The 54661-nt window shown below is 62.8% G+C and carries 59 protein-coding genes (2 of these 59 running past the window's edge); 32 read left to right on the top strand and 27 right to left on the bottom strand.

Translation table 11 applies throughout. The features are described 5' to 3' along the window. From C5L10_RS12610 to C5L10_RS12595, 4 genes are all read right to left on the bottom strand, one after another. Nucleotides 1–373 carry the 5' end (the start) of a M15 family metallopeptidase gene (locus C5L10_RS12610; protein WP_245447987.1) on the bottom strand. The gene continues 389 nt to the left of window position 1, outside the view, so the window shows 373 of its 762 coding nt (coding positions 1–373); the start codon lies at nt 371–373; its stop codon lies beyond the left edge, outside the window. A gap of 28 nt (nt 374–401) precedes the next feature. Then, entirely contained in the window at nt 402–791 is a 390-nt protein-coding gene (locus C5L10_RS12605) for a hypothetical protein (protein ID WP_046669606.1), read from the bottom strand. A 121-nt stretch (nt 792–912) separates the two neighbouring features. After that, nucleotides 913–1521: a pyridoxamine 5'-phosphate oxidase family protein gene (locus C5L10_RS12600; protein WP_105429926.1), complete on the bottom strand. Its 609-nt coding sequence runs from the start codon at nt 1519–1521 to the stop codon at nt 913–915. 68 nt (nt 1522–1589) lie between these two features. After that, nucleotides 1590–2531, bottom strand: a complete 942-nt coding sequence (locus tag C5L10_RS12595) for an alpha/beta hydrolase (RefSeq protein ID WP_105429925.1) — start codon at nt 2529–2531, stop codon at nt 1590–1592. Between the two features lie 47 nt (nt 2532–2578). Here C5L10_RS12595 and C5L10_RS12590 point away from each other — a divergent pair, with 47 nt between their 5' ends. After that, entirely contained in the window at nt 2579–3058 is a 480-nt protein-coding gene (locus tag C5L10_RS12590; RefSeq protein ID WP_046606364.1) for a MarR family winged helix-turn-helix transcriptional regulator, read from the top strand. On the opposite strand, the gene C5L10_RS12585 is transcribed toward C5L10_RS12590, so the two are convergent. Further along, nucleotides 3059–3433 (bottom strand): gamma-butyrobetaine hydroxylase-like domain-containing protein, encoded by a 375-nt coding sequence (locus tag C5L10_RS12585; protein WP_105429924.1) that lies wholly within the window; start codon nt 3431–3433, stop codon nt 3059–3061. It abuts the gene before it with no gap. Between the two features lie 221 nt (nt 3434–3654). Here C5L10_RS12585 and moaA point away from each other — a divergent pair, with 221 nt between their 5' ends. The 3 genes from moaA to C5L10_RS12570 all read left to right on the top strand — a co-directional run bounded on the left by moaA (nt 3655) and on the right by C5L10_RS12570 (nt 5262). Continuing rightward, complete coding sequence (gene moaA / locus C5L10_RS12580; RefSeq protein ID WP_371411937.1) at nt 3655–4644, top strand: GTP 3',8-cyclase MoaA; 990 nt, start codon at nt 3655–3657, stop codon at nt 4642–4644. Between the two features lie 64 nt (nt 4645–4708). Then, the gene (locus C5L10_RS12575; RefSeq protein WP_105429922.1) at nt 4709–4981 is read left to right on the top strand and encodes a CopG family ribbon-helix-helix protein; all 273 of its coding nucleotides are present in this window, start codon (nt 4709–4711) and stop codon (nt 4979–4981) included. A gap of 20 nt (nt 4982–5001) precedes the next feature. Next, on the top strand, nt 5002–5262 hold the full coding sequence (locus C5L10_RS12570; protein WP_245447986.1) for a type II toxin-antitoxin system RelE/ParE family toxin: 261 nt from the start codon (nt 5002–5004) through the stop codon (nt 5260–5262). 144 nt (nt 5263–5406) lie between these two features. Here C5L10_RS12570 and C5L10_RS12565 read toward each other — a convergent pair whose 3' ends face one another. Continuing rightward, a complete protein-coding gene (locus tag C5L10_RS12565; RefSeq protein ID WP_105429920.1) occupies nt 5407–7968 on the bottom strand; it encodes a methyl-accepting chemotaxis protein in 2562 nt (853 codons plus the stop codon). A 276-nt stretch (nt 7969–8244) separates the two neighbouring features. Here C5L10_RS12565 and C5L10_RS12560 point away from each other — a divergent pair, with 276 nt between their 5' ends. The 4 genes from C5L10_RS12560 to mobB are packed head-to-tail and all read left to right on the top strand — an operon-like array spanning nt 8245 to nt 11579. After that, complete coding sequence (locus tag C5L10_RS12560; RefSeq protein ID WP_105429919.1) at nt 8245–9150, top strand: DMT family transporter; 906 nt, start codon at nt 8245–8247, stop codon at nt 9148–9150. A 52-nt stretch (nt 9151–9202) separates the two neighbouring features. Beyond that, nucleotides 9203–10429: a multidrug effflux MFS transporter gene (locus tag C5L10_RS12555; RefSeq protein ID WP_105429958.1), complete on the top strand. Its 1227-nt coding sequence runs from the start codon at nt 9203–9205 to the stop codon at nt 10427–10429. Further along, nucleotides 10429–11067: a molybdenum cofactor guanylyltransferase MobA gene (gene mobA, locus C5L10_RS12550; protein ID WP_105429918.1), complete on the top strand. Its 639-nt coding sequence runs from the start codon at nt 10429–10431 to the stop codon at nt 11065–11067. Before C5L10_RS12555 ends, mobA begins: the two co-directional genes overlap by 1 nt. Continuing rightward, on the top strand, nt 11064–11579 hold the full coding sequence (mobB, locus tag C5L10_RS12545) for a molybdopterin-guanine dinucleotide biosynthesis protein B (protein WP_105429917.1): 516 nt from the start codon (nt 11064–11066) through the stop codon (nt 11577–11579). Before mobA ends, mobB begins: the two co-directional genes overlap by 4 nt. Nucleotides 11580–11627: 48 nt before the next feature. Here mobB and C5L10_RS12540 read toward each other — a convergent pair whose 3' ends face one another. After that, nucleotides 11628–13988 (bottom strand): OmpA family protein, encoded by a 2361-nt coding sequence (locus C5L10_RS12540; protein WP_105429916.1) that lies wholly within the window; start codon nt 13986–13988, stop codon nt 11628–11630. Nucleotides 13989–14296: 308 nt separating this feature from the next. On the opposite strand from C5L10_RS12540, the gene C5L10_RS12535 reads away from it, so the two are divergent. The 4 genes from C5L10_RS12535 to C5L10_RS12520 all read left to right on the top strand — a co-directional run bounded on the left by C5L10_RS12535 (nt 14297) and on the right by C5L10_RS12520 (nt 17220). Beyond that, a complete protein-coding gene (locus C5L10_RS12535; RefSeq protein ID WP_046669572.1) occupies nt 14297–15076 on the top strand; it encodes an ABC transporter substrate-binding protein in 780 nt (259 codons plus the stop codon). A gap of 119 nt (nt 15077–15195) precedes the next feature. After that, nucleotides 15196–15978 (top strand): ABC transporter permease, encoded by a 783-nt coding sequence (locus tag C5L10_RS12530; RefSeq protein WP_046637643.1) that lies wholly within the window; start codon nt 15196–15198, stop codon nt 15976–15978. Then, on the top strand, nt 15975–16805 hold the full coding sequence (locus C5L10_RS12525) for an ABC transporter permease (RefSeq protein ID WP_105429915.1): 831 nt from the start codon (nt 15975–15977) through the stop codon (nt 16803–16805). Before C5L10_RS12530 ends, C5L10_RS12525 begins: the two co-directional genes overlap by 4 nt. A gap of 151 nt (nt 16806–16956) precedes the next feature. Then, the gene (locus C5L10_RS12520; protein WP_007764766.1) at nt 16957–17220 is read left to right on the top strand and encodes an usg protein; all 264 of its coding nucleotides are present in this window, start codon (nt 16957–16959) and stop codon (nt 17218–17220) included. Between the two features lie 19 nt (nt 17221–17239). On the opposite strand, the gene C5L10_RS12515 is transcribed toward C5L10_RS12520, so the two are convergent. Further along, nucleotides 17240–17962: a DUF2270 domain-containing protein gene (locus C5L10_RS12515; RefSeq protein ID WP_105429914.1), complete on the bottom strand. Its 723-nt coding sequence runs from the start codon at nt 17960–17962 to the stop codon at nt 17240–17242. 135 nt (nt 17963–18097) lie between these two features. Here C5L10_RS12515 and C5L10_RS12510 point away from each other — a divergent pair, with 135 nt between their 5' ends. From C5L10_RS12510 to C5L10_RS12480, 7 genes are all read left to right on the top strand, one after another. After that, complete coding sequence (locus C5L10_RS12510) at nt 18098–18919, top strand: class I SAM-dependent methyltransferase (RefSeq protein WP_105429957.1); 822 nt, start codon at nt 18098–18100, stop codon at nt 18917–18919. Nucleotides 18920–19017: 98 nt separating this feature from the next. Continuing rightward, nucleotides 19018–20631: a hypothetical protein gene (locus C5L10_RS12505; protein WP_172717007.1), complete on the top strand. Its 1614-nt coding sequence runs from the start codon at nt 19018–19020 to the stop codon at nt 20629–20631. 67 nt (nt 20632–20698) lie between these two features. Beyond that, the gene (locus C5L10_RS12500) at nt 20699–21253 is read left to right on the top strand and encodes a DinB family protein (protein ID WP_105429912.1); all 555 of its coding nucleotides are present in this window, start codon (nt 20699–20701) and stop codon (nt 21251–21253) included. 2 nt (nt 21254–21255) lie between these two features. Then, entirely contained in the window at nt 21256–21666 is a 411-nt protein-coding gene (locus tag C5L10_RS12495) for a CopD family protein (RefSeq protein WP_046630484.1), read from the top strand. A 17-nt stretch (nt 21667–21683) separates the two neighbouring features. After that, nucleotides 21684–22220 carry a GNAT family N-acetyltransferase gene (locus C5L10_RS12490; protein WP_105429911.1) on the top strand — a complete coding sequence of 179 codons (537 nt, stop codon included), beginning with the start codon at nt 21684–21686 and terminating at the stop codon, nt 22218–22220. After that, nucleotides 22135–23196 (top strand): NAD(P)-dependent oxidoreductase, encoded by a 1062-nt coding sequence (locus C5L10_RS12485; protein ID WP_256384690.1) that lies wholly within the window; start codon nt 22135–22137, stop codon nt 23194–23196. The genes C5L10_RS12490 and C5L10_RS12485 overlap by 86 nt, the downstream gene beginning before the upstream one ends. Nucleotides 23197–23203: 7 nt before the next feature. Further along, complete coding sequence (locus tag C5L10_RS12480) at nt 23204–23893, top strand: DNA alkylation repair protein (protein WP_105429909.1); 690 nt, start codon at nt 23204–23206, stop codon at nt 23891–23893. Here the strand turns inward: C5L10_RS12480 and C5L10_RS12475 are convergent. The 5 genes from C5L10_RS12475 to C5L10_RS12455 all read right to left on the bottom strand — a co-directional run bounded on the left by C5L10_RS12475 (nt 23890) and on the right by C5L10_RS12455 (nt 26943). Continuing rightward, nucleotides 23890–24642, bottom strand: a complete 753-nt coding sequence (locus tag C5L10_RS12475) for an AraC family transcriptional regulator (protein ID WP_105429908.1) — start codon at nt 24640–24642, stop codon at nt 23890–23892. The genes C5L10_RS12480 and C5L10_RS12475 overlap by 4 nt on opposite strands. 16 nt (nt 24643–24658) lie before the next feature. Beyond that, on the bottom strand, nt 24659–25075 hold the full coding sequence (locus tag C5L10_RS12470; protein ID WP_172717006.1) for an ester cyclase: 417 nt from the start codon (nt 25073–25075) through the stop codon (nt 24659–24661). A gap of 102 nt (nt 25076–25177) precedes the next feature. Then, nucleotides 25178–25666 (bottom strand): Lrp/AsnC family transcriptional regulator, encoded by a 489-nt coding sequence (locus C5L10_RS12465; RefSeq protein WP_046637655.1) that lies wholly within the window; start codon nt 25664–25666, stop codon nt 25178–25180. Nucleotides 25667–25714: 48 nt separating this feature from the next. Continuing rightward, nucleotides 25715–26380, bottom strand: a complete 666-nt coding sequence (locus C5L10_RS12460; protein WP_105429906.1) for a uracil-DNA glycosylase family protein — start codon at nt 26378–26380, stop codon at nt 25715–25717. Next, a complete protein-coding gene (locus C5L10_RS12455) occupies nt 26377–26943 on the bottom strand; it encodes a thermonuclease family protein (protein WP_105429905.1) in 567 nt (188 codons plus the stop codon). The genes C5L10_RS12460 and C5L10_RS12455 overlap by 4 nt, the downstream gene beginning before the upstream one ends. Before the next feature lie 120 nt (nt 26944–27063). Between C5L10_RS12455 and C5L10_RS12450 the strand changes: the two genes are divergently transcribed. Genes C5L10_RS12450 through C5L10_RS12440 form a run of 3 tightly spaced genes read left to right on the top strand, consistent with a single transcriptional unit; the run spans nt 27064 to nt 29147 of the window. Beyond that, nucleotides 27064–28599 carry a HAMP domain-containing sensor histidine kinase gene (locus C5L10_RS12450; RefSeq protein ID WP_105429904.1) on the top strand — a complete coding sequence of 512 codons (1536 nt, stop codon included), beginning with the start codon at nt 27064–27066 and terminating at the stop codon, nt 28597–28599. A gap of 48 nt (nt 28600–28647) precedes the next feature. After that, on the top strand, nt 28648–28878 hold the full coding sequence (locus C5L10_RS12445) for a hypothetical protein (RefSeq protein WP_105429956.1): 231 nt from the start codon (nt 28648–28650) through the stop codon (nt 28876–28878). Further along, nucleotides 28875–29147 (top strand): type II toxin-antitoxin system RelE/ParE family toxin, encoded by a 273-nt coding sequence (locus C5L10_RS12440; protein ID WP_172717005.1) that lies wholly within the window; start codon nt 28875–28877, stop codon nt 29145–29147. Before C5L10_RS12445 ends, C5L10_RS12440 begins: the two co-directional genes overlap by 4 nt. A gap of 12 nt (nt 29148–29159) precedes the next feature. Here C5L10_RS12440 and C5L10_RS12435 read toward each other — a convergent pair whose 3' ends face one another. Then, nucleotides 29160–29552 (bottom strand): diacylglycerol kinase, encoded by a 393-nt coding sequence (locus C5L10_RS12435; RefSeq protein ID WP_105429902.1) that lies wholly within the window; start codon nt 29550–29552, stop codon nt 29160–29162. Between the two features lie 6 nt (nt 29553–29558). Then, nucleotides 29559–30578 carry a nicotinate-nucleotide--dimethylbenzimidazole phosphoribosyltransferase gene (cobT, locus tag C5L10_RS12430; protein ID WP_046669555.1) on the bottom strand — a complete coding sequence of 340 codons (1020 nt, stop codon included), beginning with the start codon at nt 30576–30578 and terminating at the stop codon, nt 29559–29561. A 109-nt stretch (nt 30579–30687) separates the two neighbouring features. Here cobT and C5L10_RS12425 point away from each other — a divergent pair, with 109 nt between their 5' ends. Genes C5L10_RS12425 through C5L10_RS12415 form a run of 3 tightly spaced genes read left to right on the top strand, consistent with a single transcriptional unit; the run spans nt 30688 to nt 32418 of the window. Further along, nucleotides 30688–31464: an adenosylcobinamide-GDP ribazoletransferase gene (locus tag C5L10_RS12425; RefSeq protein WP_105429955.1), complete on the top strand. Its 777-nt coding sequence runs from the start codon at nt 30688–30690 to the stop codon at nt 31462–31464. A gap of 19 nt (nt 31465–31483) precedes the next feature. Beyond that, nucleotides 31484–31717, top strand: a complete 234-nt coding sequence (locus C5L10_RS12420; protein WP_105401294.1) for a DUF1289 domain-containing protein — start codon at nt 31484–31486, stop codon at nt 31715–31717. Then, a complete protein-coding gene (locus C5L10_RS12415) occupies nt 31714–32418 on the top strand; it encodes a TIGR02281 family clan AA aspartic protease (protein WP_046669553.1) in 705 nt (234 codons plus the stop codon). Before C5L10_RS12420 ends, C5L10_RS12415 begins: the two co-directional genes overlap by 4 nt. A 2-nt stretch (nt 32419–32420) precedes the next feature. Here C5L10_RS12415 and C5L10_RS12410 read toward each other — a convergent pair whose 3' ends face one another. After that, nucleotides 32421–33401: an AraC family transcriptional regulator gene (locus C5L10_RS12410; protein WP_105429901.1), complete on the bottom strand. Its 981-nt coding sequence runs from the start codon at nt 33399–33401 to the stop codon at nt 32421–32423. Nucleotides 33402–33501: 100 nt separating this feature from the next. Between C5L10_RS12410 and C5L10_RS12405 the strand changes: the two genes are divergently transcribed. Continuing rightward, on the top strand, nt 33502–34725 hold the full coding sequence (locus C5L10_RS12405) for an MFS transporter (protein WP_245447985.1): 1224 nt from the start codon (nt 33502–33504) through the stop codon (nt 34723–34725). A gap of 28 nt (nt 34726–34753) precedes the next feature. Here C5L10_RS12405 and C5L10_RS12400 read toward each other — a convergent pair whose 3' ends face one another. From C5L10_RS12400 to C5L10_RS12370, 7 genes are all read right to left on the bottom strand, one after another. Further along, a complete protein-coding gene (locus tag C5L10_RS12400) occupies nt 34754–35515 on the bottom strand; it encodes an ABC transporter permease (RefSeq protein ID WP_046637664.1) in 762 nt (253 codons plus the stop codon). After that, nucleotides 35512–36450, bottom strand: a complete 939-nt coding sequence (locus tag C5L10_RS12395) for an ABC transporter ATP-binding protein (RefSeq protein ID WP_105429900.1) — start codon at nt 36448–36450, stop codon at nt 35512–35514. The genes C5L10_RS12400 and C5L10_RS12395 overlap by 4 nt, the downstream gene beginning before the upstream one ends. Nucleotides 36451–36551: 101 nt before the next feature. Further along, nucleotides 36552–37391, bottom strand: coding sequence for a sulfite exporter TauE/SafE family protein (locus tag C5L10_RS12390; RefSeq protein ID WP_105429953.1), 840 nt, complete (start codon nt 37389–37391; stop codon nt 36552–36554). Between the two features lie 531 nt (nt 37392–37922). Next, nucleotides 37923–38246: an MmcQ/YjbR family DNA-binding protein gene (locus C5L10_RS12385; protein WP_105429899.1), complete on the bottom strand. Its 324-nt coding sequence runs from the start codon at nt 38244–38246 to the stop codon at nt 37923–37925. 9 nt (nt 38247–38255) lie between these two features. After that, on the bottom strand, nt 38256–39716 hold the full coding sequence (locus C5L10_RS12380; RefSeq protein ID WP_105429898.1) for an extensin family protein: 1461 nt from the start codon (nt 39714–39716) through the stop codon (nt 38256–38258). 120 nt (nt 39717–39836) lie between these two features. Further along, on the bottom strand, nt 39837–40415 hold the full coding sequence (locus C5L10_RS12375; protein WP_105429897.1) for an NAD(P)H-dependent oxidoreductase: 579 nt from the start codon (nt 40413–40415) through the stop codon (nt 39837–39839). 139 nt (nt 40416–40554) lie between these two features. Beyond that, nucleotides 40555–42393: a methyl-accepting chemotaxis protein gene (locus tag C5L10_RS12370; RefSeq protein ID WP_105429896.1), complete on the bottom strand. Its 1839-nt coding sequence runs from the start codon at nt 42391–42393 to the stop codon at nt 40555–40557. A gap of 211 nt (nt 42394–42604) precedes the next feature. On the opposite strand from C5L10_RS12370, the gene C5L10_RS12365 reads away from it, so the two are divergent. Genes C5L10_RS12365 through C5L10_RS12355 form a run of 3 tightly spaced genes read left to right on the top strand, consistent with a single transcriptional unit; the run spans nt 42605 to nt 44115 of the window. Beyond that, the gene (locus C5L10_RS12365; protein ID WP_046637759.1) at nt 42605–42994 is read left to right on the top strand and encodes an acyl-CoA thioesterase; all 390 of its coding nucleotides are present in this window, start codon (nt 42605–42607) and stop codon (nt 42992–42994) included. A gap of 14 nt (nt 42995–43008) precedes the next feature. Further along, on the top strand, nt 43009–43599 hold the full coding sequence (locus tag C5L10_RS12360; RefSeq protein ID WP_105429895.1) for a hypothetical protein: 591 nt from the start codon (nt 43009–43011) through the stop codon (nt 43597–43599). A gap of 12 nt (nt 43600–43611) precedes the next feature. Beyond that, nucleotides 43612–44115 (top strand): GNAT family N-acetyltransferase, encoded by a 504-nt coding sequence (locus C5L10_RS12355; protein ID WP_105429894.1) that lies wholly within the window; start codon nt 43612–43614, stop codon nt 44113–44115. A gap of 24 nt (nt 44116–44139) precedes the next feature. Here C5L10_RS12355 and C5L10_RS12350 read toward each other — a convergent pair whose 3' ends face one another. Then, complete coding sequence (locus C5L10_RS12350; RefSeq protein ID WP_105429893.1) at nt 44140–45318, bottom strand: DUF1501 domain-containing protein; 1179 nt, start codon at nt 45316–45318, stop codon at nt 44140–44142. 3 nt (nt 45319–45321) lie between these two features. Further along, entirely contained in the window at nt 45322–46794 is a 1473-nt protein-coding gene (locus tag C5L10_RS12345; RefSeq protein WP_105429892.1) for a DUF1800 family protein, read from the bottom strand. A gap of 311 nt (nt 46795–47105) precedes the next feature. Here C5L10_RS12345 and C5L10_RS12340 point away from each other — a divergent pair, with 311 nt between their 5' ends. Next, nucleotides 47106–49124, top strand: a complete 2019-nt coding sequence (locus C5L10_RS12340; RefSeq protein ID WP_172717004.1) for a bifunctional diguanylate cyclase/phosphodiesterase — start codon at nt 47106–47108, stop codon at nt 49122–49124. A gap of 92 nt (nt 49125–49216) precedes the next feature. Next, nucleotides 49217–52285, top strand: coding sequence for an excinuclease ABC subunit UvrB (gene uvrB, locus C5L10_RS12335; protein WP_105429890.1), 3069 nt, complete (start codon nt 49217–49219; stop codon nt 52283–52285). 75 nt (nt 52286–52360) lie between these two features. Here uvrB and C5L10_RS12330 read toward each other — a convergent pair whose 3' ends face one another. Then, a complete protein-coding gene (locus C5L10_RS12330; protein WP_105429889.1) occupies nt 52361–53347 on the bottom strand; it encodes a GTP pyrophosphokinase family protein in 987 nt (328 codons plus the stop codon). Continuing rightward, the gene (locus C5L10_RS12325) at nt 53344–54537 is read right to left on the bottom strand and encodes a nucleoid-associated protein (protein ID WP_245447984.1); all 1194 of its coding nucleotides are present in this window, start codon (nt 54535–54537) and stop codon (nt 53344–53346) included. Before C5L10_RS12325 ends, C5L10_RS12330 begins: the two co-directional genes overlap by 4 nt. 43 nt (nt 54538–54580) lie before the next feature. Here C5L10_RS12325 and C5L10_RS12320 point away from each other — a divergent pair, with 43 nt between their 5' ends. Beyond that, nucleotides 54581–54661: the beginning of a hypothetical protein gene (locus C5L10_RS12320; protein WP_105429888.1), read on the top strand. Its footprint extends 360 nt past the window's final position; the window shows 81 of its 441 coding nt (coding positions 1–81); the start codon lies at nt 54581–54583; its stop codon lies beyond the right edge, outside the window.

The following is a 54661-nucleotide window of genomic DNA, read 5'->3' as shown; positions in this document are numbered from 1 at the left end:
GCAACGTCTCGCCGAACCATGCGACCGGCACGAGGCTCGACTGCACGGCATTGGCGCTTGCGCCATAAAGGCGCTTCATCAATTCGTCGCTGCGGATGCGGCCCGGATCGGAATCGACCGGCGGGCGGTATTCGCACGAGCCGGGCCGATACGCCTGAGACAGGCTGTCCTCGACATCGCCCTCGGCCAGCATTTGCGCATGGCTGCGCCTGATCCCGTCGTCGATCGGAATCGGGGCCCCCTCCTTCATGATCAGCCTGCCGTCGCGGCTGGCCTCGATCATGTCGGGATAGGCCTTCACGAGGGCCGCGATCTTCTCCTCCAGGCGCAATTCGTGCGCCTCGCCCGGGCCACAGACGAGGGCCGACAGCATCACGGCTGCCGCCCGGAGGAACGGCCTGTCAGTAGACCAGGACATTGACGTAATCGCCGCGAGGCCCTCGAAAGATCTGCACGTTGATCATGACATTCCCGCGCACGACGGCGTTGCGGGCGGCCCGATCGATGGTGCCGCGGCTGATCATGCGCTCGACGAGTTCCCGATTGCCGGCATCGTCGAAGAAGCTGTCGCTCTGGTCGCCGCGCTGCGAGACGCCGAAGCGATGAAAATTTGCGCGGTCCTGGCGGACGATCTGCCAGGGCTCCTGCAGGCGCACATTGTTGGAATTGTACAGGTCGTCCTCGCCGATGAAGGCCGTATATTCCTCGATCAACTGGTCGGCCCGCGCCGCTTGGGCGCCGAACATCGTCGCAGCCAGGACCACCGCCGCAAAGCCGGTTCCAAACTTCATAAAATCCCCCGTGCCCGTCCCCTGTGGCGGGTCGATTCGATTGTCGCCTCGAGCGCTGGAAATGTCCATGAGGACGCCGACTTAGGACGTCTTCTTCACGAAGAAAACGCCGGCGCGGCGTCTACCACATGGTCTTGGCGGCGCGCTCCGGCCATTCCCGGTCATAGGTCTCCTTGTCGAAGTCGGCCTTGGCCGCCTTCAGCAGCGTTCCGGGCGTCGGCAGGCTCTTCGGATCGACGAAATGCTCCGGGTTCCAGAGTTCGGCGCGCATCAGGGCGCGGGCGCACTGGAAATAGACCTCGTTCACGGTGATCACCGTCACGCTGCGCGGATGCCGGCCGTCCATCTCGAAGCTTTCGAGCAGCGCGGGCTCCACCGAGATCACGGCGCGGCCGTTGACGCGCATCGTCGTGTTCGAGCCGGGCACCAGGAACATCAAAGCCACGCGCGGGTCGCGCACGATATTGATCAGCGAATCGATGCGGTTGTTGCCGCGCCAGTCGGGCAGAAGCAGCGTCGAATCGTCCTGAATACGCACCGCCCCGCCGAGATCGCCGCGCGGCGAGCAGTCGAGCCCTTCCGGCCCCACGGTCGCGAATGCGAGGAAAGGCGAGGCCTCGATCATCTGCCGATATTCCGGGGTCAGCGTCTTCGTCACCTTGGCGAGCGAAGCTTCCGAGACGCCGTCATAGATCGCCTTCAGTTCCTCGACGGATGTGATGATGGTCATGGTTCGCCCCTTCGATATCGGCGGGCCTTAGCCCGCGCGGGCGACACTATGATGACGCCCCCTGTGGATCAAGCAGCGGCGTCGTTGCCGGGCTTGGCGGCGATGGAGGTTTCACGCAGCGGCCGGCGATCGTTGGTCAGGAAGGCGGCAATGGTCTCGATCACGCCGCGGTCGCTGACGATGCGGCGATGCCCGAGCCCGTTCGCCCATTCGAGCCGTGCCGTGGCGAGCCCCTCGAAACGGCGGGCGTGGTCGGCCGCGACCTCCTTGTCCTCCTCGGCATGCACGACCAGCAGGGGCGTCCCCAACCGCGCGGCGCTTGCCACCGTGTCGAAGTCGTCGAGCGAGGCGCCGGCTACCTTCTCCGCCCGCCGGATCAGCAGCGCCTTGACACGCTGCGGCAGGCCGACCATCCGCGAAAAATCGTCGAACAGCCAATGGATATGGCTCGGCGCTCCGATAACCACCAGCTTCGAGGGAGAGATCGAGCCGGCTTGCCTCATCACCCCGCCGGCGGCGAGCATCATGCTCGCACCGCCGAACGAATGACCGACGGCCGCATCGAAATGCCCGAACCGGTTCTCCGCCGCAACGATCGCCTCGACGGCCTGGCGCATGTTGAGGCTGCGGCCGCTGGAAAGCCCATGGCCGGGAAAATCGAGCACCACGACCTCGGCGCCGTTTTCGGCCAGGCCCGCCGGCAGCGCGGCGATATAGGCGGCATTGGAGCCCCAGCCGTGCACGACCAGGTAACGGGGCCGGCCGGGCTTGCCGTCACCGTTGAAGCGATAGGCCATCACCGTCGAGCTTCCGACAGTGAGCGGGATCTTCTGGGCCGCCGAGAGCCGCTCCAGCCCCTCATTCTCCATCGCCCTCGCCTTACCGCCCCTGGGACGGCGCGAGGGCGTCAGGCAGAAGAGCCGAAAGGCGAGCCCGGCTGCGGTATTGGGGAAAGGCCGCCCCATGGCGGCAAATCCGAAACGGATGACCTTGAGTGCAAAGGATGGCATAGTGAGAAAACCCAATAATGTTCAATCATGAACAATAAAGTACAACAATGAACAAAAATCAATCCCTCCCCTGGGATCATCCGCGTTTTCGCAGTTGGATTGCCGTTGCCCGCGCCTGCCAGTTGATGCAAACAGTGCTGACCCGCGAGCTCACCGAACTCGACATCAAGCCTCCGCATCTCGATATCCTGATCAATCTCTACCGGTTCGAGGGGATCTCCCAGCAGGAGCTCGCCCACAAACTGCTGGTGGGGCGTTCCAACATGAGCATGGCGCTGCCGCAGATGGAAAAGCGCGGGCTGATCGAGCGGCGCGGCGATACGAAGGACAAGCGCGTGCTGCGCCTCTACCTGACCCGGGAAGGCCGCTCGGTGACGGAAAAGGCGATGGCGATCCAGACGGCGCTGATCGAGCGGACGCTCTCCTCCGAGCCGCTGGATCAATGCATGGCGATGGCGGAGTCCATGGAGCGGCTGATCGTCACCCTGCAGTCGGAGATCCGCGAGGACAGCCGCGAACCGGTGTGATCACCGCGTCCGTTGCGGCGGATCGCGCGACAGACCCTTTTCGGCCAGATCGCGCTCATAGTCCGCAAACAGCTGAGCGCCGCGCTCGCCGAGTTCGCGCAAATACGGCCAGGTGAAGATGCCGCTGTCATGGCCGTCGTCGAAACGGATCCGCACCGCGTAATTGCCGGCCGGTGCGATCGCTTCGATCCCGACGTTGCGCTTGCCGGGCACGGTGACCTTCTGGCCGGGTCCATGCCCCTGCACTTCCGCCGAAGGCGACAGCACCCGCATCGTTTCGGCCGGCAGTGGGAACGCCGCGCCGTCGCTGAAGGTGACGTTCAGCGTGTGGCGGTCTTTGGAGACCCTAAGTTCCGTCGGCCAGATGTCGCTCATGCTTTTCAGGCTCCCGATTGTCATATGCCTGGCGGAGGATTATGAGCTACGGCGTTTCGCCGCAAGCGGTTTTGCGTCCGTCGCTGTACTATCTGGATCGATGTCATACACTTGACGCGACGGCTCGAAACACCCACTTTCCGGGTAAGGGAGATTATCACGTGAACAGTTTCGCAGGACCGGTCGGAGGAGCAGCCCCGATCATCGCCGACCAGGCGCCGATGATCGATCCGTTCGGCCGGGCGGTCACCTATCTGCGCGTCTCGGTCACCGACCGCTGCGATTTCCGCTGCACCTATTGCATGGCGGAAAACATGACCTTCCTGCCGAAAAAGGACCTGCTGACTCTGGAAGAGCTCAACCGGCTCTGTTCCGCCTTCATTTCCAAGGGCGTCCGCAAGATCCGCCTCACGGGCGGCGAGCCGCTGGTGCGCAAGAACATCATGTTTCTGGTGCGCGAGCTCGGCCAGCACGTCAAGGCCGGCGCTCTCGACGAACTGACGCTGACCACCAACGGGTCGCAGCTGGCAAAATATGCCGACGAGCTCTATGACAGCGGCGTGCGCCGCATCAATGTCTCGCTCGACACGCTGAACCCCGAGAAATTCAAGGCGATCACCCGCTGGGGGGATTTTCACAAGGTCATGGAAGGCATCGACGCCGCCCAGAAGGCCGGGCTGAAGATCAAGCTGAATGCCGTGGCGCTAAAGGAATTCAACGAATTCGAAATCGTCGACATGCTGCGTTTCGCGCATGGCCGCGGCATGGACATGACGGTGATCGAGACCATGCCAATGGGCGAGATCGACGAGGACCGCACCGACCAGTATCTGCCGCTCTCCAAGCTGCGCGCCGATCTCGAAGAACAGTTCACGCTGACCGAGATTCCCTACAAGACCGGCGGCCCCGCCCGCTATGTCGAAGTGAAGGAAACCGGCGGCCGCTTGGGCTTCATCACGCCGATGACCCATAATTTCTGCGAGAGCTGCAACCGCGTGCGTCTCACCTGCACCGGCACGCTCTACATGTGCCTCGGCCAGAACGACGCGGCCGACCTGCGCACCGCGCTGCGCGCCTCCGAAAACGACGGCTACCTGTCGGCCGCGATCGACGAAGCGATCACCCGCAAGCCCAAGGGCCACGATTTCATCATCGATCGCACCCACAAACGCCCCGCCGTCGCCCGCCACATGAGCGTCACCGGCGGTTAGGGTCATGGACAAGCCCAGCCCCGTTCGTTAGTTTGTCGGGAAAATCGGCTTCGCGAAGGCATCCATGACAATATCGATCAAAATCGATGACGATCTGGAGGACCGACTCCAGAAACTGGCGACATCCAGGCAGCAGTCGCCGGACGGCATCATGCGGGAAGCCATCCAGCAATATGTCGAGCGCGAAGAGGCCCGTGAAGATTTCAGGCAGGAGGCCCTGACGTCGTGGGACGACTACAGGGAGACCGGCCTGCACCTCACCGGCGACGAACTCCGCACATGGCTGACCACCTGGGGCACCGATGCTGAAACGGAGCCACCGGAGTGCCACAAGTAATCATTACCCGCCGAGCGGTAATGGGTATCGAACGCTGTCGAGCGTTTCTGAAGAAGGCTGGCATCCAGACTGTTCGTCGCGCCAGCGAGGCGATAGACAGGCAAATCACTCTATTGGAGATATCTCCCGAAATCGGCCGTCCTTTTCTGGATGACGGCCGGTTACGTGAGCAGCTCATCCCCTTTGGCGATTCCGGCTACGTCGCCCTCTATCGTTACGAACCCGAGGGCGATGCAGTCTATGTCCTGGCATTTCGGCACCAGAAGGAAGCCGGCTACTAAATTGGGCAGAGCCCACTGCTGGCCCGGCACCTCCTCCTAAAGTCCTGCTGATCGAAACGCTGTCGCACACCACCCGTTTCCTGACACCCAAGAAAAAAGCCGGAACTCTCGTCCCGGCTTTCGAAGCATATGAGACGGAGCCTCTCAGGCCGCATCGCTGCGGCGGAAGCCTCCCCGGCGTTCGTTGGCGCCGGCACGGAAGTTGACGTTCGGATCGCGCGTCTTGAAGCGCTCGATCTTCTCGGACAGCGTCTCCACACGTTGGCGCAGGCCGTGGATCTCGGCGTTGTTTTCCTCGACCATCGCCGCGTTGCGCTGGGTGATCAGCTCGACCTCCTGCACCGCCTTGGTGACTTCGTTGATGCCGGTCGACTGCTCGCCGGTCGCCGCCGAAATCTGGGACACCAGTTTGCGAACGTCGGTGATGTGCGTGATGATCTCGGTGAGTGCCGTACCGGTCTCCTCGACGAGTTGCACGCCGTTGCTGACCTGTTTCGAGCTGGCCGAAATGAGGCCCTTGATTTCGCGGGCAGCACCGGCGCAACGCTGCGCCAGTTCGCGGACTTCCTGGGCGACGACCGCAAAGCCGCGGCCCGCCTCGCCGGCACGGGCTGCCTCGACGCCGGCATTCAGCGCCAGCAGGTTGGTCTGGAAGGCGATCTCGTCGATAACCCCGATGATGGTCGCGATCTTTTCGGAAGAGCGGCTGATCTCGCCCATGGCGTCAACCGCGCGGGATACGACCTCGCCGGAGCGGACCGCGAAATCTTCCGTCTCGTTGACCGAGACGGATGTTTGTTTGGCGCTTTCGGCCGTCGAGCGGACGATCTCGCTCAGATGGCGCAATGCGCGCGAGCTCTGTTCGAGCGCTGCCGCCTGCTGTTCCGTGCGGCGGGCAAGATCGTCCGCCGAAGCGGCGAGATTGCCGGTGCCGCCGTCGATTTCTTCCGCGGTCGAGCGCACGTCGGCGAGCGTGGCACGGAGCGCCTCGACAGCCTGGTTGTAAGTGCGCGCCATCTCGATGAAGTCTTCCGGCAGGTTTTCGTCCATGCTGCGCTCGAGGTCGCCCTCGGCAAGTTTGCCGAGCATGTCGTTGAGTGCGGTCAGTGCCTGGCGCTGTTCGCCGGCAATGCGGGCACGCTCGGAGGCGCGGCGCTCGGACTCGGCGGTCGAGAGCTCGCGGGCTGTAGCGGCATCCTGCTCGAGACGGACATTTTCGACCGCGGCATCGCGGAAGACGGTGACCGAGCGAACCATGTCGCCGATTTCGTCGCCCCGTTCGCGGCCTTCGATCTTGACCTCGAGATCGCCGTCTGCGAGCCGCTTCATCACTTCCGTGACACGACGCAGCGGGCCGCGCAGCGTTTCCACCAGCATCAGGCCGCCGGCAATGGCAAGCAGCGTGCCGACCACCATGGCGATGAGCGAAAACTGGGCAGAACGTTCGCTGTCTTCCTTGCCGACCTCCTGCGCCTGGGCCACGAAATTCTTGAGGCCGACCATGCCACCCGTCAGAGTTTCGCCGGCGGCGGCGCGCGCCTTTTTCCAGTCGGCGGCAATGGACAGAAGCTTGGCGGTATCCTCCTCGATCGATTTCAGGCGGGGCTGAAGCGTCGTCGAGAACTCGCGCATGGCGGGATTTCTGGCGAGTTCGGACACTTCCGCGCTGGCAGCCTTCAGCTTTGCCATGACGTCAAGGACGACCTTGCGCGCGTCCTCCGTCTGGTTGGCGCGCAGCCGCTCGACGTAGAGCTGCATGGCGTCGATCAGGCGCAGCGATTCGGCGCTGCGGTCGAGAAGCGTGCGCAGGCTCGCGACCTCGCCCTCGATGCTGGCGAAACGGCTGGCCGCGTTGCCGGCCTTGCTGGTGACTTCCGCCTCCATTTTCGCCTGCAATTTCTCCATGCCGGCAACGGTGTCACGTACCGCCTTCGCCTTTTCCGGAACCTCCTGATTGCCCTTGATGGTGGCGGCAAGCGCGCTGATCGCGTCATTGATCGGCTTCAGCTGCTTGATGCCGTTCGGGGTGAGGAAGGCCTGAACCTCCTGGAACGTCTTGTCCAGAATGCCGAGATACATGTCGGCGGTGCTGATCGCACCGTCGTCCGTGCCGGTCTCCTTGACGGAATTGCGAAGCTCGCCGAGCTGTTCGGCGATCGCCTTGTAGGCATAAGCTTCCAGAACCATGCCCTTGGCGAACTTTTCCTTGCCTTCGAACTGCTTGCGGACGTTGGCAACCTGATCGGAAACCCCTGTCGCGACGGTGCGGACATTGTCAATACTGTCGTCGAGCGCTGCGGCGTTTTCGTCGCGCCTCTGCTTGATCTTCCAGAGCGTGTCCGTCTCGGTGCGCATCTTCGGCGCGAGGCCGGTGACAACGGCGATACGTTCGCGGTCCCCGGCCGTCACGAGCAGCCCGCCGAGCACGCGGACGCCGCTCTCCTGCTTGTCGATCGCAGCCTTCAAGGCCGCAAGCGATGCATTGTCGGGCTTGCCGTTGAATTCCTGGAGGACCGCCTGGAGATTTTCAAAGTCGCCGATGTTTTCGATTGTCGCACGCGTCACGGTCATATGGCCGTTCAGCATGCTGGCAGTATAATAGCCGGCAAGACCGACGCCGGCGATCAAGAGCACCAGCGGGATGACGAAAAGAAGGACCTTGGTGACGATCCTGCGGCTCTGAAGAAGACGATCGATGAAAGACATTTTTCCCCCAACTGCAAACCAGATGCGGCTTTCGCGTCTGCGGCATCGCGAAACGGCAACGGCACGATCCCAGCTTCATGCGGGAATGAATGGATTCACAATCGTCAAATTCGGTTGAACAACGGTTAATCCGGGACCCTTACATTTCGTTTTATTACACTGTATCGGATATCGGGATTCACCGGCCTGCCCAAAAGAGTACCGCCCGGGCGGCAATCGGGCTGGCGACGCGTAAGCCGTTGCTTTAAGAGACCGGTTACCGGAGGAATCTCGCAGATGGCATGGTCTGAAAATTCGCGCGGCGCACTGTTCATGTCGCTCGCCATGGCGGCTTTCACCTGCAACGACGCGCTGGTCAAGTCGGTCACCCCGGAGCTCAGCATCCCCCAGATCATGGCAGTACGCGGCGTCATGGCGACACTGCTGATCTACTGTGTGGCGCGCTACATGGGCGTGACCCTGTCGGTCAAGGCGGTCATGCATCCGCTGGTGCTGCTGCGCACTTTCTTCGAGCTCGGCGCCACCCTGACCTTCCTCTCCGCACTTGCCCATATCGAGTTCGCCGCCATTTCGTCGATCATGCAGGCCTTGCCGCTTGCCGTAACGCTGGGGGCGGCCCTTTTCCTCAGCGAGCCCGTCGGCTGGCGGCGCTGGACGGCGATCGGCATCGGCTTCCTCGGCGTGCTCATCATCATTCGCCCGGGCCCGGAAGGCTTCACGCCGGCAGCCCTGCTCGCCGTCATCGCCTGCTGTTTTACGGCATGTCGCGACCTCACCACCAAGCGCATCCAGGCGGATATCCCTTCGTTGACGGTGACGCTCTTCACCTCCCTCGCCAACACGGTTCTCGGGGCAATCCTGATCGTGCCGATGGGCGGATGGCAGCCGGTCAGCACCTATGCGCTGGGACATCTGGCGATTGCTTCCGTGCTGGTCTTCGCGGGCTACCAGGCGGTCATCCAGTCGATGCGGACGGGCGAGATCTCCTTTATCGCACCTTTCCGCTATACCGGCCTGCTCTGGGCTCTGGTCATCGGCATTTTCGCTTTCGGCGAGCGTCCGGACGCCTATATGCTCGTGGGCGCGACAGTCGTTATCGGTTCCGGCCTTTATACTTTCTATCGCGAGCGCAAGCGGCAGAGCATTGCCACCGACAAGGCAGCCGCCGCCCCGCCGGCCTGAGAACGAGCCGGATTGAAAGGGCCGAAAGGCAGGCGTGAAAGGACAAGACGACGTGCAGCAAAGCCGATTTCTGGATAGACGAACCCCGCCCCATATCCTGACGCTCGTCGTCTGCGCCGGACTTGGCGCCCTCTCGCTCAACGTCTTCCTGCCGTCGCTTTCCGCCATGGCAATCCATTTCGGCACCGACTACGCCGTCATGCAGCTCGCCGTCTCCGGTTATATTGCCGGCACCGCCTTGCTGCAGCTGGTGCTCGGTCCGCTTTCCGACCTTTTCGGCCGCCGCCGCGTGATGATCGGCAGCATCCTGATCATGCTGATCGGCACGGTGATCTGCCTGATGGCCGCAAACGTCACCGTCTTCATGATCGGAAGGCTGCTGCAGACCGCAGTGGTCGCCGGTTTCGTCCTGCCGCGCGCGATCATCCGCGATACGGTGCCGATGGAGAGCGCCGCCTCGATGATCGCCTATGTGACCATGGGCATGTCGCTGGTGCCGATGATCAGTCCGACGATCGGCGGCGTGCTCAACGACATGTTCGGCTGGGAGGCGAATTTCGCCTTGATGCTCGGCCTCGGCCTGTTGACCCTGACGCTCGTCTTTACCGACCTGGGAGAGACGAACCACGCGCCGGCCGCCAGCTTCACCGCCCAATTCCGCAGCTGGCCGGACCTTTTCCGCTCGCGGCGCTTCTGGGGCTATACGTTTACCTCCACCTTTTCGTCGGGCGTGTTCTTCTCGTTCCTCGGCGGCGCGCCCTTCGTCGGCACGGCGATCTATCATCTGTCGCCGACCATGCTCGGTGTGCAGTTCTTTCTGATCGCGGCCGGCTACATGGTCGGCAACTTCATTTCGGGCCGCTATACCCGCCGGTTCGGCACGATGACCATGATGATCTCCGGCAGCCTGGTCAGCCTTGTCGGCGTTCTCATCACCATCGGGTTCCTCGTCGCGGAAGCGCCCTGGCCGCTCGCCTTTTTCGCGCCTCTTGCACTGACCGGCGTCGGCAACGGCCTCACCCTGCCGAGCTCCAATGCCGGCATCGTCAGCGTGCGGCCGCACCTCGCCGGCTCCGCTTCCGGCCTCGGCGGCGCGATCACCGTCGGCGGCGGCGCCGCGCTGTCGACCCTTGCCGCGGCGTTACTCAAGGAAGAGAGCGGCGCGATGCCGCTTCTCGTCGTCATGGGCGTCACGACCATCCTGGCGCTCGTCGCCACCGCCTATGTCCGGCAGATCGACCGCCGCGAAGGCGCGATCCCGACGAAGGATGAGGACTGATGACCGGGACCTCCGCTCTCCCCATCCGGCCTCCGGGCCTGGTCCTTGCTGGCGGCAAATCGAGCCGCATGGGCACAGACAAGGCTTTTCTCACCATCGGCAGCGACACGATCCTCGGCCATGTGGTGCGGCGACTCCTGCCCCAAGTCTCGGAAATCACCCTCAACGCGCCGATAGGCTTCCCCGACCCGCTCGGTTTGCGCCTGCTGCCGGATTTGGTTCCCGGCCAGATCGGCCCGCTTGCCGGCGTGCTCGCCGGCCTGCGCGACGTCCAGGCGCGCGGCCTTCAAGCAACCCACCTCCTCACCGTCCCCTCCGACAGTCCCTTCGTACCCGCCGATCTCGCGCGCCGGCTCAAGGCTGACGCGGACGATCCGGATGCGATCGTCATCGCCGCCTCCGACGGCCGCGATCATCCGGTCTTCGGGCTCTGGCCGGTTTCCATCACCAGTGATTTGGAAACCTGGCTCTCCGACCCCGACAACCAGCGGATCAAGGCGTTCCTCGAACGTCACCATACGGTGATCGTCGAATTCCCGATGGTCGGAACGCCGCGAGGGCTGCTTGATCCCTTCTTCAACATCAACACGCCCGAGGATCTTCAAGAGGCGCGTCGTTTCGCCGAGGAGCTTTCATGACCCCTCCCCGCGTCTTCGGCATTTCCGGCTGGAAAAATTCCGGCAAGACGGGCCTGGCGGTGCGGCTGGTGGCGGAATTCACCCGCCGCGGCTATGAAATCTCGACGATCAAGCACGCGCACCACGATTTCGACATAGACAAGGTGGGGGCCGATTCCTTCCGCCACCGGCAGGCCGGTGCCCACGAAGTGGCGATCGTTTCCGGCACCCGCTTTGCGATCATGCACGAGTTGCGCGGCGCGCCGGAACCGAGCTTCGAGGAAATCCTCTCCCGCCTCGCCCCCTGCGATCTGGTGCTGATCGAGGGCTACAAACGCGAGCCCGTCCCGAAGATCGAGGCCCGCCGCCTCGAGGCGAGCAACCGCGAACCGCTGGCGCCGAGCGATCCCCACATCGTCGCGATTGCCGCCGACCACCCCGTCCCGGATGCCACCATCCCCGTCTTCGACCTCGACGATACGAAAGCGATCGCCGATTTCATCGCACAGGTGACGGGACTTCCCCACAAATAAAAAAGCCGCCGGATCGCTCCGGCGGCTTTGGTTTCAGGTGCCTGAACCTCACTGGTTCGAAGCGACCGGTTTGACCAGCGGCGTGATGCGGCGCACCGTCACGCGGCGGTTTTCCTGTTCGGGACCGTCGGTGCGGACCTTGAGGTAACGTTCGCCGTAGCCTTGCGTCGCCAGGTTTTCGGGCGGGATGCCGAATGCGTCCGTCAGCACCCGGGCAACGCTTTCAGCGCGTTCGTCGGAGAGGACGAGATTGCTGTCATCGGCACCGACGGCATCCGTATGACCTTCGATCAGGAAGGTTTCGGAAGGATCCCGCTTGAGGACCTTGCTGATCGCGTCTGCGACCTTGCGCAGCGAACTCGCCTGGTTCATCGGGATTTCGGCACTGCCGGTGGCAAACGTGACCGTATCCAGGTCGATACGCGGCACCTTGTCACGGATGCGGGCGGAGTAGCGCACTTCGTCCATCGAATAGACCCGCTCGACCCGCTCGACCGGCGGCTGTTCCAGGAACTCGTAATAATCCCGGTCCGGCTCGGTCGAAGTGTCGATGATGTAGTTGTCGAGCGGCACACTCAGCCGCATCGGCGGCAGGTCGTCACCCGGGTCGCGCCAGACGTAGTCTCGGCCGCGGCGGTTATCCATCAGCTCCGGCGAATAGTAGAGGACGTATTCCTCGCCGCCCCTGACGATACGCGAGCGCTGGACGATCTCGCCATAGCTGTTGCGGACGGTGACGATCCGCGTACCGTCGTCGCGCACGATGACTTCGCGCACCCGACCGTCGCGGAGCTGTTCGTATTGCGGCGCCCGATCGCGATCATTGTAGAAACGACGGCTGTCGTCATGGCGAACCACGGTCTGGTTGTCGATCGAGATGATCACGCGGCCGCCATCGCGGTCGCGACCGCCGTTACGGTCACGGCTGCCGCCGAGGCCCGCTGCGTCGCGGAAATCCCAGCCGCCGGGCCGTTCGAACTGCGGACGCTGGTCGAGGCGCTGGCCGCGCTCTTCGGACAGCTGACGAAATCCCTGCTGCTGCGCGCTGGTGGCACGCGTGCCGGCCTGAGCCTCTGCATCGGATTTCGGCGGCGCAAGCTGCTGCTGGTCGGCCTGCTGCGGAGCTTGGCGGCGCGGACGCTCTCCATCCCGCGGCGGACGTGCAGAGGGCGCCTCCTTGGCGCTGTCGAGCACGGCTGCCCCGTTTTGAACGGGCAGTACGACCTGCTCGCCGCTCTTGGCCGCAGCCGGATCCTTCGCAAGTTCCTTGGCGCGTTCGACCTGCTGAGGCGTGGTCGCCGTCTGGGGCGCGGTCGGCTGGGTGCCCGGCTGGGCTCCGGTCGCCTGCTGGCCCTGCGGCACCACTGGCTGTCCTTCGGTGGTCTGACGGCGCGGTGCCTCGCCGGCAGGCGGCTGGCCCGGAGCGGCCTGGCCATTTACCGGCGGCTGCTGGTTGCGCCTGTCCTGCGCGGTTCCTGTGCCCGGAGCCTGTCCGGGGACTTGACCCGGCGCTTGGCCGGTTGCGTTGCCGCGAGCCGGATTTTCAGGCGCTGCTCCCGGAGCCGTGGCGCGATCGGTAGCCGGCGGCTGTGTCGGCTTTGGTGTTTCGGCCTGCTTTTCAGCGGGAGCTGCCTTGGGCTGCTGGGCATTGCCGCTGGCCGGCTTTTCAGGTGTCGCTTCCGGCGTCGCGGCGCGATTGGTGGCAGGCGGCTGCGGCTTGGGGGTTTCGGCCTGCTTCTCGGTCGGAGCTGCCTTCGGCTGCTGGGCGTCGCGGCGCACGGGTGCCTCAGGTGCTGCTTCCGGGGTTGCGGCGCGATTGGTTGCCGGCCGTTCCGGCTTCGGCGTTTCGGCCTGCTTTTCTGCAGGAGCTGCCTTCGGCTGCTGGGCTTCCCTTGCGGCCGGTGGCTCGGCCTGGGGTGTCGCCTGCTCGCGCTGGCGGCGCGGCTGGGCGTCGTTTCCGCCTTGACCCTGGCCGGTCTCCTGCTGCTGACGGCGCGGACGCTCCTGCGCGGGCGCCTCGGCTGCCGGACGCTCGGCCTGCGGAGCCTGGCGAGGTGCTGCTTCGCGTGGGGCAGCCTCACGCGGGGCGGCTTCCGGCTCGGCCTTGCGCTGGCGCTGCGGCTGTTCCTGCTGTTGGGCCTGGGGCGGTGCCTGCGGCCGTTCGGCCTGCGGAGCCTGCTTTTGCTCCTCCTGCGGCTTGCGGCGCGGACGCCCCTCGCCTTCCTGCCCTTCCGGAGGGACGATGATCTGCTGCTGGACTTCGACGACGCCCGGCATCTGGGCGGCCTCAACGGCGGGTCTCGTCTCCATAGCGGGTTTCAAGGGGACAGCACCGGCCGGCTGAAGCATCAGCGGCAGCGACACGAAAGGTGCTGCGACACTGGCGAACAGTCTGAATTTTTTCGACATGGACATTTCCTCTTCTAGGGTGTGATCCCTTTCATGCGCGTCCTTTATTGCCTTTTTCGGCGGACTTACGCGGCGGCTCAACTGTATTGCACCAAAATGGTTCCGTTGCAGCCTGTTGCGGATGGCCTGAACCTCGCATGAATGTGTTGTTCATCAGCTGGTGGCAACCAGACGTGCACGTAAAATGCCGTTGCAATTTTTCCCGAGCAGGTATCTAAAAATCCACTCGGAGCCCGCCTGTACGCGTGCCCCGTCTCCCTGCGGCCGAAAAAGACCAACACCGCAGGTTGCCAACAGAGAGGATCAAAATGAACATCTCCACCCGATTCCTTGCTGCCGCCTCGATCGCCGCCCTGTCGCTTTTCGCTGGTTCGGCGATGGCTCAGGAGAAACTCGTGATCGGCACCGAAGGCGCTTACCCGCCCTTCAACAACCTGGAAGCCAACGGTCAGCTCACCGGTTTCGACGTCGATATCGCCAAGGCGCTCTGCGACGAGATGAAGGTCACCTGCACCTTCGTCACCAATGACTGGGACGGCATCATTCCGGCGCTGCAATCGAAGAAATTCGATGCGATCATTGCTTCCATGTCGATTACCCCCGAGCGGAAGGAGCAGGTCACCTTCTCGAAGAAATACTACAACACGCCGCCGGCCATCGCCGTCCCCAAGGATTCGCCAATCAAGGAAGCGACCGCCGCCGGCCTCAAGGGCAAGACGATGGGCGCGCAGGGCTCCACCACCCATTCGAACTATGCCGAAAAGCATATGCCCGACTCGGAACTGAAGCTGTATCCCACAGCTGACGAATACAAGCTCGACATCACCAACGGCCGTATCGATGCCGTCATCGACGATATCGTCGTGCTGTCGCAGTGGATCAAGTCGGATGCCGGCAAGTGCTGCAAGATCCTGTCGCCGCTGCCGATCGACGTCGAGATCAACGGCGAAGGTGCGGGCATTGCGGTCCGCAAGGGCGAAACGGCGCTTGCCGACAAGTTCTCGGCCGCCATCGTCGCGATCCGCGCCAACGGCAAGTACAAGGCCATCAACGACAAGTATTTCGATTTCGACGCCTACGGCCAGTAATCGACCGGAGAACCCGGTTACCGCGCGGCGGGAGGCTTGCCCTTCCGCCGTTTTTCTTTTTAATGGCGTAACACAAGACAAAAGCGGCACACAAAAAGGCCGCAGGGGAAAACGACCTTATGAGCGGATTCTTTTCCGCCCTCTTTTCGGCGCTTGATCCGCTTTGCGGGCCTGTCGGGCTTTTTTCACTCTTCGGTTCCGGTAGCATCGTTGCCTGCGGCGAGGCCGGGTGGGGCGACGAGATCGCCTTCGGCGTCAAGGTGACGATCACGCTCGCCCTCGCCACCCTGCCCGTCGGGCTGGTCATCGGCTTCCTGATCGCGCTTGCGGCGCAGTCCGAGGACAAGCTGCTGAGGCTTGCGGCCGGCATCTACACGACGATCTTCCGCGGCCTGCCGGAACTGCTGACCCTGTTCATCGTCTATTACGGCCTGCAGATCCTCATCCAGGCCGTGCTCGCCTCCTTCGGATATGCCGGGCGCGTCGAGATCAACGCCTTCATTGCCGGCATGGCGGCGCTCGCCGTCGTCTTCTCCTCCTATTCCTCCGAGGTCATGCTGTCGGCGTTCAGGGCGATCCCGCGTGGCCAGTACGAGGCAGGCGATGCGCTCGGCCTCCACCGCTCGCGCACCATGCTTCTCGTCATCCTGCCGCAGCTCATCCGCATCGCGCTGCCCGGCCTTACCAATCTCTGGCTGATCCTGCTCAAGGACACGTCCTATGTGTCGGTGATCGGGCTTGCCGACATCCTGCGCCAGACCGGCATTGCGGCGCGGGTCAGCAAGGAAGCCTTCTTTTTCTACGGCATCGCCTGCCTGCTCTATCTGATCCTCGCGATGATCTCGTCCGTCGGCCTCGGCTTCGTCGAGCGCTGGGCGAAACGTTCGGAGGGGCATCGATGAGCTACGCCAAGGAACTAATCCCGCCCCGCGCGCCTCCGGCCCTGATCGACAAACCGCTGGCGCCGGCACGCATTGCCGGCATCGTCGTGCTGGTGGTCTGGGCGGCCCTTGCGATCGCGCTCGCCTTCATGATGATCAACGGCTGGAACGAGGACAAATTCCAGCGCTACGGCCCGCGTTACCTCCACGGCCTCTGGACCACCATCTCGCTGGTCGGCCTCGCCGTCGTCCTCGGTGCCGTCCTGTCGGCGCCGATCGCCTTTGCACGGATGTCGAGTAACAAGGCGCTGAACGCCGTCGCCTATGCCTATGTCTACGTGTTTCGAAGCACGCCGCTGCTCGCCCAGCTCTTTCTGATCTATTACGGGCTCGGCAGCTTCCGCCCGCAGCTGGAATCCGTCGGCCTCTGGTGGTTTTTTCGCGAGGCCTGGTATTGCGGCCTTTTTTCGCTGACGCTCAACACCGCCGCCTATCAGGCGGAGATCCTGCGCGGCGCGATCGAAAGCGTGCCGCGCGGCCAGCACGAGGGCGCGGCAGCACTCGGCCTTTCGAAACGCAACGCCTTCCGCAAGGTCATCCTGCCCCAGGCGCTGATCGTCGCACTGCGCCCTTACGGCAACGAGATCGTGCTTCTGATCAAGGGATCGGCCGTCGTCGCGATCGTCACCGTCTACGACCTGATGGGCGAGACGCGTTATGCCTTCTCCCGCACGTTCGATTACCAGAGCTATCTATGGGCGGCGATCTTCTATCTCGCCATCGTCGAAGCGCTGCGGCACCTCTGGGCCTTCATCGAGGCGCGGCTGACGCGCCATCTGAAGCGTTAGCAGCACTCGGAAATCATAGCTGCTAACATACTGAAAATTATCACAAATGTGCTCTTAAGGCGCAATTGTAAAGCTTCGGTTAAACATGGCATGTTCTCCTATCGAATGACGCAACGACGTCAGCTCGAAACAACAAACGGGAACTGCTTGCATGTCTGAAATGGAAATGATGCTGAAAGGCTACGGGCTGACGACCGCCCAGATCTTCTACCGCCTGCCGGACCATCCGGCCCTGCTGCAAAGCTATGTCTGGCAAAACTACGACCTCGCCCCGGACTTCCCCGAGATGAACGGTTTTCTCAAATTCTGGCAGGAGAAGCTCGACGGGCCGCTGCATTCCGTCCGCTATGTCCATCGCAAGCTGATCTCGGCCAGCGAATGGCGGGCCGTAAAGGGCGAGATCATCCTGCACTAAGAAACAGCGGTCTCGCGTTTCAGACGTGCACTTCGCCATGGGCGAATTCGCCGTCGTCCGGCTCGCGATGCACGGCCGAGAACATCACGGCGGCATAAAGGACCGCAACGAGCGCAATCACGCTCCATCCCGGCAGCGGACCGAGTGCTGCATTGTGGACCGCCTCCGACAATGAAAAGACGACATCCGCCTCGGTATCGTTGGGCAGGAGTTTGGGTGTCGAGATCTTCAGAAGCCAAGCCATCAGCAGGATGACGTACATCCAGACGTAATTGCGCCTCACCCGGCGAAACAGTGCTTCGCGATAGCTGATCAGGAAACAGGGATTGCGCAGGCTCGTGGCGATCGCCTGCGCCCAGTCGGGCTTGAGATCCGCCTGCGGATAAAGCGCCTGCGCGAAATAGTGCCGTTCCAGCTTGCGGACCCTTGCGCGGTAGACGTCGAAGAAGCGGTAGCGCCGTGCTTCGATCAGCAGAAGCAGCGAGATCAGCAGCATCGCAAACAGAACCACGCCGTGATGCGACGTCGGCGTCGACAGCGAGACCGACAGCAGCGCCGCCACCACCGTGATCGACCAGTTCGAGGTGCGGTCGATGCGGTCGCGCCAGCTGGTCATCCGCCCGAGTTCGCCGCGGTAATAGTGGATGATCACGTTGGCCTTTTCGGCGGAGGTCATCGGCAGCGACGGCGCGCGCCGCTCGACATTCTGCTCCAGCACGCTCTTGCCCTCGTCCGCTGGCATGACCTTCTCCCGGGGGTGTTACTCAAACAGCCGTTTTGCTTCGACCTTTCAACGAATGAGCACCCGCCGCGTTCCCCTGATGGACAAATGCCCGCCACCGGCTTAAAGCCGCTTGCGAAAAGAAGGACGCTGGCCATGAAGAAGATCGACGAGGAAGCCCTGGCAGAGGCCTATAACCGCGCGCTGGCGCTGGAAAAGGCGGGCGATATCGACGCAGCCGTCAAGGCCTACGAGCAGGTGCTCGAACTCGATCCCGAGGACCACGGCGGCGCCGCCGTGCGCATCGCAGCCATGGGCCGCGGCGAGACGCCCCCCAAGGCGCCGGACGCCTATGTGGAAACCCTGTTCGACCAGCACGCCGAAAACTTCGAGGACATTCTCGTCGAGCAGCTCGGTTATGCGGTGCCCGTCATCGTGCGCCAGCGCCTGCAGGAGCTGAAGCTCGGGCCGTTCAAGCGGATGCTCGATCTCGGCTGCGGCACGGGGCTGACCGGCGGCACGCTGCGCGACATGGTCGACGACATCACCGGCATCGACATTTCCGAGAACATGGTTGAAATCGCGCACGAAAAGGATCTCTACGAGACGCTTTACGTGGCCGAAGTCGAGGATTTCCTCGAAGACAACGACGACGAGCCCTTTGACCTGGTAACCGCCACCGACGTGCTGCCCTATCTCGGCGCGCTGGAACCGCTGTTCTTCGGCGCGGCAGAAAACATGGCTCCCGGCGGCCTGTTCGTATTCTCCTCGGAGACCCTGCCCGACGAGAGCTTTGCCGGCCGACCCTACATCGTCGGCCCGCACCAGCGTTTCGCCCATTCGGAAACCTATGTCCGCGAACGCCTCGCCGCCACCGGCTTCGAGCTTCTCGAAATCTCCGACATCAACGTGCGGATGCAGGACGGCAATCCGACGCCGGGCCATCTGGTGATAGCGCGGCTAATTGTAAAGTCATGATAATCGCAGGTTGATTGCGCAATCAAAGGTTGCCGTTAATTGGTAGCCGCATAAATGCAACCGGAGTAACTTGTCCCTCAACTATGGGGGATAAGCGAATGCATCAGTCTTCTTGGCCGGCCTTGCTCTACAGCTTAGTTGGGACGCCGGCCCCAATTCTGGCAATTCTCGGCGCTGTCAACTGGATAGCGTTGCTCCTCGCAATCATGACGCCGCTGCTCATACTATTCGCACGCCATGAGGTGCGGTTGCGGCGACTGCGGCAGATTCAGGATTTTTACGAAAATTTCGAGAAGAAGGGTGCGAACCAAAAAGGGATAGCCACCAACCCCTCCTTCGAATTCGTCAGGTCGAAGTACACAGCTGACCTAAGGCTGGACGAACCTCTGAAGGGTGCCAAACCGCTTGATGAGCGCGAGAGGCTGGAAATGCTCGTCCGCGCGGCCGAACAAAGACAAGTCTATTTCGGTTATAGGCTGGCGCTCTCGACGATCGGCTTTATGGTTCTTGCCTATTTCGGATTCCATTTTCTTGGCAATGCTCTCGCCTGCGGACTTCAATCCGGCACGTGCCCTCTTCCTGTTGGCGTGGCACCGACCAAAGCCGATCAGCTCCTGGTTATCGCAGCGCTCACCTTCGCGGGCACGTACATAGCCTCCGTTCGCACGATGTTGAGCAGGCTCGCCGTATTCGACCTTTCCTCCAACACCTTCCTGCGGCTAACGGGTGAGAGCATCGCGTCGGTCGTCGTCACCACGCTTCTCTTCGCGGCACTTTCCGACCCCTTCGCCGTGGTTGGCGGTGCGGTGACCGGTGACGGCAACACCAACAGCATTCCGCTCGTATGGCTGGTGCTTGCGCCTTTGCTTGGCCTCATCCCGCAAAGCTCCACCAAATTCCTGCTGGTCAAGCTGCAGGAACAGATCCGGTGGATCAAGACCAGCGATGATCGCTTTTCGCAGCTGACGAAAATCACATCGCCGGATGTGATCGACGGCGTAGACTATGAGACCCGTTTCCGACTGGAGGAGTGCGGGATCTACGATGTGCAGAACCTTGCAACATACAACCCGATCCTCCTTCACATCGAAACGCCCTATGGGATCTATCAATGTATCGATTGGATTGCCCAGGCACAGCTCTGCCACATCGTCGGCTTGGAACGCTTCCTGTTGTTGCGCGAGCTAAATGTCCGCACCATTTTCGACTTGGAGAGGGCGATTGACAGCATCCATGCGCCGCGCGAGTTCGATGACATCTACGCAAGCGTCCTCATGGCGCCTACTGAACGTCTTCGTATGGCTGCGGACGTTTCAAAAAGCAGCTTCCTCATTGTTGAAGCGGGGACCGCAAAGAAAGTGCCGGTCGATGAGTTCTGCAAGTGGGCACGGGAAAGGATCAGCACCAGCCCCAGCCTCCTATCAACCTCGGCAGAACATCTGATGTGCTGGATCACCGATGATCTGCATGTCCGTCGGCTGCGTCGGCTTTGGAGCGACATCGCCACGAGCCTGGAACCAGGGTCGAACTATTTCGATGACTCGAAGCGCAATCCTCAGAATACGCCGCTCAAGGGGGTCAACCAAAACCTGGCAAATAGAGCCGATTCGATGGCAAATACTAAAAGTGGTCATCGCCCAACGCCCAGAGCCAACGGTAGCAAACCGGTGGTGACAGGCGCCGAAAGCGACCAATCGTCCAAATCATCCTAGTGTTCGCGAACCATCTTCTCATCGTCCCGCTTCATCGATAGTTTGCCTCCGCAACGGAGGGATTCGGATGACGCCGCAGCGCTATCTTCTTGCCCAGGCCTATAACAACGCCTGGGCCAACCACCGGCTGCTGAAAGCCTGCGGAGAGCTTTCGCGCGAAGAGCTGGATGCGACGCGGGTCAGCTTTTTCCCGTCGATCATCCATACCCTCAACCATATCCTGACCGTCGACTGGCTCTATATCAGCGCCCTCGAAGGCGATTGCCTCGGCCCCGCGGCCTTCGATCCGGAGATCCCTTGTCCGTTCTTTGCCGATCTCGATCGCGAACAGCGTGCCGCCGATCGCCGCCTCATCGACCACTGTCGAAGCTTGGGTGAGAAAACCATCACCGAGGAAATCCGCATTCCTCGGGACACTTTCGTGCAGGTCGAGCCTGCCGATCGGCTGCTGATGCATCTCTTCCAGCACCAGATCCATCATCGCGGCCAGGTTCACGCCATGCTGTCGGGAACCACCGTTCAACCGCCGCAGCTCGACGAGTTCTTCTGCATGGGCGAAGACCAATTGAGAAAACAAGATTTTGCCGAACTGGGCTTCACCGAAGCCATGATCTGGAGTTGACCATGCTGTATTTCGTTATCAAGGCCCTGCACATTCTGTCCGACTTCCTGCTGATCGGCGGCATGCTGATCAACGCTTTCGTCATCGGCATGGTGCCGCCGACCATCCGCACCGGCGTCATTTCGGCGCTCAGGAAATACGACCGCACCGTCACGACGGCCGCACTCGGCGGCGCCTGGCTTTTCGGCCTGTGGCTCGCCTTCGGTTACGGCTTCTATACTTCCGGCTGGTTCGGCTTCAAGTTCCTGATCGTCCTCATGCTGTCGGCGCTGCACGGGATGCAGGGCGCCTGGATGCGCCGCATGGAGGCCGATCCGCATCTCGACCCTCCGGCCTTCGTGCGCGCCGGCCTGCCGATCGTCCTCGGCTCGGTCGTCGTCATCGTCGCGCTCGCGGTCATCAAGCCGTTCTGAGCTGCGGCGGCAGACCGATGCCGGTCCCTCCGCGCCGCCCGCTGAAGACTGAACGGCTCGTGCTTCGGCCGACGACGGGGGCCGATGCCGGTCGCGCATTCGAAATCCAATCCGACTGGGAGGTCACGCGCATGCTGCGCATGGCCGCCTTCCCGCCGGACCTGTCGGCGACGGAAGCATGGTTTTCCGATCACGGGCGGGAATGGCTCACCGGTGAAGCCTGCCGTTTTGCCGTGGAAGTCGAAAACCGCGTGGTCGGCCTCGTCGACATCGACGAGATTGCCGATGCCGAAGGAGAACTCGGCTACTGGTTCGAACGGTCCGTCTGGGGTTTCGGTTATGCATCGGAGGCTGCCCGTGAGGCGATCCGCTTTGCCTTCGAGGAGATCGGGCTGTCGGTCCTGAAGTCGGGGCATGCGCAGGACAACCCGGCTTCCGGACGCATCCTCGTCAAACTCGGTTTTCACTATATCGATACCATCGAGCGCTTTTCGCGGCCGCGCGGAGAAAACATCCGGCAGTGCCGCTACGCATTGGCCGCCGCCGCCGGATAAGCGACCGGCACCGAAACCGAAATCTACGCTTTTCACCGAACTGCGCTTTTCCGGAGGTCCGCTTTGCTCTAATCCTCTGGCAACAAAATTCTGGAGGTTCAGCATGGCGAAAGTGGCATTCATCGGTCTCGGGGTGATGGGTTATCCCATGGCCGGGCATCTCAAGGTCAAGGGCGGCCATGACGTCACCGTCTATAACCGCACGGCTGCCAAGGCCGAGGACTGGGCGAAGAAGTTCGGCGGCAAGGCCGCCGCCACGCCTGCCGAAGCGGCCAGGGATGCCGATTTCGTGTTCGTCTGCGTCGGCAACGACGACGATCTCCGCTCGGTGATAATCACCGAGACGGGCGTTCTCGCCGGCATGAAACCGGGCGCCATCCTGATCGACAACACCACCGCCAGCGCCGAAGTCGCCCGCGAGCTCGATACCGCGGCACGAGAAAAAGGCATCGGCTTCGTCGACGCCCCGGTCTCCGGCGGCCAGGCCGGCGCCGAAAACGGCGTGCTCACCGTCATGTGCGGCGGCGACGAGGCGACGTTCGAGAAAGCCAGGCCGGTGATCGACGCCTATGCCCGCATGGTCGGCCTCATGGGTCCGGCAGGTGCCGGCCAGCTCACCAAGATGATGAACCAGATCTGCATCGCCGGCCTCGTCCAGGGGCTGGCCGAATCGATCCATTTCGGCAAGCAGGCCGGCCTCGACATCGAAAAGGTCATCGAGGTGATTTCCAAGGGTGCAGCCGGCTCCTGGCAGATGGAGAACCGCTACAAGACCATGAATGCCGGCAAATACGACTTCGGCTTCGCGGTCGACTGGATGCGCAAGGATCTCGATATCGTGCTGACCGAGGCCCGCCGCAACGGCGCCAAGCTGCCGGTCACGGCCCTCGTCGACCAATTCTACGGCGACGTGCAGGCGATGGGCGGCAAGCGCTGGGATACGTCCTCGCTGCTCGCCCGGCTCGAAAAGAAATAGGCTGGCCATGATCGGCCCCTCCTCCGACGTCGCCGGGATCATCGCGCATCTCGAAACGCTGCGGTCGGAGGAGAACATCCTGGGGATGGCCCGTTTCGGCATCGTCACCGACAAGGCCATCGGCATTTCCAATCCCGACCTGCAGAAGATCGCGCGGGCGATCAAGCGCGACCACGGCCGGGCGCTGGACCTCTGGCGCACCGGCATCCGCGAAGCCCGCATGCTTGCGATCTACACCGCCGACCCCGCCGCACTAACGCCGGCCGAGGCGCGCGGATGGGCGGAGGATTTTGCCTCCTGGGAAATCGTCGACACCGCCGCCGACCTTTTGACCGAGACGCCGTTCTGGCAGGAACTTGTCGCGGAGTTCGCCGAGGACGACCGGGAGTTCGTCCGCCGCACCGCGTTCGCCATGATCGCCGGCGCCGCCGTGCACCGCAAACAGGAGCCGGATGACACCTTCATCGCCTATCTGCCGCTGATCGAGGCGCATTGCGCCGATCCGCGCAATTTCGTCAGGAAGGCGGTGAACTGGGCGCTCCGCAATATCGGCAAGCGCAACCGTGCCTGCCACGCCCCTGCCCTTGAGCTTTCCGAAAAACTCGCCGCCTCGAGCGACAAGACCGCCCGCTGGATCGGCAAGGATGCGGTGAAGGAATTGTCGGGCGAGAAGCTTCTGGCGCGACTGAAGGCTTAGCCGGCTTTACCCATCCGGTATTGCCGCGGCGTCGCGCCCGCAAAGGTCCGAAACGCCTTGATGAAGGAACTCGTGCTTTCGAACCCGCAGGCGAGGCCGATTTCCGTGATCGGCTCCCGGCCGGCAAGCAGCATCTCCTTGGCCCTCACCATCCGGGCCCGATTCCGGAAATCGCGAAAGCTCATGCCGAGCTCCGCATCGAATTTTCGTGCCAGCGTCCGTTCCGAAAGACGGGCAGCCTCCGCAAGGGAGCCGAAGTCGGGATCCCGGTCGAGATGTTCCAGCATCCGCTCGACGGCGACCGCCATGCCCGGCGACTGCGGTTTCGGCAACCACGTCTCGTCCTCGTCCGCAGCCAGATCCCGCGCGACGGACGCGAGCGCCTTGAAGAAGGCATCCGCGGTTTCGTCGCCTGAAAGGCGCCCGGCATCCCAACGCATGACATGCAGGATCATCTGCCGCGCCAGATCGGAAAGACCGAAGACACGACAGGCCGGCAGCGGCGCTTCGAATTCGCTATCGCCGAACAGGACAGAGGACGCCGTGGCCAGCCCCTTGCTGCGCACCGCGATTACCGTTCCCCTTGCGATCAGCGCCGCCCTTTGCGGTGGCAGCATCCAGCGGCGGTCGCCGATATCGAGAATGAAGGTGCCGGTCGAGGCGTAAAGCAGGTAATCGGCATCGAAGGCCCGCTCGATCTCGAACGGCGCGTCGAACACCCGATGATAGGCATGAGAAATCGTCGCCATCGCTGCCGGACTTGCCCTATGCCGCCTGCTGTCCCCGCATCTGCTTTAGCAGTTCGGCGGTGTCGAGCAACGCGGAATGATGGACGATCTTGCCGTCCTTCAGGACGAAGCTCCGGTAGGCGCGCACGCGGATGGGATTGCCGGAGGGTTCGACGCCCTTGAAAGCCGCCTGGTGCGTGCCGCGCAATGTCAGCTCGCATATGACGCCATCGTCCTCGGCGGTCATCCGCTCGACCGTCCAGACAGCATCCGGCATGATCCGCTTCTGCACCGCTACCATGGCGCAATGCCCTTCCGAACTGGCCGGCGAATAGGTGGCCTCTTGATAGTCGGCCGCGAAAAAATTCCCGAAGCGCTCGATCAGACCACGGTTCCAGATCTCTTCGATATATCCGCGGATGATCGCCTTATTGGCCTTGGCGTGGTCCTGCATGTCGAGCTCCATCTGTTTCGATGAAACCCAGATAAAACCAAACGGGCCGTTTCAACTCGGCCCGTCCTGCCAGAAAATGATCCCGATCCGCCAAACGGCGAACTATTCCTCGCCAGACTTCTGGTTGTCCAGCGTCATGTAGTCGAGCGGCAGTTCGGTCGTGTACTTGATCTGCTCCATCGCAAAGACGGACGAAACGTCGCGGATTTCGATCTTGGCGATCAGGCGCTTGTAGAAGGCGTCATAGGCGCCGATGTCCGGCACGACGACCCGCAGCAGGTAATCGACGTCGCCGCTCATGCGGTAGAATTCGACCACTTCCGGGAAATCGACGACGACTTCCGAAAACCGCTTCAGCCATTCGATCGAGTGGCTGGCAGTGCGGATCGAGACGAAGACCGTGACCTTGGTATTGACCTTGACCGGATCGAGCAGCGCCACACGGCGGCGGATGACGCCATCCTCTTCCATCTTCTGGATGCGGCGCCAGCAAGGCGTGGTCGACAGGCCGACCTTCTTCGCGAGGTCCGCGACGGCGAGAGTGGAATCTTCCTGTAGAATGCGCAGTATCTTACGGTCGAGGCGGTCCATCAGAGTCCTTTCGAAATGATTTTTCGTTATACACCGAATTCGCGGCAGTTAACCGAAATTTGTTTCTCGTATCAAGCTATCCACATGCTGTCGCAGCACCGGCACCAGATCCGCCTCGAACCATGAATTCTTTTTGAGCCAGCCGGTATTGCGCCAGCTCGGATGCGGCAGCGGCAGTATCCTCGGCCCCTGGTTGGCGAAAACATAGTCTCGCCAGTTCTCTACCGTTTCCGTCATGCCCTTGCGTCGCCGGCTCCCCAGGTGCCAGGCCTGCGCGTAGCTGCCGACTGCTAGAACCAGTTCGATCTGCGGCATGCCGGCGATTACCCTGGCGCGCCAGAACGGCGCGCATTCGAGCCGCGGCGGCAGGTCGCTGCCCTTGTCATCATAGCCAGGAAAACAGAAGCCCATCGGCACGATCGCAAACTTCTGCGGATCGTAGAACTCTTCGCGGGTCACCGCCATCCAGTCGCGCAAGCGGTTGCCGGAAGCGTCGTTGAACGGCAGCCCGCTCTCGTGCACCCGAAGCCCCGGCGCCTGGCCGGCGATCAGCACCCTCGCGGTCTTCGACAGCACGGCGACCGGCCGCGGCTCATGCGGCAGCCGGTCACCCTCGCCTTTCGCGGGCGCGTCGCGACAGATGCGACAGGCAGCGATTGCGCCGGCCAGGCCGCCGATATCCTCCTCGCCGTCGGCGATATCATCCCTGTTCATTGCCAGCCTGTCACCCGTTTCATCCAATCCCAAAATGCCTCCACCATGCTTGAATCGTCCATCATGCCGCGGCTGGCGCGCCAGTCGCGCGGGCTTTCGAACGGGCCGGCCCACAGCCCCAGCCGTTCGCGCCGCGCTGCCACCTGTTCCTGTGCATAACGCCCCGAGGCGACCGCGAGGCCTTGCCGCACCAGCGTGCCGTTGACGCTCGTGGCGCCCGAACGGCAGCGCACCAGGAGCCGGCGATATTTGTCGCGCTCGCGACCGAGGCATTCCGTCTCACCGCCTGCGACGAGCCGTATCAGCAGCCGTCTCGCCTCTTCCCCGCAGGGCCATTGCCGGCCGCGACCGTCTTCGCAGGTCTGGTCGAGCTCCGGCGCATCCATGCCCTGCAGCCGCAGGCGCTCGCCGCCCACCGCCAGCGTGTCACCGTCGATGACATGGAACGGGCCGTGCACGGTGCTGTCGGCCGCCTCGTCCAGCTTGGCGGCGATCAGCACCAGAAGGATGAAGAAGGCCGCGAGAACCGCGCCATCGCGAAAAACCCTGAACGTTCGAGCCACAATCCAGCCTTATTGGAAAACGGAAGCTTCAGGAAAATGGCAAACAAAACCTTTCCCGGCAGTACTCTCTTAAGGATTTGGCCATACTCTCTCAACATCCGGGGTATCAGTTCAGTGGCCATGAGTAGCGGCGTCAGCACTTCGACCGACAAGAACATCGTTGATCGCTCGCGCAGTCATCGCAACAAGGCTGTGTCGAAAGCCGTGCGCGCCACCCGGGAACGACTGCAGTCCAGCTCGCAGGGCAATCAGGTCTTCGACCGCGACATGATCGCGATGCACGTCAATGCCGTGCTGCAAAGCGCATCGGTCATGCCGATCTTCATCGTCGTGGTGACGGCGATCGGCGTCTATCTTAACCCCAACGCCAATCTCTTTGCCTGGGCGCTGCTGATGTTCAGCGTCCATGCGATCAACGTGCTGCTCGCCCGCCGCGCAAGCCGCACGGACATTGCCTCGGCCGATGTCCAGAAATGGCGCCGCAGGCTGCTTGCCGCGCAGGTGATCGTCGGCGCCGGCTGGGCGCTGTTTGCGCTGCAGAACTGCAATGCCTGTTCCGGCGACAGCTATTATTTCTACAAAGGCGCCGTCCTCCTCTTTGCGATCTCGATCACCGCGATGAGCAGTTTCATGCTGCGGCTCGGCGTGCTGTTCGGTTTCCTGCCTATGACCCTGGCGCTGCTTGCTACCGCCGTTCTGTCGCGCAACGTGCTCGATATCGGCATGACGGCAATGTGCGCCACCGCGGTCGTCTTCTTCCATTATATCGCCGACCGGCTCTATCGCTCCAACCTGACGCTGATGTCCTATCAGTCCGAAAAGGACGACCTGATCGCCGAGCTGGAAGTGGCCAAATCCATGTCGGACGAGGCCCGCCGCCGGGCCGAGGAAGCGAACCTCGCCAAGTCCCGGTTCCTCGCCTCCATGTCGCACGAGCTGCGCACGCCCCTCAACGCCATCCTCGGCTTCTCCGAAGTCATGAGCTCGGAGGTCCTGGGGCCGCTCGCCAATCCGACCTACAAGGAATATGCCGGCGACATCCACCGTTCCGGCCAACATCTCCTCAACCTGATCAACGAGATCCTCGATCTGTCGCGCATCGAGGCCGGCCGTTACGACCTTGCCGAAGAATCGCTTTCGCTGCTCGAAATCGCCGAGGATTGCATCGGCATGGTGCAGTTGCGCGCCAGCGCCAAGAACATCTCGATCGGCCAGCAGTTCGAACCCCATCTGCCGCAGGTCTGGGTGGATGAAAAATCGATGCGCCAGGTTCTCCTGAACCTGCTTTCGAACGCCGTCAAATTCACGCCCCAGGGCGGCGAGGTTACCGTCAAGGTCGGCTGGACCGCCGGCGGCGGCCAGTATGTGGCGATCAAGGACAACGGACCCGGTATTCCGGAAGAGGAAATCCCGGTCGTGCTGTCGGCCTTCGGCCAAGGCTCGATTGCCATCAAGAGCGCCGAACAGGGCACCGGCCTCGGCCTGCCGATCGTCCAGGCGATCCTTGCCAAGCACGACGGCCAGTTCATCCTGCGCTCCAAGCTGCGCGAAGGCACCGAAGCGATCGCCATCCTGCCCGCGACGCGCGTCCTGCAGAGCGTGCCGGCCGTCGCCGACGCACAGACCGTCGCCCGCCGCCGCAAGAGCTTCGCCTGAGCCGAACAGGCTCTTTTGCACCGGCTGGTTTCGGTGCATACTGCGGGCATGACCAAACTTCTCGACCGCGCCATCGAAGCAGCCAAGGAACTCCCTGCCGAAATGCAGGATGAGATCGCCGAGATTCTTCTAAGCTTCATGGGCAAAGATGATGGAGACGTCTATCAGCTTACGCCGGAGGAAGAAGCCGATCTGGAAGAGGCCGATCGCGAAATCGAGCGCGGAGAGATTGCGACCGAGGAAGAAGTCCGCGCCATGTGGGCAAAGTACGGCCTGTGAAACTTCGCTACACGGCCAAAGCTCTCCGCGAAATCGACGAGGCGATCTCCTATATCGGCAACCATTCTCCACAAGGTGCAGACAACGTCGCGGCGCGTATCCGAGGAGCGTTGATGTTCCTGAGCGAGCGGCCGTTCGCGGGTAGCGTCACGCCGCGGAAAAATACCCGCCGCTTCTTTCTCAAACCCTATCCTTACACGGTCTATTACCGCGTTGGTGCCGACGAAATCGTCATTCAGCGCTTCCGCCACACGTCTCGCAAGAGTTAGTAGTCGCCAATCTCACCCCCACAAGCTCCCGGCCACCACATAAACCACGAAAAACCCGTTGGCGCAGAGCAGGCAGAACACCGCGAACGAGCCGAGATCCTTGGCGTGGCGGCCGACGGTGGAGATTTCCGGGGAGATGCGGTCGACCAGTTCCTCGATCGCGGTGTTCAGCGATTCGACCGCAAACAGCACCAGCATCAGGATGGCCAAGACGAAATAGTCGAGAGCGCCGGCGCCAACGACCGCAAACAGGGCGATGGCCGCCGCGCAGGCGATCACCTCGTGGCGAAAGGCTTCCTCCTGCCACAGGCGCATCAGCCCCTGCATGGAGTAGCGGAATGCCGCGATCACCCGGCGGATGCCGGTCGCCTTTTCGATATTGCTGTCGAGCGGCGTCTTTTCCATCAGGGCTCAGTGGCTCTTGTTGCTGACGCCGGCCTGCTCGAATGTCGCCATGCCGGAATGGCAGGCGGCGGCGGCCTTGACGATGCCGGCCGCAAGTGCCGCACCGGTGCCCTCGCCGAGCCGCATGCCGAGCGCCAGAAGCGGCGTCTTGCCGAGCCTTTCGATCGCACGCAGATGTCCCGGTTCGCCGGAGACATGTCCGATCAGGCAGTGGTCGAGCGCTGCCGGATTGGCGGCCTTGAGGATCGATGCCGCTGCCGTCACCACATATCCGTCGAGCAGGACCGGGATCTTCTCGACGCGCGCGGCCAGGATGGCGCCGGCGATGGCAGCGATCTCGCGGCCGCCGAGGCGGCGCAGGATTTCCAGCGGATCGCTCAGGTGGTCCTTGTGGAATTCGACGGCAGCCTTCACCGCGGCGATCTTGCGCTCCATGAATTCGCCATGCGAACCGGTGCCGGGACCGACCCAGTCCTCCGCCTCGCCGCCATAGAGGGCGAGGTTGATGGCGGCGGCGATCGTCGTGTTGCCGATGCCCATTTCGCCGATGCAGAGAAGGTCGGTGCCGCCGGCGATCGCTTCCATGCCGAAGGCCATGGTCGCGGCGCAGTCGCGCTCGGACAGGGCTGCCTCGCTGGTAATGTCGCCGGTCGGGTAGTCGAGCGCCAGATCGAAGATCTTTAGGCCGAGATCATGGGTGACGCAGATCTGGTTGATCGCCGCACCGCCGGCCGCGAAATTCTCGACCATCTGCTGGGTCACCGACGACGGGAAAGGGGTCACGCCGTGGCGGGTAACGCCATGATTGCCGGCAAAGATCGCCACAAGCGGGCGGTTGACGGCCGGCGCCCGGCCCGTCCAGGCGGCCAGCCAGAAGGCGATTTCCTCGAGCCGCCCCAAGGCGCCCGGCGGCTTGGTGAGCTGCGCGTCGCGCTCGCGCGCCGCAACCAACGCCCGCGGGTCCGGCCCCGGGAGGTTCTGCAGCAGGACACGGAAATCATCGAAAGGCAGGCCGCTCACGCTCATGAAAGTCTCTCTTGTATCTCGGTCTCGCATATCGGCGGGAAAACTTGTCTTTTCCCGCAAATCGCGCTTGTGTGCGCAAACTCATAGTCGGGTCGAGACGGAGGAACAACTGCCAAACGCAACGGAATTCATCGCGGATCTCGCCCGTTCGGTCGGGTTCCTCAGCCGTGTGCCGGTCCCGGACCGGTTCTTCCGCAGCCATGACGGCACGATTTCGCGGGCAGTGCGGGCCTTTCCCGTCGCGGGGCTGATCATCGCTGCCCTGCCCACGCTCGTTCTCCTCCTCCTGCAGTCCGGCGATCCGCTGCTCGTCAGCCTGCTTTCGCTTGCCGCGCTGACAGTTCTGACCGGCGCGCTCCACGAGGACGGTCTTGCGGATGCGGCGGACGGTCTCGGCGGCGGACGCGACAAGGACCACGCGCTTCTGATCATGAAGGACAGCCGCATCGGCGCTTATGGCGTCGTAGCGCTGGTTCTGTCTTTTGGCCTGCGAGCCTCCGCGCTTGCGGCATTGTTCCGCCAGGATGCGGTCACGGCGGCGCTCGCCGTGCTTGCCGTTGCCGCCGTCAGCCGCGCGGTGATGGTCGCCCATTGGCGCGCGTTGCCGTCGGCGCGGGAAAGCGGCGTCGCTGCCGGTGCCGGCTTTCCGGAGGATGGCGCCCGCAATATCGCGCTGTTTACCGGCGCGGCCAGCGCGCTGGTCCTGCTCGTTCCCGTTCTCGGCCTGCCGAAGGTCCTATTGTCGCTGATCGTTGCGGCACTCGCCGGGTTCGGTTTCACCCGTTTCGTGCGCCGCAAACTCGGCGGCCATACGGGCGATACGATCGGCGCTAGTCAACAATTGAGCGAGATCGCCATGCTCGCCACTCTTGCTCTTGCCGCGTGAAACCCCGATATACTGAGGCATGATTTCGCCCTGTACCCTTGTCTGCTCGATCGACCTCAAGACCGGCTATTGCTTCGGCTGCGGACGGACCCGCGACGAGATCGCCGCCTGGATGGACTATACGGATATCGAGCGCCGCGCACTGATGGAAGCCTTGCCCGCACGGCTCGAAACCGTCGAGCGAAAGCCAAGGCGGGAGACGCGCCGGCAGCTTTTGGCGCAGCGGAAAACCAAGGAACGCGATACGGCATGAACGCGCTGACCGGCATCCTCATCGTCCTCGGCATCGGCCTGGCGTTCCTGATCTTCAATCACGATGCCGGGCAGACCTTCGGCATCGACAACAGCGATTTCGGCCAGATCATCTACCTCCTGCCGATCGCCGGCCTGCTCGCCGCGGGGATTCTCGCGGGCCGGCGCGGCAATGGCGGCGAGGTGCTCCGAAATATCGCCCTCTGGCTGCTGATCATCCTCGCGCTGGTCACCGCCTATCTCTACCGCGCCGACGCCCGCAATGTCGCCGCCCGGGTGACCGCGGGCCTGCTGCCCGGGACGGCGGTGATCACGACGACCAGCGACGGTCTCAACGAAGTCATCATTCACAAGACCCGCGGCAGCCATTTCCAGACCAATGTGAGCGTCCAGGGCAAGGTCCTGCCGATGCTGGTCGATACCGGCGCCAGCACTGTCGTGCTTTCCTACGACGATGCCCGCGCCATCGGCCTCAATCCGCAGAGCCTCGATTTTTCAGTGAGCGTGATGACCGCCAACGGCCGGGCGATGGCTGCCCCCGTCCGCCTCGACGAGATCTCCATCGGCCCGATCGTGCGCAAAAACGTCCGGGCGATGGTGGCGGAAGACGGACGGCTCGGCGAGAGCCTGCTCGGCATGAGCTTCCTCTCCACCCTCGGCTCCCTGCAAATGCAGACGGACGAGCTCAGGCTCCGGGACTGACGTCAGCCGAAATCCCGGATGGCCGCGCCCTCGCCGCCATTCTTCCGAAAATGGCTCGGTGGCGTGCCGATGATGCGTTTGAAGGCGCGGCTGAAGGAGGCCTCGGCATCGTAGCCGAGCCGTTCGGCGACCGTCGCGACCCGCTCCCCGTCGCGCAGCCATTGCCGCGCCTGGTGCATGCGCACCCGCGCCACGTAGCGCGCCGGCGTTTCGCCGACCACGCGCAGAAACCGTTCGGCAAAACCCGACCGGGAAGCGCCCATCAGCCGGGCAAGCGAGGCGATGTTCCAGTCACGGTCGGGCTGAAGATGAATGGCGGCCAGCACCCGGCCGACTTCGGGATTGCGCACCGCGGCAATCCAGCCGGTCGTGTCGCCGCAGCCATGTTCGACCCAGGTGCGGATCAGTGTCGCGGTCAGGACGTCGGCGAGCCGTGCGAGAATGCCGCCGGCGCCGACGCGGTCCATGTCCACCTCGCGCGCCATGGCATCGAGAAGATGCGGGATCGACGGCTCGTTCCTTGCGAGATCGCTGGTCAGCATTGTCTCGGGCATCAGTTGCAGCAGCGGATGCAGCTTGTCGATGTTGAAGCGCATCGAGGCGGTCAGCGCCACGGTGCTGCCGCAAGCATCCGCGCATTGCACGTCGAACACGCCCTGGCAGACCTCCTTGCGCCCGAACCGGTCGAAGGGCAGCGGCGCCAGGCCTGGGAGGCTTGCGATCACATGTGCATCGCCGCGCGGCAGGAGGGCCGCATCGCCAGGCCGCAGTTGCAGCCATTCGCCCGACGGCGTCTGCAGCCATGCGTTGCCAGACGAAATGAAATGGAACCGTGCCGCCTCCTGCGCCGGGAAGGAGGTCGCCCAGGGCTCGGCGAGCCGGCAGCGCCCGTATTCGACGCCGTCGAGCCTTAGCCCCCGCAGCATCTCGGTGAGCGGATCGGAGACGTCTAATGGCGTTTCTTTGGACGAACGGTCAAGCATATCGGATTTTCTAGCATGGAAAGTACAGGCTGTCACGCCTACGTCTGCTCCATCCTCCCGGTACGGTCCGCCGTGCCACCTCCCAAGACAGGACATGACCATGACTGACAGCACTTTCGAAGAGGACGATGTCGTGCGCGACACATCGTCCCCGAACACATCGGCCAAGGCCCGGTGGGACGCGGTCATCGCGCTCACCCTCGGCGTCTTCGGCCTCGTGACGGCGGAGTTCCTGCCGGCGAGCCTGCTCACGCCCATCTCCGCCGATCTCGGCCTCAGTCCCGGCGTCGCCGGCCAGACGGTGACGGTAACCGCCGTCGTGGCAGCATTCGCCGGCCCCGCAGTCGTGATCGGCACCCGCAGCTTCAACCGGCGCTGGACGCTGTTCGGGCTGACCGCCCTTCTCATCCTCTCCTGCGCACTGGCCGCCCTTGCCAACGGCCTGACCGTGCTGCTCGTGTCGCGCGTCCTGCTCGGCATCGGGCTCGGCGGCTTCTGGGCCATGGCCGGGGCGCTTGCCATGCGGCTCGTGCCGATGAACCACCTGCCCCGCGCCATGGCGATGATCTTCACCGGCGTTTCCGTGGCGACCGTGATGGCGGCACCGCTCGGCGCCTATATCGGCTCCACGCTCGGCTGGCGGGCCGCCTTCGCGCTGGCCGGCGCGGTCGGCGTGCTGGCGCTGCTCGCGCAAGCCGTCACCGTGCCCTCGCTGCCGCCTGCCGGACATGCCGGGCTCGGCACGCTGGCTGCCGTCCTGAAGCGCCCGAAGATCCGTATCGGCCTCATCGCGACGCTGCTTATCGTCGCCGGCCACTTTGCAGGCTTCACCTATATCCGCCCCTATCTGGAAGACGTTCCCCGGCTTAACGTCGAGATGGTCTCTCTCGTCCTGCTCGCCTATGGCATCGGCGGTTTCTTCGGCAATATCGCCGGAGGCATGATCACCGAACGCAGTTCGACGCTCGGGGTCGTCTTCGCCTCCAGTCTGATCGCCGTGTCCGCTGTGCTCCTCGTCACCCTCGGAGCCTCGACGGCGGCAGCAGCGGTTGCCATCACGCTCTGGGGTTTTGCCTTCGGCGCCCTGCCGGTCAGCATCCAGAGCTACATCACCCGGGCCGCACCCGACGAGGCGGAAAGCGCCGGCGCCCTGCTGCTGACGACCTTCCAGATCGCCATATCCAGCGGTGCCGTGCTCGGCGGCCTCCTGATCGACGCCCAGGGACCGCTCGGCGTCATGACCTTCCTCGGCATCGCGTCCATCCTCGGTGCATCGGTGATGGTCATGCGCGGAGGACGCCAGGTCCAGCTCAGCCAGGGCTGAGCCCGCTTCAAACCGTTATCGGCTGCGGTCAGTTGCGCAGCCGATAGCCCGTCTTGAAGATCCAGCCGAGGATCGACAGGCAGATGACCAGGAACAGGCCGATCATGCCGAGGCTGATCATCGGATTGACGTCGGCGATCTCGTAGAAACTCCAGCGGAAGCCCGAGACGAGATAGAGGACCGGATTGAAATGGCTGACCGTCTGCCAGAAGGGCGGCAGCATGTTGATCGAATAGAAGCTGCCGCCGAGGAAGGTCAAAGGCGGCACGACCAGCATCGGGATGATGTTGAGCTGCTCGAAATTTTTCGCCCAGATGCCGATGATGAAACCGAACATGCTGAAGGTGATCGCCGTCAGCACCAGGAAGAGCACCATCATGAACGGATGGGCAATCCGGATGTCGACGAAGAAGGAGGCGGTGGCGAGGATGATCACGCCGATTATCAGCCCCTTGGTCGCCGCCGCACCGACATAACCGATGATGATCTCAGTCATGGCGACGGGCGCCGACAGGATCTCGTAGATCGTGCCGGTGAATTTCGGGAAGTATATGCCGATCGAGCCGTTGCTGATGCATTGAGTGAGCAGCGTCAGCATGATCAGGCCGGGCGTGATGAACGACCCATAGGAAACGCCTTCGACCGTCTGGATGCGCGAGCCGATCGCGGTGCCGAAGACGATGAAATAGAGCGAGGTGGTGATGACCGGCGAGATGACGCTCTGCAGCAGGGTGCGCTGCAAGCGAGCCATCTCGAAGACATAGATCGACTTGATCGCTTCGAAATTCATGCGTCTTCTCCGACTTTCTGTCCCACCAGCGCCACGAAAATGTCCTCGAGCGAGCTCTGCCGCGTGGAAAGATCGCGGAAATGGATGTCTTGCGCGGCAAGCGCCGACAGCAGCGAGGCGATCGTGCCCTGCCCTTCCTCGCCCTGGTATTCGTGGACCAGTGCCGTTCCGTCTTCCGAAAGCGTCAGGTTGTAGGCGCTCAGGCTTTCAGGCAGTGCCTTCAGAGGCTCCGAGAGTTCGAGCCGGAGTTGCTTGCGGCCGAGCTTCTTCATCAGCGCCGCTTTCTCTTCGATCAGCAGCAGCTTGCCGCCGTTGATGACGCCCACCCGGTCGGCGATTTCTTCCGCCTCCTCGATATAATGGGTGGTCAAGATGATGGTGACGCCGCTTGCGCGCAGCTTCTCGACAAGCTGCCACATCTCCCGGCGCAGGTTGACGTCGACACCGGCGGTCGGCTCGTCGAGGAACAGGATTTTCGGCTCATGGGCGAGCGCCTTGGCGATCATCACCCGCCGCTTCATGCCGCCCGAAAGCTCGCGCAGCATGCTGTCCTTCTTGCTCCACAGCGACAGTTCCTTGAGGATGCTCTCGACCAGCGCCGGATTCGGCTTTTTGCCATAGACGCCGCGGGAAAAATTCACCGTGTTCCATACCGTCTCGAACATGTCGGTCGTCAGTTCCTGCGGCACCAGCCCGATCTGCGAACGCGTCTGGCGGAAGTCCCTGATGACGTCGTGGCCGCCGACCAGCACCTTGCCGGTCGAAGGATTGACGAGACCGCAGATGATCGAGATCAGCGTCGTCTTGCCGGCGCCGTTCGGGCCGAGAAGCGCGAGGATCTCGCCTTCCTCGATCTCCAGGTCGATGCCTTTCAGCGCCTGGAACCCGTTCTCGTAGGTCTTGGTGAGTTTGTCTATGGAAACGACGGAGGCCATGCGGGACGGTCTTCTCAAGGAACTGATTTGCGGGATGCGCCGCGAATATAGGCACGCAAACCTTCGAAACCATCCCTTATGGAAGAATATTGCTGACGGTTTCAGAGGATAATCGACATGAAGAACTGTGCCGAGATGACGATCAGGAAGATCCCGAAGCCGATTTCGAGCTGCCGCCTCGACATCACATGCGCCAGCCGCGCACCGATCGGCGCCATGTAGAGCGTCACCGGGATCAGCAGCGCCACGGCCAGCCAGTTGATATAACCGCTCGAAAACGGCGGCAGGCCGGGCCTCCCCCAACCGCCCCAGACGTAACCGGCGAGCCCCGGCAGCGAAATCAGCACCCCGACGCCTGAGGAGGTCGCCACTCCCTGGTGGATCGAACGGCCATAGAGGGTCATGAACGTGTTGTTGAGGATGCCGCCGCCGATGCCCATCAGGCCGGACAGGATGCCGATGCCGGTACCGACCAGGAATTTGACGGGATTGCCCGGCAGGTCGTCGCCAAGCTTCCAGCTGGCGCGATTGAAGATCATCCGGAAGGCGAGCACCAGGGCGATCACCGCGAAGATCAGCTGCAGTTCCGCGCTGGTCGCCTTGGCGGCGATGACGGTTGCAACCAGCGTGCCGAGGGGCACCGCGACGATCCAGCCCTTGAGCAGATCGGTATCGACCGCGCCGCGCTGCCGGTGCGCCATAAAGGAGCGGATCGAGGTGGGCACGATGATCGCCAGCGACGTGCCGAGCGCCAGTTGCATGCGCACGTCTTCCGGAACGCCGAGCAGCCCGAAGACATGGAAGAAGATCGGCACCAGGATCGCACCGCCGCCGATTCCGAACATGCCGGCGAGAATTCCAGCGACCGCGCCGCCGGCCAGAAGCGCCAGGATGAAGGGGAAAAGCGCTGCGATGGACAAATTCGGTCTCCGGTCCGACATCGGTCGGAAGGACATCGGGTCGGAAGAGGGAGACACATCCACTGCCGCTGTCATTTTCCCGTGACGTTCTTACAGCATTGTCCCCGCCAGGCAAGCAACGGTCCCGCCTTTTACGCCGCACGTAACCTCTCGCGCGACCGTCATGACCAGAGCGTTTCAGTCCTTTTCATTCCGCTTGCCGCATGTGTACTGTTTTCAAGTATAAGTTCTTGCTTAACCGGAAGCACGGCTCCTCCCCGCGAGCCCCACCTCCACCCTCGCCGGCTCCCTGAGCCGGCTTTCTTTTTTGAAGGGTGTTCAAGCAGGCCGGTTCAGGTGCTTGGGTGAGACCCGGCGCGCTATGGGCTGATCAGCGCGCCGGGTCCCGTTGCCGCAGTAGGGGTAAAGCCGCGGGGGGCGGACTGCGGCGTCGCCACTCTTGCGTCGCCGCCGCTTATGGTTCCAGTTTGGTTGCCGGATATGGTTTATGGAGGATTAATGTCCACAGGTTGACAGCCTCCCTGTATCCCCCGCGTATCGGGCCTGGGCAGTTCAGGCGCGGCGTTTGCCGGAAACCGCATGCCGCCACGCCGTTTCCAGCGCGTCGCGGAGATCCGGCTCTTCGAATTCCGAGAGGACAGCCGTCGTCCATCCCCGGCGGCCCCAGGCATTCTGGACCGGCGGAAAGGCGTTCGGCAGCATCTCGCATTTGATCTGCTGTTCGTCCGGCGTGAATTTGAAATTCGCGGTCAGGCCATCGGCCGCCAGCGTCACGTAGATGCGCCTGACCTTGAACGCCACCCTGTCGAAATGCGGCGCTTCGGAGGTTCCTTCCAGGGAGAGGGCCAGGTTGCGGAGCATGTCGGCATCGGCCATCGTCGAACCTCAGCTGCAGTAGCGCTTGCCGCTCCTGCGGGAGCGCAGGTCGAAGTGAAAATGGTTCCAGTGTTCCGCATTGCTGCCGGGACCCAGCACGGTGTTGAAATATTTGCAGCTGTCGTTGCGCACCGCCTTCAGGAGGCCGCCTTCGCGCATCGAGAACAGGCCCTTCTTGCGCACGTCGATCTCGTGGCCGTCCTTCAGCACGATCTGGCCGATATCGATGGCGTTGCCCTTTGCATGCTCGGACATCGGGTTGTTGCGCTGATTGCTGTTGTTCATCCGACGGCAGGAATAGCCGCCCATCGGCACGATCTTCTGGATGCCGGTGAGATAGCGGTAACGGGCGGAAGGGGCGAGTTCGTTCTTCACCCACTTGGCAAAGGCGAGCGTCGTCTGGCAGTTCAGAGTGACGGCCGGCTTGACGTCGATATTGCCGGACAGGCCGGAGAGCTTTACCGGATAAGGCACCCTGCAGCTCGGGCCTGCGTCGATGGGCGGCCGGTCGTCGAATTCGACGCCGAGGCTCTTCAGTTCCGCGCGGCAGCTCACTTCCGACCGCGGCATCACATCGCGCTGCCAGGGCATGTCGCGCTGGCTCATCGGGCCGCTGTCGTTCATCGGATTGTCGGGCCGCAGCATCGCCACCTGCTGGTTGCCGGCAGGCGCCCTGCTTGGCGGGATGACGCGCGACCCATCGCTCCACGTCATCTCGTTGTTCGTGAGGTCGCCCTGCAGGCCGGCGCCCTGGCGTTTCGGCGGCACGAGCACGCGGTCGTCGTTCATGGACTGGGGCATCTGCTGCGAGATCGGCTGGCGGCGTGGCTGCAGCGCACGCGGATTGTCGGTGCCGATGCCGTCGACGACGGGCTGGTCGCCGACACCTTCGGCGATATCGGAATCCTGCTCTTCGGCAAGTCCCGTCACGTCGCTCTCGTCGGGACCGAAACCGAGCTCGGCGTCGATGTTGACGCCCTCTTCCGGAATGGTCATCGGTCCGGCATTGCGGGTCGCGTTGCGGCCTCCGGTGGACGCCTGCTGCTGCATCGCCTCGTCGCTGTCGATCATCGGCAGGCGGCCCTGGCGGGCGCCGGATGGCTGCTGCGACATGGGTGCATTCAAGGGGGCATTCTGGGGCGCGGACTGCACCTGAGCCGGTGCCCGCAGGTAATGGCTGCCGTCATTGGCGCTAGAACCCGGATATGCCGAATTGGGGTAACCGGTGCCGGCGAGGTTTGGCGTGTTCGCGTAGTCGACACCGCTTGCCTGCGAAACCGGCGCGGGGCTCGTCGGATAGGCCTGCTGGGAAACCCGTTCGCCCGGGATATCGCGCATCGGCTGGATCGCCCCGACCCGGCCATTGTCGATCGGCGCGGGCGGAACGAGATCCCCGGCGGAACAGGCAGCCAGCATTGTCGGGATGATCAGCGAGCCGATCACCCGCCGAGAAAGGGGAGCATACGCCATACCAGTTGCCACTCTTCCGGTGCCGAAATGACACACGCATGGAGTTTAGGCAAAGTCGGTAAATGAACCTTTGAGAAATCAAGGCTCTTTCGTGACCTTTCGATGCAATTTGCGATCGTTTCAGGACGCTCGCCTTCCCGTGGCCGCCATTATGGCGACCCATTTCGCGCCATCGAAATTCCCGGCATTGACCTCGCCCACCAAAGTCGCCCGTACCGGCCGGATACCGGCGAAATGCAGGATGCCTACTTTCAGCGCCTTCAGGCTGTGGCAGCCGTAGACGATCCTGTAATACCAGGCGGGCATGCCCATGGTGATCACCACCCGCGCCGACTTGCCGCTCAGAAGGCCGCTGTCGAACGGACCCCGCGACGTATCGTAGGCAAAGCCCGGCCGCGCCACCTGTTCCAGGAACGCCTTGACCAGCGCCGGCATGGACCCGAGCCAGAGCGGATAAACGAAGACGAGATGATCCGCCCGTCTTATCTTCACCTGCGCGTCGTGGATCGGCGGGCTGAGCGGCCCCTGTTGCTGTTCCTTCTGCGAGGTCAGGAACGGCACGCCGATGCGGGCGAGTTCGATGCGCTCGACCGAATGCCCGCCGGCCTCGGCTCCCCTGGCATAGGCGTCGGCCAGCGCATGACAGAGATGCGGCTCCGAGGCGTCCGGGTGTCCTTGGATGATCACGATCCTCGTCATCATATTCTCCGTTGAAGGTGCCCCAGCGTTAGGGGCAACGGAGGTCCGCGTATTTGACCCCGGTCAATGCGGCCGGCATCAAAAGGCCGCCGGGCTTGTCGCGCCGGCGGCCTTTGTTTCTCAGCGTGATCAGTGCGGATCAGGCGGCGCGGGCGCGCGACACATGACCGGAGGTCGCCCCACGTCCGCCATCAGCAAGCCTGAAGGCCGAAAGAAGGCCCTGCAGGTGCAGGCTCTGCTCGGCAAGCGTCTGGCTCGCGGCGGTGGTTTCCTCGACCATCGCCGCGTTCTGCTGGGTCATCTGGTCCATGTGGTTGACGGAGGAATTGATCTCCTGAAGCCCGGTCGCCTGTTCGCGGGCGGCCGTCGCAATCGTGTCCACATGGGCGTTGACCCGCTCGACCAGGGTGGCGATCTCGACCAGCGCATCCCCGGTGGAGCGCACCAGCGCCACGCCGCCTTCCACCTCGCGGGCGGAATTGCTGATCAGCGTCTTGATCTCCTTGGCGGCATTGGCGGAGCGCTGCGCGAGTTCGCGCACTTCCTGCGCCACGACCGCAAAACCGCGTCCCGCCTCGCCTGCCCGCGCCGCCTCGACGCCGGCATTCAGCGCGAGCAGGTTGGTCTGGAAGGCGATTTCGTCGATCACCGAGATAATCTGGTTGATGCGGTTGGAGCTCTCCTCGATCCGGCCCATGGCGTCGATCGCATTGCGGACGATCTCGCCCGAACGGCCGGCGCTGTCCTTGGTCTCGCTGACCATGGTGCGCGCCTCGACCGCGCGTTCCGAGGCGGTGCGGACGGTTGCGGTGATCTCGTCGAGCGCTGCTGCGGTCTCTTCGAGCGCCGCTGCCTGCTGTTCGGTGCGCTTGGACAGGTGGCCCGTCGCTCCGGAAATATCCGAGGCGCTGTCGCGTACGACAAGGCTGGTCTCGGAAATCGCCGCGATCGCCTGATGCAGCGAACTGACCGCGGCATTGAAGTCGTGGCGGAGTTTCGCATAGTCCTCGCCGATATCGGAGAGCGCCACGGAAAGATCGCCCCCGGCCAGCGCCTCGAGCGCCCGGCCGAGCTCGCTGATCGCGCGTCCCTGGCGTTCGGCGGCGGCCGTCATCGTGCGCTCGTTGTCGGAGCGCTCGCTGGCGATCATGCGGGCCTGTTCGGCCTCGCGCGCCTGCAACTGGGCGCGTTCGTCGACCGAATCGCGCAGCACGGAGAGCGCCCGGGCCATTTCGCCGATCTCGTTGTTCTGTTCGGTGCACGGCACGGTGACACGAGCCTCGCCCGATGCGATCGACTGCAGAGCCTGCTTGATCTTGCCGATCGGGCCGGTCACCGTCTTGACCACGAAGGTGGCGCCGGCGATCAGCACCAGCGCGCCGATGCCGAACATCGAGGCGAAGTTGATCGCATCGCGCCGGAACATGGCGTGCAGGTCGTCGACATAGACGCCGGTGCCGACGATCCAGCCCCAGGGGGCGAAACCGGCGACGTGCGAATATTTCTCGACCGGCTGCTCGGCGCCGGGTTTCGGCCAGTAGTAATCTACGAAGCCCTTGCCGGTCGCGCTTGCCTTGACGGCGTTGACGAACTCGACGAACAGGAACTTGCCGTTCGGATCCTTGTCGTTCGACAGGTCCTTGCCGTTCAGCTCCGCCTTGATCGGATGCATGATCATCCGCGGCAGCATGTCGTTGATCCAGAAATAGCCGCTGCCTTCGCCGTAACGCATCACCGAGATGACGGCCTTGGCCTCGCTCTGGGCCTGCTCGCGGGTCATGGCACCGGAAGCCTCCAGAGCCTGGTATTTCTTGAGCACGGTCAGCGCCACATCGTTCATCTGGGCAAGGCCCGCCTTCCGTTCCCGTTCCGACGAGGCGTAGCTCTGGAACAGGCTGAAGGTCATGGCGCCGCCGAGAATGACGAGCGACAGGAGCACGAGACTATAAAGGCGCCAGGAAATGGCGAGACGTTGCATGGGACCCCCCTTATGTGCAATTCGCCTTAAATTCTAATGGTCGTTGGTTACCAGGTGGTGAAGCCCTCAAAAATCGCGGTCAACGCGCATTAGTTCAGTCTAAATTATTGATCTTGAAGAGTTTTTTATCGGAGTTCCCTTCCTCCTCGCGTCCGGTTAGTCTCGCGGCGGGAGGAGTCGCCCTGCAAACCGCTTCGAAAGAGAGATGACGATGACCGAAAAGGCCAAACCGACCGGCGAACTGACGCTCCGCACCCTGGCAATGCCGGCGGATGCCAACGCGGCCGGCGATATTTTCGGCGGCTGGGTGATGGCGCAGATGGACTTGGCGAGCGGCATCCGCGCCGCCGAACGCGCCCGCGGCCGCGTGGTCACCGCGGCGGTCAAGGAAATGGCGTTCGAACTGCCGGTCAAGATCGGCGACACGCTGAACATCTACACGGAAATCACCCGCGTCGGCCGCTCGTCGATCACCCTTATGGTGGAAGCCTGGGCGCAGCGGGCACGCCACCGGATGATCGAGAAAGTCACCGCAGGGACCTTCATCATGGTGGCCCTCGACGAGGAGGGCCGCCCGGTTCCGGTGCCGGCCGAGGAATAAAGCGAGGAACAGCGATGGACGCCGCCGCAACCGCCGCCGAAACCTTCACGCATATCCGCGTGGTCATGGGGATGGTGGTGAGCCTCAGCTTGGCGCGGCTGCTGAACGGCCTCGCCGGCATCGTCCAACATCCGCGCGCCGCCCGCATCTACCCCGTCCATCTCGGCTGGGTGGCGTTCCTGTTCCTGTTCCTGGTGCACTTCTGGTGGTGGGAATACCGGCTGCACGCCCTGCCGGTCATCGGTTTTGCGGCCTATCTCTTCCTGATCGCCTTTTGCGCGCTGTTCTTCTTCCTCTGCGCCCTGCTCTTTCCGACCTCGATGCAGGATTACGACAGCTACGAACATTATTTCCTGTCGCGGCGGAGCTGGTTCTTCGGTTTCCTGGCGGCAATGCTCGTCACCGACATCATCGATACGGCGCTGAAGGGATGGCATTATTTCCTGTCGCTCGGCTACGAATATCCTGTCCGCACCGCGGTCTATATCGTGCTCGGCATCATCGCCGCGATCACCGCCGACCGGCGCTACCACGCGGCATTCGTCATCTTCGCGCTCACCTACCAGTTCTATTGGATCTTTCGCGTCTACGACATCCTGACATAGGCACCGGGTAAAATGACATCGATACCCACTCTCGAAACCGAGCGCCTGATCCTGCGTCCCCAGAGGATGGAGGATTGGCCCGAGTTTGCCGGACTGATGTTTTCCCCACGCGCCGCCTTCATGGGAGGTCCGTTTTCAGAGGATGCAGCCTGGGGCCTGTTCTGCAGCGACATCGGTCAATGGACGCTGATGGGACACGGCGCATTGATGATCGAGGAACGCGAGACCGGCCTGTGTCTCGGACAGGTAGGCATCAATCACGGCCCACTGTTTCCCGAACACGAACTGGGCTGGTTCGTTTACCCGGGGGCCGAGGGAAAAGGCTACGCATATGAAGCCGCCGTCGCATTGCGGAACTGGGCCTTCACGACGCGCGGCCTCGAGACCCTGGTGAGCTATATCCACCCCGACAACATCCGGTTCCGCAAACTCGCCGAGCGGATGGGGTCCAGCCTGGATTCCACGGCGCCGCGCCGAGATCCGGTCGATCTGGTATTCCGGCACCCTCATCCGTGAAATGCCGGCCGTACCTCGGCCCGCCTAACCCCTCAGATAGGCCGAGGACGTATCGAAACTCAGGCCGGGAAAGACCTTGGCGGTGAGAGTGTCGGGCTCGATGCCGAACTGCCTGTAGAGCATGGCGGCGGCGACCTCGCGCACGTCGCCGGTCGGCACCAGGTCGCGGCGGTCGAGCAGCTTGTCTTCGGAGAGGCCCGGCCATTTGCCCAAAACCTTGCCGCCCGGGATCGCTCCGCCGGCGAGCACCGCAAGCCCGCCGGTTCCGTGGTCGGTGCCGTTGGTGCCGTTTTCCCGTGCCGTGCGGCCGAATTCGGTCATCGCCACTACGACGGTCTTCTTCCAGGCGTCTTCGCCGAGCGCCGCCTTCAGCGTCAGGATCGCGGTCGAGAGATCGCCGACGGCTTTCCTGAACTGCCCCTGCTGGCCCACATGGGTGTCCCAGCCGTTGATCGAGAAGCTGGCGATCCGGTAGTCCTCGCGCAGCATGCCGCCGGCAAGGCGCGCCATGTCGGCAATACCCGCGCCACGCTTGCTGTCGGCGTAAAGGGAGTCCGCCGATATATCGGTCTTCTTCGCCTCCTCCATAGCTTTCGCAAAAGCCGGATCACCGGCATAGAGGCGGTCGAGAAAGGCGATCTCGTCTTCGGCAAGCGCGAAGTTACTCTGGGACGACCAGGAATCCGCCTCGTTCGGACCGCTGAGGATCAGTTCCATCGAGGTATTGATGTCGATCGCCTTGCGGGCGTTCGAGCGCGGGATGACCGCGAGCGTGCGGTTCAGCCAGCCGGTGCGCTCGCCCTTGCCGTTGCCGCCGGTCTCCAGCATATCCTGGCCATCGAAATGGCTGCGCTGGTCCCGGTAGGGCGTCGAGACCGCGTGCACGAAGGAGAGTTCGCCCGCCTGCCACAACGGCATCAGCGCGGAGGCCGCCGGATTGAGCCCGAAGAAACCGTCGAGATCGATGAGGCCGGTATCGGGCCTCAAGCCCAGCTTCGGCCTCAGCGCCGCATAGGCAGGATCGCCGTATGGCTGGACGAAATCGAGCCCGTCCATGGCGCCGCGCAGGATGATCGTCACGAACCGGTTGTCGCCGGGCATCGCAGCAAAACTGACAGGCGTCAGGATGGAGGCCCCCGCCGCGCAGCATGCACCGGCCAGGAAACCGCGACGGGACAACGGAAAGCCGTGTTGAAAGCTCATTTCCTATCTCCTGTTGAATTCAGGGGACGCCAGCACCATCGTGATGCCGTGAACCTTGTTGGGCGCCTGCGCGATGATTCTGCTGGTCTCGGGATGGGCGGCATCGGCAAGTGCCGCCTGAAGGAAGACGGAAGGCTCCATCTTCTGCCCGAAGAGACGCGCGACCATTCGCGACCATGAAATCCGCTCGCTCAGCTGGCTCGGGGTCAGCCATACGCCGGCTTCGTCCGCAAAACCTGCGGGGCTCGGCGGCTGCCAGATCGGCTGGCCCATCCGCTGCAGGGCGCCGAGCGTCAGGGCATTGGCGCGCCCCGCCTTCTTCTTGGTGTCTTCCCTCGCCGCCATGCCGGTCAGGTCCATGGCCTTCTGGACCGGGCTCTCGTCTTCGTCGCCGTCGTCCATGTCGCGCAGCAGATTGCCGAAATTCCTCTCCGGCAGATCGAGCGCGCGGAAACCGGAAACCACAAATTCGAACGGCTGCTTGATCTTCCGGCCGGGATCCGACCAGGCACGCGGATGGGCGAGCATGGCGCGATAAACCTCAGTCAGATTGCCCCGGCTCTTCGTCCAGGCGGCGACCATCGCCGCGACCATTTCCGGGGGTGCATCGTCGGCTACGAAATGCCGGACGAGCTTGCCGCAGATATGCTGCGCGGTCTTCGGGTTGGCAGCCAGGTCTTCGAGCATCAGCACGTGGTCCTGGCCATCGCCCTCGTCGTCCCGATAGGTCCGGCCGAGCAGGTTGACAGGTCCCGCCTCGGCGAACCGCGGCTGATAGACGACCTGCATGGCGCGATTGTCGACGGAAAGTCCCGTCAGGATCAGCGCTGAGGCACGCACGTCCTCCTGGGTATAGCCGCTGCCGGCGCCCAGGGTGTGGAGTTCGAGCAGCTCGCGGCCGAGGTTTTCATTGAGCCCGCGGCCGTTCTTGCGGGCGGCAACGGAGTCAGGCCCGACGCTCTGGTCCTGGTCGAGATAGATCAGCATGGCCGGATGCAGGATGGCGGCGGACAGCAGCTTGGTGAAGGAACCGCCGAGATTGGGGCGGATCGCCTGCGCTTCATAGAGCGGCACGATCATCCGCATCGGCAGCGACTTCATCACGCTGGTCGAGAAATGGTCGACCCAGAAACTTGCAAGGCGCTCATAGAAGCCGAGCGGCGAATGGATCGCCTGGGCAAGCCGCGCCATCGCATCCTGCCTGTAGATGCGCCGCGCCTCGCTCTGGGTTGCCTTGCGGACGTCTTCGTTCGGATTGCCGGCCTTGCGGGCTTTCGCCTCGGCGGCAAGGAGCGAAACGACACGGGTTGCCGTGTCTAGCCGGCCGGCTATACCCTCGCGCGGAAAACGGGGCTTTTCGGAAGCCCCTTCCTCGATCTGCCCCAGCAGCGCCTCGACATCACGGGGCGGTTCTTCGCCGGGACGAAAACCATAACCGTATCGGATGGCGGCCAGGGTCGGGGTGGGAAGAGCCATTGAATCACTCCTCGTTGGACCCCCTCAGAGTCCCGAAAAAATGTGGTGGAAACCAACAGGAATTGCGGCCATTTCGTGACATGGACAATTTGTAATTCGTGACCGCCCCGGAAGTTCCAGCGACGCGCGAAAAATCCGATTTATTGCAGGATCTGACCCGGCCTCAGAACAACTCGCAGGCATTCGCTCAATATTGAGGCGCAGACGGCGGACGATTACCTATTCATTTAGGATAAACAGCTCGGCTTGAGAGAGATCTCCCGAAAGCAAGACTTTCTTATCGCCGCCGTTCGATAGTGTCGGCGTTGATCATGAACTCCAGCCCAAGCAGATCGATGGAAGCCGAACTCAGAACAGGTCAAATCGACCCGGCCCTCGCACTGGACGTGAAGCGAGCACAGGCTTCGACCATGCTCGAGCGCCTGACCTCGACGCTCGCCACCAATGCCGCGATATCCGCTTCGGCGCTTTTCGTCACCACGATTGACCGTGGCCTGACCCTTTCGGCCGGCCTCTGGTTCGCGGCGGTGATCGCAAGCCTGCTCCTGCGCGTCGCCCTGGCCTCGATCCTGACGCGTTGGGAAACCGTGGAACACGCTCCGCAGCAGGCGCTGGATGTGCTGACCTTCGGAGCGCTCGTCAGCGGCCTCGCCTGGGCGGCTCTTCCGCTGACAGTGCCCAATTTCCATGCGCTCGGCGGAGATAGCGGCCTCTATCTGATCATGTGCGGCATGGCGACCGGGGCGGTCCTGATGGGTGTCGGACACAACCCGGTCTCCCTCGCCTTCGCCATACCGCCCAACATCTCGGTGATGGCTTCGCTTGCCGTCAGCGGCGGCGCCGGCGGTTGGCTCCTCACCATCGATGTCGTGGCGCTGACGATGGTACTGATCCGCAGCAGCCGCACCAGCGAGGCGACCTTCGTCGGCAACGTGCTCGGCAAACTGAAGGCGACGGCGCTTGCCGATTCCCTCTCCAGTGCCAATTCGAACATCCTGCGCGCCAACTACCGGCTGGAAGTGCTGGCCAATTGCGATCCGCTGACCGGGCTTGCCAACCGTGCCGCCTTCAATGCCGCCCTCGATACGGGGATTTCCGCTGCCCGCGCCGCGGAGGAGCAACTGGCCCTCCTCATCCTCGATCTCGACCGTTTCAAGACGGTCAACGATACGCTCGGCCACAGCGCCGGCGACGCCCTGCTCGTCGAGGTCAGCGACCGATTGCGCTCGGCGGTCGACGGCAGGGGCACCATCGCCCGGCTCGGCGGCGACGAGTTCGCGATCATTCTCGGCGGCGCCGACGCGGGAAAACTCGCGCGCGAGCTGGCGGCAGGCATCCTCGACCGCAGCCGGCAGCCGGTGATGCTCGAGGGCCAGCCGACAGTGGTCGGCACCTCGATTGGGGTTGCGTTTTTTCCGCTGCATGCGGATACCGCCGAAGACCTGTTCATCAGCGCCGACATGGCGCTCTACCGGGCCAAGGACGGCGGCCGGCGCCAGTGGCGGGAATTCGAGCCCGCCTTCCGCTCCCAGGCCGACCGCCAGAACCAGATCGAACACGAACTCGCCGACGCGCTGGATGCCGGCGACGTCGAAGCCTGGTTCCAGCCGCAGGTCGATCTCGCCTCCCAGGAGATCACCGGTTTCGAGGCGCTGGTGCGCTGGCACCATCCCTATCTCGGACCGATCGCGCCGCCGGAAATTGTCGCCGCGGCCCAGGCGGCCAACCTTGCCGACCGGCTGACCGCGACCATCGCCGAAGCCGCTTGCGGCCTGCTGACCCGCCTGCCCGCGCTTGGCCTGCCGCGGGCAACCGTCGCGATCAACGTCTCGCCGCGCGAGTTCGACCTCTATTCGGTCACCGACGTGCTCGACCGCATCACCACCGCCCACCGCATCGATCCGGCGCTGTTCGAGATCGAGATCACCGAGGAGGCGATCCTCGACACGCTGGTTGCCGGCGAGCAGCTGAAGCGCATCGAGCGATCCGGCTACAAGCTCGCCGTCGACGATTTCGGCGCCGGCCATTCCTCGCTCGCCTATCTGGTGGCGCTCAAGGTCGACCGGCTGAAGCTCGATCGTCGCTTCATCACCAACGTCCATCTCAGCCGCCAGAACCAGGAGATCGTCGGCGCCATGGCCGGCCTCGGGCGGGCATTGTCGATGGAAGTGGTGGTCGAAGGCGTCGAGAGCGAGGAAGAGGCAAACGCCCTCAAAGCGCTCGGCTGCCAGTTCGCCCAGGGCTATTTCTTCGGCCGCCCGATGCCGGCCGAACGCATCCCCGGCTGGATCGAATGCCGCCGCGCCGTCACCCAGCGCCAGGTGGCGTAACCGCCTGCGCCCCCAAAATCCGTTTCCCTTTTGTACTCGTTTTGTGACCTGCCCCTCTTCACTTTCGCGACGAGTCTCTCCATATTCGCGGCATGGCCAGATCACCGAAAAAATCGCCCGCCTCGAACCCGAAAAATCACAACGGTTTCGAGGAGGCCCCGCAATCGTCGTTCGAAGGCGCGCCTCTGCAAGGCAGCGTATCCGACTGGGTGAAGCAGCTCGAGGCGGAGGCGGAAGCGTCCGGCGTCGAGACGCAGCGCGAGATCGCCTCCAAGGCCGGCAAGCACCGCAAGAGAATAGAGATCGCGGCGCGTGAGGAAGCCATCAAGGCCGCCAAGTCGGCCCCGACCACCGCCAAGAACACCACCGCCTCGAAGACCGCCCGCGGCGTGTCGATCGGCGCCTCGTCGGATCCGAAGACGCGCGCCCGCGCCGGGCTCAACCCGGTCGCCGGCATGGATACGTCGCTGGAGGACGCCGAGAACCTCGCCTCCGGCGCGGTCACCGCCACGGTCGAAGCGCTGTCGGCGCTGATCGAGAGCGGCAACCCGCTGTTCAAGGACGGCAAGCTGTGGACGCCGCACCGCCCCGCCCGGCCGGAAAAGTCCGAGGGCGGCGTCACCATCCGGATGTCGTCGGACTACGAGCCCGCCGGCGACCAGCCGACCGCCATCCGCGACCTGGTGGCGGGCATCAACGACAACGAGCGCTCCCAGGTCCTGCTCGGCGTCACCGGCTCCGGCAAGACGTTCACCATGGCCAAGGTGATCGAGGCGACCCAGCGCCCGGCGGTGATCCTCGCGCCCAACAAGACGCTGGCGGCGCAGCTCTATTCCGAGTTCAAGAACTTCTTCCCGGACAATGCGGTCGAATATTTCGTCTCCTATTACGACTATTACCAGCCGGAAGCCTATGTGCCGCGCTCCGACACGTTCATCGAGAAGGAATCCTCGATCAACGAACAGATCGACCGGATGCGCCACTCCGCCACCCGTTCGCTCTTGGAGCGCGACGACTGCATCATCGTCGCCTCGGTCTCCTGCATCTACGGTATCGGCTCGGTCGAGACCTATACGGCGATGACCTTCCAGATGTCAGTCGGCGACCGATTGGATCAACGTCAATTGTTGGCCGACCTCGTCGCCCAGCAATACAAGCGCCAGGACATCAATTTCGTGCGCGGATCGTTTCGCGTGCGCGGCGACACGATCGAAATCTTCCCGGCCCACCTGGAGGATGCCGCCTGGCGCATCTCGATGTTCGGCGACGAGATCGACGCGATCACCGAGTTCGACCCGCTGACCGGCCATAAGGTGGGCGACCTGAAATCGGTAAAGATCTACGCCAATTCGCACTATGTCACCCCGCGCCCGACGCTGAACGGCGCCATCAAGGCGATCAAGGACGAGCTGAAGCTGCGCCTCGCCGAGCTCGAAAAGGGCGGCCGCCTGCTCGAGGCGCAGCGGCTGGAACAGCGCACCCGCTACGATATCGAGATGCTGGAAGCGACCGGCTCCTGCGCCGGCATCGAGAACTATTCGCGTTACCTCACCGGCCGCAATCCCGGCGAGCCGCCGCCGACCCTGTTCGAATACATCCCCGACAACGCCCTGCTGTTCATCGACGAAAGCCATGTCTCGGTCAGCCAGATCGGCGGCATGTACCGGGGCGACTTCCGCCGCAAGGCGACGCTCGCCGAATACGGTTTCCGCCTGCCGTCCTGCATGGACAACCGGCCGCTGCGCTTCGAGGAATGGGATGCGATGCGCCCGCTCACCGTCGCCGTCTCGGCCACGCCCGGCAACTGGGAAATGGAACAGTCCGGCGGCGTGTTCGCCGAACAGGTCATCCGCCCCACGGGCCTGATCGACCCGCCGGTGGAAGTCCGTTCCGCCCGCTCCCAGGTCGACGACGTGCTCGGCGAAATCCGCGAGACCGCCGCCAAGGGGTACCGGACGCTGTGTACGGTACTCACCAAGCGCATGGCCGAAGATTTGACCGAATACCTGCATGAACAGGGTGTTCGCGTGCGCTACATGCATTCGGACATCGACACGCTGGAGCGCATCGAGATCATCCGCGATCTTCGCCTGGGTGCTTTCGACGTGCTGGTCGGCATCAACCTGCTGCGCGAGGGCCTCGACATTCCCGAATGCGGTTTCGTCGCCATTCTCGACGCCGACAAGGAAGGATTCTTGCGCTCGGAGACGTCGCTCATCCAGACCATCGGGCGAGCCGCGCGTAACGTCGACGGCAAGGTCATCCTCTATGCCGACAAGATCACCGGCTCGATGCAGCGCGCCATGGACGAAACCGCCCGCCGCCGCGAAAAGCAGATGGAATTCAACACCGCCAACGGCATCACGCCGGAATCGGTGAAGGCCAGGATCTCCGACATCCTCGACTCGGTCTACGAACGCGACCACGTCCGCGCCGACATTTCCGGCGTCTCCGGCAAGGGTTTTGCCGATGGCGGCCACCTGGTCGGCAACAACCTGCAGGCCCATCTCAACGCGCTCGAAAAATCGATGCGCGACGCCGCCGCCGACCTCGACTTCGAAAAGGCCGCCCGCCTGCGCGACGAAATCAAACGCCTCAAGGCCGCCGAACTCGCCGTCATGGACGACCCGATCGCGAGAGACGAAGCCCGCGCCGTCGAAGGCGGCAGCGGCAAGGGCGGAAACGGCAAGGGTGGAAACGGCAAAGGTGGCGCAAGAGCCAACCGCGGGCCGATCTCCCCCCTTGAGGCGGGGTCCGAAGGACGGGTCGAGACCCGTGGCTCGACCCAAACCGACAGGACAGAGGGGGGTGCTTCCACACCCTCGACCTCCCTCTTCGCCAAACCCAAGCTCGACGACATGGGCCGCGACATCGCCGAACCCGCCAAGCCATCGCTGTTCCGCAAGAACGACCTCGACGAAATGACCGTCGGCCGCACCGAAAAACCGGTCACCGGCAAGCTTCCGCCGAAACCGTCATCCTCAACCTCTCCACCGTCATCGGCAACCTCAACGCCGTCATCCTCGGGCTTGACCCGAGGACCCACCGACGACCCCCGCCCCCTCGTGCGCGGCAAGGTCGGTGCGGGAAGTTATGAGGATGCGGGCGAGCAAAAGCGGAAGAGCCGGACGAAGGGGAAAACGGGGCGGCCGGGGCGGTGAGAGGCTGGCTTCAGTTTCTCCCGTAGAGCGCACTAAAAGAGGAGACGATTCTAACATTTCCAAGTTAGAAACTCTTCAATTGTTGCTCTCACCAAGATCGTTCAGCAAGGGTTCCATTTCACTTGGGGTGAGTGGCCATTTACCAACTGCCCCTCGGACAGATTTGCGGACCGCTAGGTACACAAGAAGTACAGAAGGCTGGGAAAATATTGGATTTCGTTGCACCACATGATCCCTGATACGCTCCGCGATGTATTTATTTTCTGCCATAAGTAAACGCACCTGATCAACGCCATCTCTGGCCGCCAGCTCATCGTACGCCTCAAGAAGCATACCTTCCAATACCGTAGGCTTTGGGTCGATACCTACGGCTTCGCGGTAAATATTCGCGAGGTCGGCCGTCATCTTACGAACTGAGGACAGGGCACTGCTGACATCGTCCGCAACCTTCTCAAAATAGTCGTTGGTAGCTTCGAGTAGCGCCATCGCTTTTGCGGCGTTTCGCTGCATAACTGGCGTTGCCTGGATCTGCGGCTTATAAATTGTGTCATGGGTCAACTCGCTGTAAGCGTGCTGAAGAAGGGTTTTGATCTGAACTTCGCAAGGCGTCCCTGCAGGTATCTGAACACCCTCAAATTCCGCTTCCGTGTCAGGCTTGACCACAAAGTGAACCGCAGAATAATCGAACACAGAAGGGTTCTTCTTTTGTTCCTCTTCATAATCGCGATCCTTAGAGAATGTCCAGCCTTCAATTGAAGTCAGCGCTGTTTCGACTTGCCTTATATCGCTTCCCAGCAGGACGACGAAGCGTGTGCCTACCTTGTCGGTGATGTCGTCATATGGATTCGTATATGCTTTATTGCGAAAGAATGCCTTTTCGATGAGTTTCTGATCATCTTTTAACCTTGGCGCCACAAGCGTTCGCAGAAAGTGCTGGGGTATTTGCGGGGCAATCAATGGAGCAAGTCGCATCTGCACTTGCTCGGAAATGAGCTTGCCCCATGCGAGATACGCCGTCTTCTCGGCGTACCATCGGTCAAGAAGCTGCTCTTCTTTGCTCATTCTTGCGCCTCGATCTGGCCTCGGATTGTGATTTGGGTCCAAGCGGCCCCGTCTTCACCTTTAATTGCAGAGACCACAACTAAATCTCTTACGGCGTCGGGCGGACCGGAGAGAGTTATGGCTCGAGGGAACCTAAACTTCCTGAGGCGCAGGACACCCGCAATTTCAGAGAGGTCCTTTGCTATCGCGCCTTGGGGAAATTTTTCCCGACGCATATGCTCAAGATACTCATCCGACATAACGTCATCCATGAATGATTCTGCGAACCGTGCTGTCTGTATAGTATTACCGCGATCAAGTTTCAGATAGGTATAGAGGCCATTGTAAAGGTCAACTTTCTGCTCTTCGGCTATATTGGCTCCCTTTATAAAGGCTCTGGTCTGTTCAAAGAACTTCTTCACCTGTTGAGCTGAGTTGTCCGGGATATCCAAGCCGAGGAATGTGCTGTGAAAATAAGTGGCCGCGTTGTCGCGCTGGGATGCAGTCATCGCACTGTCATATACTGTCACGGTCCATCCGTCGGGTAGCTTGGGACGCGCATCGAAACCATCGCTGACAAACAGACCAATCTTGTAGAGCTTTGTCTTTGGACTAAGAAACAGATCGGAAACAAAGCGCGCTTGAAGGTCTGCTGTCTTGATAAAACCCTCATGAAGTTCAGCCTTCATGACACCAAAGAACGGAGTTGCCGGATTACCTAGCGTACCATCGAATATTACCATCAGGCCGCCGGGAATTTGGCGTGACCCCTGAGCCGTTGCTAATGCATCCGCAAAAACCGCAGAGTGTTTAACGAACTCCGGATTTTGTGTGGTAATTAAATGAGCACCATGGGCTATCACGCTGCCTTCGCCATGCTCTCGGATAATCATTTCCATGCACTGTGCCGTGCTCTTGAAGGCGGCAACTACTCTGCTGCGGAAGGCAGCAAGTGCATCAAGTTCTAGCTTCAGAAGACCGGCACCATACGTCGGTCGAACCACCACGCCCTCATCAGAGCGCCGATAAACTTCATGCAAACAGATGCGGTTGATAGTCACATTCTCAATCGGCATCGCCCCTACCCCTTTAGCGCCAAACGAATCCCTGATGAGCAATAGTTTCAGTTTCGCCTTGGTTTGCAAGCGGAAGTTGAGGCGATTAATGACATCCCCATAGCCCCCACTCCCACTATCCTTCCACCCCTCCATCCCCTAAACATCTCCTCACATCCAAACGGGGAACGACTCATCCATGCGCATGCCGGCCATCGTCTTCGGACTGCTGTTTTCCCTGCTGGCTGCGGCCGGCGCCGAGGCGCGGGTCTACAAGTCG

The sequence above is a fragment of the Neorhizobium sp. T6_25 genome (assembly GCF_002968555.1).
GTDB lineage: Bacteria > Pseudomonadota > Alphaproteobacteria > Rhizobiales > Rhizobiaceae > Neorhizobium.
The sequence above is the reverse complement of the archived record's forward strand: the minus strand, read 5'-3'. Positions and strand labels throughout refer to the sequence as shown.

Excerpts from the sequence above, each read along its gene's own strand:
- C5L10_RS12600 (WP_105429926.1), bottom strand. The coding sequence starts at position 1,521 with ATGACCATCATCACATCCGTCGAGGAACTGAAGGCGATCTATGACGGC.
- C5L10_RS12535 (WP_046669572.1), top strand. The coding sequence starts at position 14,297 with ATGAACATCTCCACCCGATTCCTTGCTGCCGCCTCGATCGCCGCCCTG.
- C5L10_RS12390 (WP_105429953.1), bottom strand. The coding sequence starts at position 37,391 with ATGTCGGACCGGAGACCGAATTTGTCCATCGCAGCGCTTTTCCCCTTC.
- uvrB (WP_105429890.1), top strand. The coding sequence starts at position 49,217 with ATGGCCAGATCACCGAAAAAATCGCCCGCCTCGAACCCGAAAAATCAC.
- C5L10_RS12400 (WP_046637664.1), bottom strand. The coding sequence starts at position 35,515 with ATGAATTTCGAAGCGATCAAGTCGATCTATGTCTTCGAGATGGCTCGC.
- C5L10_RS12330 (WP_105429889.1), bottom strand. The coding sequence starts at position 53,347 with ATGAGCAAAGAAGAGCAGCTTCTTGACCGATGGTACGCCGAGAAGACG.
- C5L10_RS12460 (WP_105429906.1), bottom strand. The coding sequence starts at position 26,380 with ATGAACAGGGATGATATCGCCGACGGCGAGGAGGATATCGGCGGCCTG.
- C5L10_RS12370 (WP_105429896.1), bottom strand. The coding sequence starts at position 42,393 with ATGCAACGTCTCGCCATTTCCTGGCGCCTTTATAGTCTCGTGCTCCTG.
- cobT (WP_046669555.1), bottom strand. The coding sequence starts at position 30,578 with ATGAGCGTGAGCGGCCTGCCTTTCGATGATTTCCGTGTCCTGCTGCAG.
- C5L10_RS12325 (WP_245447984.1), bottom strand. The coding sequence starts at position 54,537 with ATGGAGGGGTGGAAGGATAGTGGGAGTGGGGGCTATGGGGATGTCATT.
- C5L10_RS12590 (WP_046606364.1), top strand. The coding sequence starts at position 2,579 with ATGAACAAAAATCAATCCCTCCCCTGGGATCATCCGCGTTTTCGCAGT.
- C5L10_RS12575 (WP_105429922.1), top strand. The coding sequence starts at position 4,709 with ATGACAATATCGATCAAAATCGATGACGATCTGGAGGACCGACTCCAG.
- C5L10_RS12525 (WP_105429915.1), top strand. The coding sequence starts at position 15,975 with ATGAGCTACGCCAAGGAACTAATCCCGCCCCGCGCGCCTCCGGCCCTG.
- C5L10_RS12465 (WP_046637655.1), bottom strand. The coding sequence starts at position 25,666 with ATGGACCGCCTCGACCGTAAGATACTGCGCATTCTACAGGAAGATTCC.
- C5L10_RS12480 (WP_105429909.1), top strand. The coding sequence starts at position 23,204 with ATGATCGGCCCCTCCTCCGACGTCGCCGGGATCATCGCGCATCTCGAA.
- C5L10_RS12445 (WP_105429956.1), top strand. The coding sequence starts at position 28,648 with ATGACCAAACTTCTCGACCGCGCCATCGAAGCAGCCAAGGAACTCCCT.
- C5L10_RS12570 (WP_245447986.1), top strand. The coding sequence starts at position 5,002 with ATGGGTATCGAACGCTGTCGAGCGTTTCTGAAGAAGGCTGGCATCCAG.
- mobA (WP_105429918.1), top strand. The coding sequence starts at position 10,429 with ATGACCGGGACCTCCGCTCTCCCCATCCGGCCTCCGGGCCTGGTCCTT.
- C5L10_RS12475 (WP_105429908.1), bottom strand. The coding sequence starts at position 24,642 with ATGGCGACGATTTCTCATGCCTATCATCGGGTGTTCGACGCGCCGTTC.
- moaA (WP_371411937.1), top strand. The coding sequence starts at position 3,655 with ATGATCGATCCGTTCGGCCGGGCGGTCACCTATCTGCGCGTCTCGGTC.
- C5L10_RS12595 (WP_105429925.1), bottom strand. The coding sequence starts at position 2,531 with ATGCCATCCTTTGCACTCAAGGTCATCCGTTTCGGATTTGCCGCCATG.
- C5L10_RS12470 (WP_172717006.1), bottom strand. The coding sequence starts at position 25,075 with ATGCAGGACCACGCCAAGGCCAATAAGGCGATCATCCGCGGATATATC.
- C5L10_RS12355 (WP_105429894.1), top strand. The coding sequence starts at position 43,612 with ATGACATCGATACCCACTCTCGAAACCGAGCGCCTGATCCTGCGTCCC.
- C5L10_RS12350 (WP_105429893.1), bottom strand. The coding sequence starts at position 45,318 with ATGAGCTTTCAACACGGCTTTCCGTTGTCCCGTCGCGGTTTCCTGGCC.
- C5L10_RS12605 (WP_046669606.1), bottom strand. The coding sequence starts at position 791 with ATGAAGTTTGGAACCGGCTTTGCGGCGGTGGTCCTGGCTGCGACGATG.
- C5L10_RS12500 (WP_105429912.1), top strand. The coding sequence starts at position 20,699 with ATGACGCCGCAGCGCTATCTTCTTGCCCAGGCCTATAACAACGCCTGG.
- C5L10_RS12530 (WP_046637643.1), top strand. The coding sequence starts at position 15,196 with ATGAGCGGATTCTTTTCCGCCCTCTTTTCGGCGCTTGATCCGCTTTGC.
- C5L10_RS12410 (WP_105429901.1), bottom strand. The coding sequence starts at position 33,401 with ATGCTTGACCGTTCGTCCAAAGAAACGCCATTAGACGTCTCCGATCCG.
- C5L10_RS12345 (WP_105429892.1), bottom strand. The coding sequence starts at position 46,794 with ATGGCTCTTCCCACCCCGACCCTGGCCGCCATCCGATACGGTTATGGT.
- C5L10_RS12435 (WP_105429902.1), bottom strand. The coding sequence starts at position 29,552 with ATGGAAAAGACGCCGCTCGACAGCAATATCGAAAAGGCGACCGGCATC.
- C5L10_RS12415 (WP_046669553.1), top strand. The coding sequence starts at position 31,714 with ATGAACGCGCTGACCGGCATCCTCATCGTCCTCGGCATCGGCCTGGCG.
- C5L10_RS12495 (WP_046630484.1), top strand. The coding sequence starts at position 21,256 with ATGCTGTATTTCGTTATCAAGGCCCTGCACATTCTGTCCGACTTCCTG.
- C5L10_RS12515 (WP_105429914.1), bottom strand. The coding sequence starts at position 17,962 with ATGCCAGCGGACGAGGGCAAGAGCGTGCTGGAGCAGAATGTCGAGCGG.
- C5L10_RS12585 (WP_105429924.1), bottom strand. The coding sequence starts at position 3,433 with ATGAGCGACATCTGGCCGACGGAACTTAGGGTCTCCAAAGACCGCCAC.
- C5L10_RS12395 (WP_105429900.1), bottom strand. The coding sequence starts at position 36,450 with ATGGCCTCCGTCGTTTCCATAGACAAACTCACCAAGACCTACGAGAAC.
- C5L10_RS12420 (WP_105401294.1), top strand. The coding sequence starts at position 31,484 with ATGATTTCGCCCTGTACCCTTGTCTGCTCGATCGACCTCAAGACCGGC.
- C5L10_RS12340 (WP_172717004.1), top strand. The coding sequence starts at position 47,106 with ATGAACTCCAGCCCAAGCAGATCGATGGAAGCCGAACTCAGAACAGGT.
- C5L10_RS12540 (WP_105429916.1), bottom strand. The coding sequence starts at position 13,988 with ATGTCGAAAAAATTCAGACTGTTCGCCAGTGTCGCAGCACCTTTCGTG.
- C5L10_RS12375 (WP_105429897.1), bottom strand. The coding sequence starts at position 40,415 with ATGACGAGGATCGTGATCATCCAAGGACACCCGGACGCCTCGGAGCCG.
- C5L10_RS12490 (WP_105429911.1), top strand. The coding sequence starts at position 21,684 with ATGCCGGTCCCTCCGCGCCGCCCGCTGAAGACTGAACGGCTCGTGCTT.
- C5L10_RS12405 (WP_245447985.1), top strand. The coding sequence starts at position 33,502 with ATGACTGACAGCACTTTCGAAGAGGACGATGTCGTGCGCGACACATCG.
- C5L10_RS12450 (WP_105429904.1), top strand. The coding sequence starts at position 27,064 with ATGAGTAGCGGCGTCAGCACTTCGACCGACAAGAACATCGTTGATCGC.
- C5L10_RS12520 (WP_007764766.1), top strand. The coding sequence starts at position 16,957 with ATGTCTGAAATGGAAATGATGCTGAAAGGCTACGGGCTGACGACCGCC.
- C5L10_RS12385 (WP_105429899.1), bottom strand. The coding sequence starts at position 38,246 with ATGGCCGATGCCGACATGCTCCGCAACCTGGCCCTCTCCCTGGAAGGA.
- C5L10_RS12360 (WP_105429895.1), top strand. The coding sequence starts at position 43,009 with ATGGACGCCGCCGCAACCGCCGCCGAAACCTTCACGCATATCCGCGTG.
- C5L10_RS12565 (WP_105429920.1), bottom strand. The coding sequence starts at position 7,968 with ATGTCTTTCATCGATCGTCTTCTTCAGAGCCGCAGGATCGTCACCAAG.
- C5L10_RS12365 (WP_046637759.1), top strand. The coding sequence starts at position 42,605 with ATGACCGAAAAGGCCAAACCGACCGGCGAACTGACGCTCCGCACCCTG.
- C5L10_RS12560 (WP_105429919.1), top strand. The coding sequence starts at position 8,245 with ATGGCATGGTCTGAAAATTCGCGCGGCGCACTGTTCATGTCGCTCGCC.
- C5L10_RS12510 (WP_105429957.1), top strand. The coding sequence starts at position 18,098 with ATGAAGAAGATCGACGAGGAAGCCCTGGCAGAGGCCTATAACCGCGCG.
- C5L10_RS12380 (WP_105429898.1), bottom strand. The coding sequence starts at position 39,716 with ATGGCGTATGCTCCCCTTTCTCGGCGGGTGATCGGCTCGCTGATCATC.
- C5L10_RS12505 (WP_172717007.1), top strand. The coding sequence starts at position 19,018 with ATGCATCAGTCTTCTTGGCCGGCCTTGCTCTACAGCTTAGTTGGGACG.
- mobB (WP_105429917.1), top strand. The coding sequence starts at position 11,064 with ATGACCCCTCCCCGCGTCTTCGGCATTTCCGGCTGGAAAAATTCCGGC.